59 protein-coding genes and 1 pseudogene (1 of these 60 running past the window's edge) are annotated in these 53,981 nt (G+C 73.8%); 31 read left to right on the top strand and 29 right to left on the bottom strand.

Annotated features, from left to right (window positions below):
* Positions 1-823 carry the 5' portion of an MFS transporter gene (locus AC0680_RS07680; protein ID WP_478625821.1) on the bottom strand. The gene continues 482 nt to the left of window position 1, outside the view, so only the first 823 of its 1,305 coding nucleotides appear in the window; the start codon lies at positions 821-823; its stop codon lies beyond the left edge, outside the window.
* A gap of 17 nt (positions 824-840) precedes the next feature.
* Between AC0680_RS07680 and AC0680_RS07675 the strand changes: the two genes are divergently transcribed.
* A complete protein-coding gene (locus AC0680_RS07675; RefSeq protein ID WP_478625819.1) occupies positions 841-2,061 on the top strand; it encodes an ROK family protein in 1,221 nt (406 codons plus the stop codon).
* A gap of 53 nt (positions 2,062-2,114) precedes the next feature.
* Here the strand turns inward: AC0680_RS07675 and AC0680_RS07670 are convergent, their stop codons facing one another.
* From AC0680_RS07670 to AC0680_RS07655, 4 genes are all read right to left on the bottom strand, one after another.
* Complete coding sequence (locus AC0680_RS07670) at positions 2,115-3,011, bottom strand: phosphotriesterase family protein (RefSeq protein ID WP_478626220.1); 897 nt, start codon at positions 3,009-3,011, stop codon at positions 2,115-2,117.
* An 83-nt stretch (positions 3,012-3,094) separates the two neighbouring features.
* Positions 3,095-3,679: a DUF4865 family protein gene (locus AC0680_RS07665; RefSeq protein ID WP_478625817.1), complete on the bottom strand. Its 585-nt coding sequence runs from the start codon at positions 3,677-3,679 to the stop codon at positions 3,095-3,097.
* Between the two features lie 127 nt (positions 3,680-3,806).
* Entirely contained in the window at positions 3,807-4,205 is a 399-nt protein-coding gene (locus AC0680_RS07660; protein ID WP_478625815.1) for a (R)-mandelonitrile lyase, read from the bottom strand.
* Positions 4,206-4,277: 72 nt separating this feature from the next.
* Positions 4,278-4,898 (bottom strand): TetR/AcrR family transcriptional regulator, encoded by a 621-nt coding sequence (locus tag AC0680_RS07655; RefSeq protein WP_478625813.1) that lies wholly within the window; start codon positions 4,896-4,898, stop codon positions 4,278-4,280.
* 223 nt (positions 4,899-5,121) lie between these two features.
* On the opposite strand from AC0680_RS07655, the gene AC0680_RS07650 reads away from it, so the two are divergent.
* A complete protein-coding gene (locus tag AC0680_RS07650; protein WP_478625812.1) occupies positions 5,122-5,427 on the top strand; it encodes an SHOCT domain-containing protein in 306 nt (101 codons plus the stop codon).
* 55 nt (positions 5,428-5,482) lie between these two features.
* On the opposite strand, the gene AC0680_RS07645 is transcribed toward AC0680_RS07650, so the two are convergent.
* Together AC0680_RS07645 and AC0680_RS07640 are read right to left on the bottom strand one after the other, a co-directional pair.
* Entirely contained in the window at positions 5,483-5,989 is a 507-nt protein-coding gene (locus AC0680_RS07645) for an ATP-binding protein (RefSeq protein WP_478625811.1), read from the bottom strand.
* 176 nt (positions 5,990-6,165) lie between these two features.
* Positions 6,166-6,453 (bottom strand): hypothetical protein, encoded by a 288-nt coding sequence (locus AC0680_RS07640; protein WP_478625810.1) that lies wholly within the window; start codon positions 6,451-6,453, stop codon positions 6,166-6,168.
* A gap of 304 nt (positions 6,454-6,757) precedes the next feature.
* On the opposite strand from AC0680_RS07640, the gene AC0680_RS07635 reads away from it, so the two are divergent.
* Positions 6,758-7,855, top strand: a complete 1,098-nt coding sequence (locus tag AC0680_RS07635; RefSeq protein ID WP_478626218.1) for a PLP-dependent cysteine synthase family protein — start codon at positions 6,758-6,760, stop codon at positions 7,853-7,855.
* 36 nt (positions 7,856-7,891) lie between these two features.
* On the opposite strand, the gene AC0680_RS07630 is transcribed toward AC0680_RS07635, so the two are convergent.
* Both AC0680_RS07630 and AC0680_RS07625 read right to left on the bottom strand, forming a co-directional pair.
* Positions 7,892-8,365, bottom strand: coding sequence for an SRPBCC family protein (locus tag AC0680_RS07630; RefSeq protein WP_478625809.1), 474 nt, complete (start codon positions 8,363-8,365; stop codon positions 7,892-7,894).
* A gap of 212 nt (positions 8,366-8,577) precedes the next feature.
* Entirely contained in the window at positions 8,578-9,423 is an 846-nt protein-coding gene (locus tag AC0680_RS07625) for a DeoR/GlpR family DNA-binding transcription regulator (RefSeq protein WP_478625807.1), read from the bottom strand.
* Between the two features lie 233 nt (positions 9,424-9,656).
* Between AC0680_RS07625 and AC0680_RS07620 the strand changes: the two genes are divergently transcribed.
* On the top strand, positions 9,657-12,074 hold the full coding sequence (locus AC0680_RS07620) for a hypothetical protein (RefSeq protein ID WP_478625805.1): 2,418 nt from the start codon (positions 9,657-9,659) through the stop codon (positions 12,072-12,074).
* Here AC0680_RS07620 and AC0680_RS07615 read toward each other — a convergent pair.
* From AC0680_RS07615 to AC0680_RS07590, 6 genes are all read right to left on the bottom strand, one after another.
* Positions 12,044-14,473, bottom strand: coding sequence for a right-handed parallel beta-helix repeat-containing protein (locus AC0680_RS07615; RefSeq protein WP_478625803.1), 2,430 nt, complete (start codon positions 14,471-14,473; stop codon positions 12,044-12,046). The two genes, AC0680_RS07620 and AC0680_RS07615, sit on opposite strands and share 31 nt — an antisense overlap.
* A gap of 178 nt (positions 14,474-14,651) precedes the next feature.
* Positions 14,652-15,254 (bottom strand): Rv1733c family protein, encoded by a 603-nt coding sequence (locus AC0680_RS07610; RefSeq protein ID WP_478625802.1) that lies wholly within the window; start codon positions 15,252-15,254, stop codon positions 14,652-14,654.
* 136 nt (positions 15,255-15,390) lie between these two features.
* Positions 15,391-15,843 (bottom strand): ATP-binding protein, encoded by a 453-nt coding sequence (locus tag AC0680_RS07605; RefSeq protein WP_478625801.1) that lies wholly within the window; start codon positions 15,841-15,843, stop codon positions 15,391-15,393.
* Positions 15,837-16,727, bottom strand: a complete 891-nt coding sequence (locus AC0680_RS07600; RefSeq protein WP_478626216.1) for an MEDS domain-containing protein — start codon at positions 16,725-16,727, stop codon at positions 15,837-15,839. The genes AC0680_RS07605 and AC0680_RS07600 overlap by 7 nt, the downstream gene beginning before the upstream one ends.
* Before the next feature lie 147 nt (positions 16,728-16,874).
* A complete protein-coding gene (locus AC0680_RS07595) occupies positions 16,875-17,699 on the bottom strand; it encodes an MOSC domain-containing protein (RefSeq protein WP_478625800.1) in 825 nt (274 codons plus the stop codon).
* A 47-nt stretch (positions 17,700-17,746) separates the two neighbouring features.
* Positions 17,747-18,208: a DUF6643 family protein gene (locus tag AC0680_RS07590; RefSeq protein WP_478625799.1), complete on the bottom strand. Its 462-nt coding sequence runs from the start codon at positions 18,206-18,208 to the stop codon at positions 17,747-17,749.
* Between the two features lie 246 nt (positions 18,209-18,454).
* On the opposite strand from AC0680_RS07590, the gene AC0680_RS07585 reads away from it, so the two are divergent.
* Complete coding sequence (locus AC0680_RS07585) at positions 18,455-19,825, top strand: TerD family protein (protein ID WP_478625798.1); 1,371 nt, start codon at positions 18,455-18,457, stop codon at positions 19,823-19,825.
* A gap of 27 nt (positions 19,826-19,852) precedes the next feature.
* Here AC0680_RS07585 and AC0680_RS07580 read toward each other — a convergent pair whose 3' ends face one another.
* Positions 19,853-20,992 (bottom strand): glycosyltransferase, encoded by a 1,140-nt coding sequence (locus tag AC0680_RS07580; protein WP_478626215.1) that lies wholly within the window; start codon positions 20,990-20,992, stop codon positions 19,853-19,855.
* Between the two features lie 122 nt (positions 20,993-21,114).
* Here AC0680_RS07580 and AC0680_RS07575 point away from each other — a divergent pair, with 122 nt between their 5' ends.
* From AC0680_RS07575 to AC0680_RS07565, 3 genes are all read left to right on the top strand, one after another.
* The gene (locus tag AC0680_RS07575; RefSeq protein ID WP_478625797.1) at positions 21,115-21,918 is read left to right on the top strand and encodes a glutamate racemase; all 804 of its coding nucleotides are present in this window, start codon (positions 21,115-21,117) and stop codon (positions 21,916-21,918) included.
* Between the two features lie 54 nt (positions 21,919-21,972).
* Complete coding sequence (locus AC0680_RS07570) at positions 21,973-22,590, top strand: hypothetical protein (RefSeq protein ID WP_478625796.1); 618 nt, start codon at positions 21,973-21,975, stop codon at positions 22,588-22,590.
* Positions 22,591-22,694: 104 nt separating this feature from the next.
* Entirely contained in the window at positions 22,695-23,198 is a 504-nt protein-coding gene (locus AC0680_RS07565; protein WP_478625795.1) for an NUDIX hydrolase, read from the top strand.
* A 19-nt stretch (positions 23,199-23,217) separates the two neighbouring features.
* On the opposite strand, the gene AC0680_RS07560 is transcribed toward AC0680_RS07565, so the two are convergent.
* Complete coding sequence (locus AC0680_RS07560) at positions 23,218-23,748, bottom strand: hypothetical protein (protein ID WP_478625793.1); 531 nt, start codon at positions 23,746-23,748, stop codon at positions 23,218-23,220.
* A 219-nt stretch (positions 23,749-23,967) separates the two neighbouring features.
* On the opposite strand from AC0680_RS07560, the gene AC0680_RS07555 reads away from it, so the two are divergent.
* From AC0680_RS07555 to AC0680_RS07545, 3 genes are all read left to right on the top strand, one after another.
* Positions 23,968-24,816 (top strand): 3-hydroxybutyrate dehydrogenase, encoded by an 849-nt coding sequence (locus AC0680_RS07555; RefSeq protein ID WP_478625791.1) that lies wholly within the window; start codon positions 23,968-23,970, stop codon positions 24,814-24,816.
* Positions 24,817-24,901: 85 nt separating this feature from the next.
* Entirely contained in the window at positions 24,902-26,893 is a 1,992-nt protein-coding gene (locus tag AC0680_RS07550; RefSeq protein WP_478625790.1) for a helix-turn-helix domain-containing protein, read from the top strand.
* A 90-nt stretch (positions 26,894-26,983) separates the two neighbouring features.
* Positions 26,984-27,223: a CsbD family protein gene (locus tag AC0680_RS07545; protein ID WP_478625789.1), complete on the top strand. Its 240-nt coding sequence runs from the start codon at positions 26,984-26,986 to the stop codon at positions 27,221-27,223.
* Positions 27,224-27,298: 75 nt separating this feature from the next.
* Here the strand turns inward: AC0680_RS07545 and AC0680_RS07540 are convergent, their stop codons facing one another.
* Positions 27,299-28,663: an MFS transporter gene (locus tag AC0680_RS07540; protein WP_478625788.1), complete on the bottom strand. Its 1,365-nt coding sequence runs from the start codon at positions 28,661-28,663 to the stop codon at positions 27,299-27,301.
* Positions 28,664-28,849: 186 nt separating this feature from the next.
* Between AC0680_RS07540 and AC0680_RS07535 the strand changes: the two genes are divergently transcribed.
* From AC0680_RS07535 to AC0680_RS07525, 3 genes are read left to right on the top strand one after another with little or no spacing between them, the layout of a single operon-like run.
* Complete coding sequence (locus AC0680_RS07535; RefSeq protein ID WP_478625786.1) at positions 28,850-29,029, top strand: ribbon-helix-helix domain-containing protein; 180 nt, start codon at positions 28,850-28,852, stop codon at positions 29,027-29,029.
* Position 29,030: 1 nt separating this feature from the next.
* The gene (locus AC0680_RS07530) at positions 29,031-29,375 is read left to right on the top strand and encodes a VOC family protein (protein ID WP_478625784.1); all 345 of its coding nucleotides are present in this window, start codon (positions 29,031-29,033) and stop codon (positions 29,373-29,375) included.
* A 38-nt stretch (positions 29,376-29,413) separates the two neighbouring features.
* Positions 29,414-30,331, top strand: coding sequence for a class I SAM-dependent methyltransferase (locus tag AC0680_RS07525; protein WP_478625782.1), 918 nt, complete (start codon positions 29,414-29,416; stop codon positions 30,329-30,331).
* Positions 30,332-30,422: 91 nt separating this feature from the next.
* On the opposite strand, the gene AC0680_RS07520 is transcribed toward AC0680_RS07525, so the two are convergent.
* A complete protein-coding gene (locus AC0680_RS07520; protein WP_478625781.1) occupies positions 30,423-31,757 on the bottom strand; it encodes an alpha/beta fold hydrolase in 1,335 nt (444 codons plus the stop codon).
* A 70-nt stretch (positions 31,758-31,827) separates the two neighbouring features.
* Between AC0680_RS07520 and AC0680_RS07515 the strand changes: the two genes are divergently transcribed.
* A complete protein-coding gene (locus tag AC0680_RS07515; protein WP_478625779.1) occupies positions 31,828-32,445 on the top strand; it encodes a TetR/AcrR family transcriptional regulator in 618 nt (205 codons plus the stop codon).
* 54 nt (positions 32,446-32,499) lie between these two features.
* On the opposite strand, the gene AC0680_RS07510 is transcribed toward AC0680_RS07515, so the two are convergent.
* A complete protein-coding gene (locus AC0680_RS07510) occupies positions 32,500-33,222 on the bottom strand; it encodes a helix-turn-helix transcriptional regulator (RefSeq protein WP_478625778.1) in 723 nt (240 codons plus the stop codon).
* A 145-nt stretch (positions 33,223-33,367) separates the two neighbouring features.
* Between AC0680_RS07510 and AC0680_RS07505 the strand changes: the two genes are divergently transcribed.
* The 5 genes from AC0680_RS07505 (at position 33,368) to AC0680_RS07485 (ending at position 36,189) form a co-directional block, all read left to right on the top strand.
* Positions 33,368-33,913: a DUF2231 domain-containing protein gene (locus AC0680_RS07505; RefSeq protein ID WP_478625776.1), complete on the top strand. Its 546-nt coding sequence runs from the start codon at positions 33,368-33,370 to the stop codon at positions 33,911-33,913.
* A 139-nt stretch (positions 33,914-34,052) separates the two neighbouring features.
* Positions 34,053-34,481: a hypothetical protein gene (locus AC0680_RS07500; RefSeq protein ID WP_478625775.1), complete on the top strand. Its 429-nt coding sequence runs from the start codon at positions 34,053-34,055 to the stop codon at positions 34,479-34,481.
* Between the two features lies 1 nt (position 34,482).
* Complete coding sequence (folE, locus tag AC0680_RS07495) at positions 34,483-35,142, top strand: GTP cyclohydrolase I FolE (RefSeq protein ID WP_478625773.1); 660 nt, start codon at positions 34,483-34,485, stop codon at positions 35,140-35,142.
* 49 nt (positions 35,143-35,191) lie between these two features.
* Complete coding sequence (locus AC0680_RS07490) at positions 35,192-35,584, top strand: ArsC/Spx/MgsR family protein (RefSeq protein WP_478625771.1); 393 nt, start codon at positions 35,192-35,194, stop codon at positions 35,582-35,584.
* A 134-nt stretch (positions 35,585-35,718) separates the two neighbouring features.
* Positions 35,719-36,189: a hypothetical protein gene (locus AC0680_RS07485; protein WP_478625769.1), complete on the top strand. Its 471-nt coding sequence runs from the start codon at positions 35,719-35,721 to the stop codon at positions 36,187-36,189.
* 100 nt (positions 36,190-36,289) lie between these two features.
* On the opposite strand, the gene AC0680_RS07480 is transcribed toward AC0680_RS07485, so the two are convergent.
* Positions 36,290-36,910, bottom strand: coding sequence for a TetR/AcrR family transcriptional regulator (locus tag AC0680_RS07480; protein WP_478625768.1), 621 nt, complete (start codon positions 36,908-36,910; stop codon positions 36,290-36,292).
* Positions 36,911-36,958: 48 nt separating this feature from the next.
* Here AC0680_RS07480 and AC0680_RS07475 point away from each other — a divergent pair, with 48 nt between their 5' ends.
* Positions 36,959-37,516, top strand: a complete 558-nt coding sequence (locus tag AC0680_RS07475) for a GNAT family N-acetyltransferase (RefSeq protein ID WP_478626213.1) — start codon at positions 36,959-36,961, stop codon at positions 37,514-37,516.
* 94 nt (positions 37,517-37,610) lie between these two features.
* On the opposite strand, the gene AC0680_RS07470 is transcribed toward AC0680_RS07475, so the two are convergent.
* Complete coding sequence (locus AC0680_RS07470) at positions 37,611-38,024, bottom strand: VOC family protein (RefSeq protein WP_478625766.1); 414 nt, start codon at positions 38,022-38,024, stop codon at positions 37,611-37,613.
* Positions 38,025-38,167: 143 nt separating this feature from the next.
* Between AC0680_RS07470 and AC0680_RS07465 the strand changes: the two genes are divergently transcribed.
* Positions 38,168-38,428, top strand: coding sequence for an alpha/beta hydrolase (locus tag AC0680_RS07465; RefSeq protein WP_478625765.1), 261 nt, complete (start codon positions 38,168-38,170; stop codon positions 38,426-38,428).
* A gap of 204 nt (positions 38,429-38,632) precedes the next feature.
* Complete coding sequence (locus AC0680_RS07460) at positions 38,633-39,364, top strand: SDR family oxidoreductase (protein WP_478625763.1); 732 nt, start codon at positions 38,633-38,635, stop codon at positions 39,362-39,364.
* A gap of 136 nt (positions 39,365-39,500) precedes the next feature.
* On the opposite strand, the gene AC0680_RS07455 is transcribed toward AC0680_RS07460, so the two are convergent.
* Positions 39,501-40,436 carry an NADP-dependent oxidoreductase gene (locus AC0680_RS07455; RefSeq protein ID WP_478625762.1) on the bottom strand — a complete coding sequence of 312 codons (936 nt, stop codon included), beginning with the start codon at positions 40,434-40,436 and terminating at the stop codon, positions 39,501-39,503.
* A gap of 122 nt (positions 40,437-40,558) precedes the next feature.
* On the opposite strand from AC0680_RS07455, the gene AC0680_RS07450 reads away from it, so the two are divergent.
* Together AC0680_RS07450 and AC0680_RS07445 are read left to right on the top strand one after the other, a co-directional pair.
* The gene (locus AC0680_RS07450) at positions 40,559-41,554 is read left to right on the top strand and encodes a GlxA family transcriptional regulator (RefSeq protein WP_478625760.1); all 996 of its coding nucleotides are present in this window, start codon (positions 40,559-40,561) and stop codon (positions 41,552-41,554) included.
* A 110-nt stretch (positions 41,555-41,664) separates the two neighbouring features.
* A complete protein-coding gene (locus AC0680_RS07445) occupies positions 41,665-43,623 on the top strand; it encodes a protein kinase domain-containing protein (RefSeq protein ID WP_478625759.1) in 1,959 nt (652 codons plus the stop codon).
* 9 nt (positions 43,624-43,632) lie between these two features.
* Here the strand turns inward: AC0680_RS07445 and AC0680_RS07440 are convergent, their stop codons facing one another.
* Together AC0680_RS07440 and AC0680_RS07435 are read right to left on the bottom strand one after the other, a co-directional pair.
* Positions 43,633-43,983 (bottom strand): peptidase inhibitor family I36 protein, encoded by a 351-nt coding sequence (locus tag AC0680_RS07440; protein ID WP_478625758.1) that lies wholly within the window; start codon positions 43,981-43,983, stop codon positions 43,633-43,635.
* A gap of 311 nt (positions 43,984-44,294) precedes the next feature.
* The gene (locus AC0680_RS07435) at positions 44,295-45,368 is read right to left on the bottom strand and encodes a cytochrome D1 domain-containing protein (RefSeq protein WP_478625757.1); all 1,074 of its coding nucleotides are present in this window, start codon (positions 45,366-45,368) and stop codon (positions 44,295-44,297) included.
* A 326-nt stretch (positions 45,369-45,694) separates the two neighbouring features.
* Between AC0680_RS07435 and AC0680_RS07430 the strand changes: the two genes are divergently transcribed.
* The 3 genes from AC0680_RS07430 to AC0680_RS07420 all read left to right on the top strand — a co-directional run bounded on the left by AC0680_RS07430 (position 45,695) and on the right by AC0680_RS07420 (position 47,494).
* The gene (locus AC0680_RS07430; RefSeq protein ID WP_478625756.1) at positions 45,695-46,903 is read left to right on the top strand and encodes a 4-hydroxybenzoate 3-monooxygenase; all 1,209 of its coding nucleotides are present in this window, start codon (positions 45,695-45,697) and stop codon (positions 46,901-46,903) included.
* Between the two features lie 76 nt (positions 46,904-46,979).
* On the top strand, positions 46,980-47,057 hold the full coding sequence (locus AC0680_RS07425; protein ID WP_384428599.1) for a 50S ribosomal protein bL37: 78 nt from the start codon (positions 46,980-46,982) through the stop codon (positions 47,055-47,057).
* Between the two features lie 113 nt (positions 47,058-47,170).
* Positions 47,171-47,494, top strand: a complete 324-nt coding sequence (locus AC0680_RS07420) for a putative quinol monooxygenase (protein ID WP_384428509.1) — start codon at positions 47,171-47,173, stop codon at positions 47,492-47,494.
* Positions 47,495-47,548: 54 nt separating this feature from the next.
* Here the strand turns inward: AC0680_RS07420 and AC0680_RS07415 are convergent, their stop codons facing one another.
* Complete coding sequence (locus tag AC0680_RS07415) at positions 47,549-48,862, bottom strand: phosphoribosyltransferase family protein (RefSeq protein WP_478625754.1); 1,314 nt, start codon at positions 48,860-48,862, stop codon at positions 47,549-47,551.
* A 145-nt stretch (positions 48,863-49,007) separates the two neighbouring features.
* Here AC0680_RS07415 and AC0680_RS07410 point away from each other — a divergent pair, with 145 nt between their 5' ends.
* Positions 49,008-49,814, top strand: coding sequence for an HAD-IIA family hydrolase (locus tag AC0680_RS07410; protein ID WP_478625753.1), 807 nt, complete (start codon positions 49,008-49,010; stop codon positions 49,812-49,814).
* A 13-nt stretch (positions 49,815-49,827) separates the two neighbouring features.
* Here the strand turns inward: AC0680_RS07410 and AC0680_RS07405 are convergent, their stop codons facing one another.
* A complete protein-coding gene (locus AC0680_RS07405; protein WP_478625752.1) occupies positions 49,828-50,532 on the bottom strand; it encodes a histone deacetylase in 705 nt (234 codons plus the stop codon).
* A 134-nt stretch (positions 50,533-50,666) separates the two neighbouring features.
* Between AC0680_RS07405 and AC0680_RS07400 the strand changes: the two genes are divergently transcribed.
* On the top strand, positions 50,667-52,217 hold the full coding sequence (locus tag AC0680_RS07400; RefSeq protein ID WP_478625751.1) for an ATP-dependent DNA ligase: 1,551 nt from the start codon (positions 50,667-50,669) through the stop codon (positions 52,215-52,217).
* A 4-nt stretch (positions 52,218-52,221) separates the two neighbouring features.
* Entirely contained in the window at positions 52,222-52,704 is a 483-nt protein-coding gene (locus tag AC0680_RS07395; protein ID WP_478625749.1) for an NUDIX hydrolase, read from the top strand.
* Positions 52,705-52,737: 33 nt separating this feature from the next.
* Here the strand turns inward: AC0680_RS07395 and AC0680_RS07390 are convergent, their stop codons facing one another.
* A complete protein-coding gene (locus tag AC0680_RS07390) occupies positions 52,738-53,730 on the bottom strand; it encodes a zinc-dependent alcohol dehydrogenase family protein (RefSeq protein ID WP_478625747.1) in 993 nt (330 codons plus the stop codon).
* Positions 53,727-53,981: pseudogene (locus AC0680_RS07385) on the bottom strand (carbohydrate ABC transporter permease); the annotation flags it as partial. The pseudogene AC0680_RS07385 and the gene AC0680_RS07390, both read right to left, overlap by 4 nt.

The raw sequence follows: 53,981 nt of genomic DNA, 5'->3' as shown, positions 1-53,981 counted from the left end.
CGGCCATCGCCCCCTCGCCGTACGCGGTGCACAGGGCGATCAGACCGAAGACGAGGACCAGGCGGCCCGGACGGCGCCCCCGGTCCGCGCGGGTGGGCCCGGCGCGGCCCTCCGCTGCCGCCGGCATCCGCTCGGGCACGACGGGGGCGGGGTGCCGGTGCAGCGAACGCCCCGCGACGGCCGTCGCCAGCAGGCCGATCGCGGCGAGCAGCGACAGATGGACGAGGGGGGAGAGGTGGCCCGCGAGCAGCCCGCCGAGCCCGGCGCCCAGCATGCCGCCGAGGCTGAAGGCGGCGTGGAAGCTCGGCATCACCGGGCGCCGCAGGGCGGCGATGAGGTCGACGGCGGCGCTGTTCATCGCGACGTTGAGGGAGCCGTACGCGGCGCCGAAGACCAGCAGGACCAGCCCCAGCGCGGTCGCCGAGTGGGTGAGCGGCGGAAGCACGATGCTCAGCGCGAGGGCGGCCGCGGAGGCGGTCGTCACGGCGTGGCTGCCGAAGCGCCGGCACAGCCGTCCGGTGATCAGCATGAAGGCGACCGCGCCGGCCGACACGCCGAGCAGCGCGAGCCCGAGTGCGCCCGCGCCGGCTCCGGTCTGCGCCTTGATGGCCGGGATGCGGACGACCCATCCGGCGAAGAGGAAGCCGTCCATGGCGAAGAACGCGGTGAGGGCGATGCGCAGGCGGGTCAGGTCGGGGAGGTCGGGGAGGTGGACGAAGGGGAGGAGGTGTCGGCGGGGGCGGTGGGATCGGGGGTGTCGATCGGTCGCTGGGGAGCTCTGGTCCCGGGTAAGGACCCTCCGTATTTTGTTTAGCGTCGGCACAAAGTCAGAATAGGGGTGTGACCCAGACTCGGACAACCAGGTTGGAGCGGGGCCGTGGCGCCCTCGGACCCGCACTGGAGCTCGTACACACCGGACGCGCGCCCACGCGCGCCGTCCTGACCTCCGAACTCGGCGTGACCCGCGCGACCGCGGGCGCGGTGGCCGCCGAACTCGAAGCCCTCGGCCTGATCACCGTCGACTCCCGGCCCACCGCCTCGGCCGGCTCCCAAGGGCGCCCCTCCCACCGGCTCTTCGTGAACGAGAACGGCCCCGTCGTACTCGCCGCGCAGATCCACGCCGACGGGTTCCGGGTCGCGCTGGTCGGCCTGGGGGGCCGCATCGTGGCGACCTCGGCCGGCTGCGGCACCATCCCCGCCGATCCGGCCCACGTCCTCGCCGACGTCGTCGCGGCCGGCGCGGACCTGCTGCGCGAGACCGGCCGGCGCTGCCTGGGAGCCGGCCTCGCGGTGCCCTCGGCGGTCGCGGAACCGGACGGTGAGGCGCTCAACCCGCTGCACCTCGCCTGGCCTTCCGGCGCCCCCGTACGCGCACTCTTCCTGCGCTCGCTCACCGAGGCCGGCATCCCGGGCGTGACCGAGACGATCGGTTTCACCGGCAACGACGTCAACCTCATGGCACTCGCCGAACACCGCCACGGCGCGGGCCGGGGCGCCCGCGATCTGCTCTGTGTGGCCTCCGGGCACCGGGGCGTCGGCGGCGCGCTGGTGCTCGACGGCCGGCTGCACAGCGGGAGTTCGGGCCTGGCGCTGGAGGTCGGCCATCTGACCGTCAACCCCGAGGGAGCGCCCTGCCACTGCGGCAGCCGCGGCTGCCTGGACGTCGAGGCGGATCCGCTCGCCTTCCTCGTCGCGGCCGGCCGCGAACCGGGACCGGAGGTCTCGCTGCTCCAGCAGGCCGCCGAGCTGCTCAGGGACGCGTACACCGATCCGGGCGTACGGGCCGCGGCCGACCTCCTCATCGACCGCCTCGGGCTCGGTATCGCCGGGCTCGTCAACATCCTCAACCCCGACCGCGTCATCCTGGGCGGGCTGCACCGCGCCCTGCTGGAGGCCGACCCGGAGCGGCTGCGCGCGGTGGTCGCCGACCGCAGCCTGTGGGGGCGCAGCGGCGGGATCCCGATCCTGCCGTGCAGCCTCGACCACAACAGCCTGGTGGGCGCGGCGGAGCTGGCCTGGCAGCCGGTGCTGGACGATCCGCTGGCCGTGGTCGAGCGGTAGCCCGTCGGGCGCGTCGGGGCGGTAGCCCGCCGGCCGCGGTCGCGCGGGGTCCGTCAGCCGCCACCGCCCGTCCCTGCCCACCTGGCGGCGAAGGCCCGTGCCGGGTTGGTGGTCAGGAATCGCGTCACCAGGTCCTCGCCCAGGGCCAGTTCGAGCCGCTTCCGGTGGCGGCGCAGCAGATGCGGCATACCCGGGCCGCCGTCGACCGACCGGGCGCCGGCGGTCGTGGTGTCGCCGCCGAGCAGGATCCGGTCCCCGAAGCCCGCGTCGGCGAGTGCGGCCAGCGCCTCCGGCAGCCGCCAGTCGGTCGCGTGATGCGCGCGCGAGGGGCCGTCGAAGGCCAGATACGCCCCGGCCTGGGCGGCGGCCCGGTGGACCACGGGGTCCGGTGAGCGGTTGAGGTGGCCGAGGACCACCCGGTCCGGCGGGACCGCCAACTCCCCGCACAGCAGCTCCAGTACGTCCGGTGCGCCGGTGCCCAGCTCCAGGTGGACACCGATGGCCGCGCCGGTCGCGTGCTGGGCCTCGGCGGCCGCGGCCATGGTGTACCGGGTGTGCCGGTCCAGACCGTGGAAGCCGCCGGCGACCTTGATCATCCCGGCCCGCGGGCCGCCCTCGCCGATCCCTTCGGTCAGCTCGGCGACGAACAGTCCGGCCAGATCCGGACGGATCCGGTCCAGCAGCTCGGGGGTGTAGTGCGCCGCCTGGTGCAGCCCGGTGGCGGCGACGATCCGCACTCCCGACTCCCTCGCCAGACGCGGGAGTTCGGCCGCGCCCCGGCCCATGCCGTACGGCGTCCACTGGATCACCGCCGCCCCGCCGGCCGCGCGGAAGGCGCTCAGCTCGGCGGCCGCGGCCGCCGCGTCGGCCAGTTCCTGGCCGGGGAGCAGGGGGCTGCGCAGGAAGAGATGGTCGTGTGCGTCGCAGACGCCGAGGTCGGCGGGCACGATATCGCCGAGGACGGTGCGGACGGCGGGGGCGGGGCGAGTGGAGGGGAGTGCGGGGCCGGCGGCGGCCGCCGCGGGGTGCGAGGTCACCACTGCGGCCCCGCCCCCAGCCGGCCGGTGCCCGGAGCGGACAGATGCAGCACCTCGTAGCAATCGCCCGCGGCCCCGGGGGCGGCGTCCGCCCAGAGGGTGAAGTGGACCAGCTCCCAGCGGCGCGGATCGAGAGCCAGCGCGGTGGTGTGCACCGCCTCCGCCGTGGCCAGTTCCTCGTGCGCGGCCACCGCCCGGTCGGTGACGGCGGCCACGTCGGCGTGCTCGTCGAGCGTCTCCGTGCGGCGGGTGAAGGCGCGCGGGGTCGTCCCGGCGGCCGGGCCGGGACGGTGGAACAGCCCCTGCCAGTGCTGGACCGTCGGCCGCCCGAAGTCGCGGACCACACCGCGGAATCCGTCGCCGAGGAGGAAGCGGTTCATGGCCTGCGGATCGGCCCAGAGGTAGAACGGCGCGTACTGGTTGACGGGCGAGCCGCCGACGCCGCGCTCGCGGATTCCGTACGCCTTGAGGCCGAGCCCCTCGAAGCCGTCGAGGAGGTGGCCCTTGGACCTCACCCGGTTCCGGATGATCCGCATGTCGTAGTCGGCGGGCAGGGTGATCGCGTACTGCATGGCGTGCATGAGGAGGCTCCGTGCGGGTGCGGGTGCGGGTGCGGGTGCGGGATGGGGAGTAGGGGTGGCGAGGCCGGTGGTCCGGTCGCCGTCGGTGGTGTGCCGGGGGCCGCGGTCGCGGGTGCCCGGCGGGCCGTCACCCGCCCGGGTACTCCCGCTCGCCGACCCGCTCCGCCCACTCGGTGGTGGTGCCGTCGTCGGCGGCCTCGACGGTCGCCAGGTGCGTCATGAAGGTGTCCGGCGCCGCGCCGTGCCAGTGCCGTTCGCCCGGCGCGATCCAGACGGTGTCCCCGGCGCGGATCGGCTCGACGGGACCGCCCGCGCGCTGCACCAGACCGGCGCCCTCGGTGACGTGCAGGACCTGGCCGTGCGGGTGGGTGTGCCAGGCGGTGTGGGCGCCGGGCGCGAAGTGCACGCTGAACACGCGCAGGCGGGAGGGCGCGGGCGGGGCGGCGATCTCATCGAGCCAGACGGTTCCGGTGAACTGCGCGGCGGGCCCCGGCCTGCTGGCGGGCCGCTGTCGGGTGATCTCCATGGCGGGTGCACTCCTTCACGGGTGACGGGTTGCCGGTTGCTGGTTGTTCGTGACGGGATACCGGTCCACGGGCTACCGGGCCGGGGGAGAGGGGTGGACGACCTGTGCGGCGAGCAGCGCCAGCACGCCCTCCACGGCCGCGTCGAACGGTGCCGTGTCGTCCGCGGCGCGGGCCAGCACATAGCCGCCCTGGACCACGGCCGCGACGGTGGCGGCGGTGGCCGCCGGATCCAGCCCCGCGGCCACCTCGCCGCGCCGCTGCCCGTCGGCGAGGACCTCGGCGAGCCGGCCCCGGAGCCAGTCGAACATCTCGTCCAGCGGCGCCCGCAGCTCGGGGCTCTGCACCACATCACGGTCCTGCGTCATCCGGCCGATCGGGCAGCCGCGCAGCACCTGCCGCTCGCGCAGCAGATAGGCCCCGACCCGCTCGTACGCCGTACCAGGGGCGGACAGGCACTCCTGGGCCGTCTCCTTCATGCCCGCCGCGGTGCGCCGGATCGCCGCCAGCGCGAGGTCGGACTTGCCGGAGAAGTGGTGGTACATGCTGCCCTGGCCCACGCCCGCGCGCTCCAGGATCGCTTTGGGGCTGGTGCCGACGTACCCCCGCTCCCAGAGGAGTTCCTGGGTGCTGCGCACCAGCCGCTCCTGAGTGCTGAGCCGCTCCTGAGGGCCGGGACGTTCCTGAGTGCTCATACCGGCACTGTACATACTAGTAGTTACAAAGATCAACGCGGGTCCGGTGAGGGCTCGCGACGGCCGCCCGCCGCACCAGGCGTCCCCCGTGCCCTCGCCTCCTCCCGACGTACTTCCCGCGTCGTACCAGCAGAGCCGCCGGCCGTACGACGACCGGCGGCGCCCGGGCGGCCAGGCTCGGAAGGGACAGCGAAGACCACGTCCCACCAAGGAGCTGATGGCGATGTTCGCGCTTGCCGAACCCTGGACCGGCGGTGGCCCGGGCCCCTGGATCCTGTTCGTCCCCGTCCTGTGGGCGCTGGCCGTCTTCGGCGTGGTGACCCTGCTGCGCCGCACCGGTCTGCGCCCCGGCGGCCCCGGGCGGACGTTCCACGGTCCGCGGGCCGCCGCCCGTGCCGACGCGCCCACCCCCATCGCCGTGCTCGGCCGGCGCTTCGCCGCGGGTGAGATCGACGAGGAGGAGTACTGGCGCCGACTGTCCGTCCTGGAGGAGCACTTCGGCGCCGGCCCCAAGGGGAGTACGGCCTGACCGTCCCCGCTTGCACCGGGCACCCCCCGCGGCCGGGGAGCGCGTCGGCCGGCCGTCAGCCGACCCGCGCTCCCCGTGTCCGGGAACGGGTGTCGGCCGTCCGCACGTCGTCCCCCAGGGACAGCGGCTCCCAGTGCGTGTGGTCCGCGCGCATCTCCTCCGGGGTGGCGGGCAGGGCCGCGAGGGTGAACCACACGACCTTGCCGCTGCCGTCCGGGCGCATTCCCCAGCTCTCGCTGAGCGCCGCGATCAGCGCCAGGCCGCGCCCGCAGGTCTCCCAGCTGCCGGCGGTGCGGATATGGGGCAGCCGGGGGTCCTCGTCGTGCACCGAGACCGTCAACCGGTCAAGGAGCAGGCGCAGTTCGACGGTGCACTGCTTGCTGGGGCGGGCGTGCCGGTGGACATTGGCCAGGAGTTCGGTCACGCCGAGCGCGGCGGGGTCGACCAAGGCGTCGAGACGCCAGTGCCGCAGCCGTGCGGAGACGATTGTGCGCACCTGGCCGATGCGAGCCGGAACGGCCTGGAGCTCCACCGTGCAGTGCCTGCTGGGCTGCCTGATCACGACCGCGACTCCCTGATGAGGTCGGGCGCCCCTCGTGCCTGGCAGGGGCGAAGACCGGATCCAACGATGCCCGCTGCACCACAACGTCACCGTTGGTGAACCCTCAGTGATACGAGTTCCAGGGTCGGCCAGGCGGTGCGCTCCCGCAACCGCACCGCCTCGGCCCGGTCGGGCGCTCAGGGGCGTGGCGGACGCGCCGCCTCCAGGGCCTTGAAGAAGAGCTCCGGTGCGCCGAGCGTGAGCGAATAGCGGTGCCCGTTGAGGGTGGCGAGCGCCCGGTCCCGCGCCGCGAACAGCGGCCGGTGGGCCTGTACGGACTGCAGCGGGGCGCTGTCTATCTCCGTGCCGTAGCTGGTCAGCAGCGCCAGCCGGCCGTCTCTGATGACGACCTGGCCGGCCCGGGTCAGCGACCGCAGCCACCGCTCGATCCGTACGCCGGTCGCGTTGAACTCCGGCTCCGCCATCGCCGGCACCTCCTCGGTGAGACGGGCAGGTGCCCTCCACCGCCCCTTGTGGGAAGTTTGCCGCGACGGCGCCCGGTGCACCAGTGCCCCTGGTGCCCGACGGGTGCAACGGCCCTTTCCCAGGGCGTCCTTGGGGTATCCCAAAGTGATGTTTATGCAGGTGAGAAGCGTGCGGAGGGTGGCTATAGTCGGAATCGGCCCGGCGTAGTGCGCGGGCTTGGAACCCCTCTTGAGGAGCGCGCCGGTGAGCACCGCACAGCAGCCGCAGAGCCGGCCCGACCATGAGTCCGCGGCCGGGGCCCCGATGCCGACCGTCGATGTCGACCGCTCGGATCCGGACTACCGAAGCTGGCTCAAAGAGGCCGTCCGCAAGGTGCAGGCGGACGCCAACCGCACCGCCGACACCCACCTCCTGCGCTTCCCGCTGCCCGAGAAGTGGGGCATCGACCTCTACCTCAAGGACGAGTCGACGCACCCCACCGGCAGCCTCAAGCACCGGCTGGCCCGCTCGCTGTTCCTCTACGGGCTGTGCAACGGCTGGATCCGCCCGGGAAAGCCCGTCATCGAGTCCTCCAGCGGCTCCACGGCGGTGTCCGAGGCCTACTTCGCCTCGCTGATCGGGGTGCCGTTCATCGCCGTGATGCCGGCCACCACCAGCCGGGAGAAGACCCGGCTGATCGAGTTCCACGGCGGCAGCTGCCATCTGGTCCAGGACCCGCGGACCGTCTACGAGGTCTCCGCGCGGCTCGCCGCCGAGTCCGGTGGCCACTACATGGACCAGTTCACCTACGCCGAACGGGCCACGGACTGGCGCGGCAACAACAACATCGCCGAGTCGATCTACCAGCAGCTGCGCCTGGAGCGCTACCCCGAACCGGCCTGGATCGTGGCCACCGCGGGCACCGGCGGCACCTCCGCGACCATCGCCCGCTACGTCCACTACATGCAGTACGACACCCGCGTCTGCGTCCCCGACCCGGAGAACTCCTGCTTCTTCGACGGCTGGCTCACCGGCGACGCGGAGACCGACTGCGCCACCGCCTCCCGCATCGAGGGCATCGGGAGGCCCCGCATGGAACCGAGCTTCGTCCCCGGCGCCATAGACCGGATGATGAAGGTTCCCGACGCCGCCAGCGTCGCCGCGGTACGCGCCCTGGAGGCGGCGATCGGCCGCAAGGCGGGCGGCTCGACAGGTACGGGCCTGTGGAGCGCGTTGAAGATCGTCGCGGAGATGGTCGCCGAGGGCCGTACGGGATCGGTCGTCACGCTGCTGTGCGACCCCGGCGACCGCTACCTCGACAAGTACTACTCCGACGACTGGCTGGCCTCCCAGGGGCTGGACATCACGCCGTACGCGCGCACCATCGAGGATTTTCTGGCCACGGGGTCCTGGCCCTCCTGAGGCCCGTCGCCCCGGTGCCGGGCGGCAGGGTTCGGCTCAGGTTCCGGTGAGGCGGCGGTCCAGCGCCCGGGCCGACTCCCGAAGAGCGCGGCCCAGGCCGGGCCTGGCCAGTGTCACCGCCCAGCGGAACGGCGCCGGGCCGTCCGCCGCGAAGGTCCACCGCAGCCGGGTGCCGGAGCCCGCGGGCGTCAGCCGCCAGTCCTCCAACAGGGCCCGCAGGCCAGGGGCGTTGGTGGTGTCGACCCGGTAGGCGTAGTGCTCGTCCGGCTCGGCCGCCAGGACCGTCTCGACGAAGCGGGTGCCGCCGGTCAGCCGCACCTCCCGACCCCGGCCGCCCTGCGTCGGCACCGCCCGCACCACGCCCGTGAACCAGCGCGACCAGCCCGCCACGTCGTCCGCCAGCGCCGCGTACACCGCCTTCGGCGGCGCGGCGACCTCCGCGGCGAAGACCAGCCGCAGCGGGGCGGACTCGACGAAGTCGAGCTCGACGGGGCGGAGTCGGCGTGCCATGGGACGAGCACCCCCAAGGGACGGTCGGCGGCCGGGGGCGGCGTGTCCCCGGCGCCGCACACCATAGCTGGCGACCCGTCAGAAGTCTGCGGCCGGGCGCCGAAGAGTCCGCCGGCGGGCCGGGCCGGGGGAGTCGCCCCGCGCCGGCCGCCGTCAGGTCGCCGCGTGCACCGTCAGACCTCCGCGTACACCGTCAGGTCGCCGCCTTCCCGTCAGTCCTCCGTGTCCGCCGGCTGCTCGCCCGCCACCACCAGCTCCGGCGGCAGCTCCGCGAACTCCGCGCGCGCCCCGGCGGACAGCCCGGAGTCCGTCACCAGCACATCGACGTCGTCCAGCGTCGCGAACGAACTCAGCCCGACCGTGCCCCACTTGGTGTGGTCGGCGACCACCACCACCCGCCGCGCGGAGCGGACGAAATGCCGGTTGGTCTCCGCCTCCGCCAGATTCGGTGTCGACAGCCCCGCCTCCACCGATATGCCGTGCACCCCGAGGAACAGCACATCGAAGTGCAGCGTGCGGATCGCGGCGTCCGCCACCGGCCCCACCAGCGTGTCCGACGGCGTCCGCACCCCGCCCGTCAGCACCACCGTCGCCGCCCCCGCGCGCGGCCCCGTGCCGCCGCTGGCCGCCGCCCGCTGCGCGGTGTAGAACACATCGGCCACCCGCACCGAATTCGTCACCACCGTCAGATCCGGTACGTCCAGCAACTGCTGCGCCAGCGCGAACGCGGTCGTGCCGCCCGCCAGCGCGATCGAGCTGCCCGGCGCCGCCATCTCGGCCGCGGCCTTGGCGATGTCCTCCTTGGCGCTCAGCTCCAGCCCCGACTTCGCCTCGAAACCGGGCTCATGGGCACTCGGCTCGCTGACCGGCACCGCACCGCCGTGCACCTTCTCCACCATGCCCTGACGCGCGAGCACGTCCAGATCGCGGCGGACCGTCATGTCCGAGACGCTCAGCTTGCGGGTCAGCTCGTTGACCCGCACCCCGCCGCGCCGCCTGACCTCGTCGAGAATCAGGGCACGCCGCTGCTCCGCAAGGAGGTTCTGGCTGTCGCTCACCCCGGCCCGTCCCTTCCGCCCGGCTCGCCACGTCGGGTCTGCGCGTAGGCTCCCGCCTGCGATCACTGGTTCCCTCATCCTCGCACGAGCCACCGACAGCGCCCCCGCGCCCGCCGCGAACTCCACCGCGCGGCGCTCCGGTGTCCAGAACCGGTGGCTGCGCTCCTGCCGGCGGGGGACAATCCTTGGGGCACCGCACCGCACGGTGCCACATGGACAACGGGGGACAGCCAGTGGAGACCGCGGAACCGACACCGCATGCCCGCCCAACGGATCCGGCCGCGACCGGAGATGGCCCACCGGCCGACGCACCGCAGCTCTCACTGGAGCTGCTGGTGCACGGCGTCGGCGGCACCACCGCGCAGGAGATGCTCGGCGACCCACGGGTGCAGCTGATCACGGGGGACGACACCGCCGCCTGCTACCGCCGTACGGAGGACGCCGACGCCGAGCGGCGACCCGAGGACTACCACGACGAGCCGGTCCGCGAGGCGTACTGCTGGTCCAATCTCACCTCCGGCAACGGCGCCCGCGCCCTGTGGCTGATCCTGGTGCCCTTCATGGTCGCCAACCTCGCGCACTGGATGCGCCCGGCCGCCCCACCCGACCACCGGGCACAGCGGATCTACGACCTCCTGGTGCGCCTCCTCGCGCTCACCCTCACCGTCCTGCTCGCCGCCGCGGCCTGCGAGGTCGCCCTCGACCTCACGGCCTGGCAGTGCGCCGGCACCACCGTCTGCGTCACCGGCAAGTCCTGGCTGGGCTTCCTCAGCCCCGACAACCACGGCTGGTGGAGCGCCCCCGGCCGCCGGCTCGCGCTCGCCTCCGCGGTGCCGCTGCTCGTCATCGGCTTCCTGTGGTGGCTCTCGCACCGCACCTGGAGCGCCTACGAGTCCGCCTCGCCGCCGCCCCGGCGGCCCGGCAGCTCCCGCTACACCCCGCACACCGAACGCACCGCGCTCAGCCTGGAGGGCTTCTGGTACGGCCGCCGGCTGGTCGCCCGGCTGCGCGCCGCGCACACCACGGCCGGCGTGCTGACCATCGCCGCGGTGCTGCTCGGCGCCGGCGCCAAGGCGGACGCACGGGCCGGCGGCGGGACGGCCCTCGCGGTCACCGGCCGGGCGCTGACCGCCGTGGTCATCCTGCTCGCCGCGGTCACCCTCATCGTCGTGTGGCGGACCGCCCGCAGCGAGGCAGCGCCGGACGACGAATCCGACCGCCTGGTCGTACGGGCCCTGCCGTACGCCGCGCTCGCCGTGCTGGCGCTGATCGCCGTGCACACCGGCTGGGCGCGCCCCGGAGCCCGCAGCCACGGCCCGCTGCCCGGCGCCGCCGCGTTCGGCGGCATCGCGGTCTTCCAGGGCCTGCTGGTCCTGGCACTGGCGGTGACCGCCTGGGTGCTGCAGCGCGCCGCCCGCGACGACGCCCGCACCGCCCTGCGCGGCATGGGCGGGCCCGCCGTCGCCCTGCTGGCCTGCGCGGTCGCCGGTGTGCTGTCCGGGGGCGTGGCCCAGCGCTTCGCGGACTGGATGGACGGCGGCGCCACGCCCGGTCAGGTGCACGCCCCCATCCCCGGTCCGCCGGTCCTGCTGTCCTGGCAGGCGTCGGCCATCCCCGCGCTGCTGGTGGTGTTCGCGGTCGTCGCCGTCCTGGCGGCCGTCCGCGTGGTCGTCGTCCGCGGGCGGGTCGTCAAGGACGTTCCCGGGCTCTACGACCCGCGCGAGCGCCCCGACGAGCGCCGTACGAAGCGGATCGCCGGCACCATCGCCCGCGCCGGACTCACCGACGCGGCGCCCGTCCTGGTCGCCGCCACCGCCGCGGTCACCCTCGTCCTGGGAGCCGGTGCGGTGGCCGGCGCCTGGCTCACCGACCGGGCGCCCGGCCCCGCCACCGCCGACGCGCCGCCCGTCGTGCACGCCGCCGCCCAGACCGCGGAGTCCCTCGGCTCCTGGCTGATGAGCGCCGGCGTGATACTGCTGATCGCCATGGGCCGGCGCGCCTACCGCGACCACTCCGCCCGCCGCACCATCGGCATCCTCTGGGACGTCGGCACGTTCTGGCCGCGCGCCGCCCACCCCTTCGCGCCGCCCTGCTACGCCGAGCGCGCCGTCCCCGACCTCACCTGGCGGATGGCCACCTGGACCGAGCGGTTCAACGGCCGCCTGGTGATATCAGGGCACTCGCAGGGCAGTGTGCTGGCGGCCGCCGCCGTCTGGCAGCTGGACCTGGTCACCCGCAGCCGGGTCGCCCTGCTGACGTACGGAAGCCCCCTGGAGCGCCTCTACGGGCGCTGGTTCCCCGCCTTCTTCGGGCCGCCCGCGCTCACCGGACTGCACCGCGAGATGGACGACTGGCGCAACTTGTGGCGGTTCACCGACCCCATCGGCGGCCCGATCCGGCTCACCTGCGAGGACGGCCGCCGGGTCGACCAGGGGCCGCTGCGCGACCCGCTCGCCTTCGGCCGCACCCTGCGCAACCCGCTGCCCGCCCAGATACTGGGCCACGGCGACTACCAGACCGACCCGGTCTTCGACACGGTCCGCGCCGAGCTGATCGCCCGGCTCGACCCGGAGCTGCCGGGCCAGCGGCCCGCCGGCGAGGAGGCGGACGACCGCCCGCCTCAGGCGAGTTCGGGCAGGTCGTCCGCGTAGAGCAGGGTCAGGTCGTCGGTGCTCGGGTCGGCCAGTTGCGCCACCCGGCCCGCGTGCCGCTCGACCATCGCCTCGAACGTCTGGCGCGCGGTACGGCCGTTGCCGAAGGAAGGGCCCTTGGGGAGCACGGTGAAGTACTTCAGCAGTGCCTCGCCGGCCCCCTCGGCGAGGCGGTACTCATGCTCCTCGCCCTGCTGCTCGACGATCCGCAGCAGCTCCTCGGGGGCGTAGTCGCCGAAGGTGATGGTCCGTGAGAAACGCGACGCCACACCGGGGTTGACCGCCAGGAAGCGCTCCATCTCGGCGGTGTACCCCGCCACGATCACCACCACCGCGTCCCGGTGGTCCTCCATCAGCTTCACGAGGGTGTCGATGGCCTCCTTGCCGAAGTCCCGGCCGGAGTCCTCGGGCGAGAGGGCGTACGCCTCGTCGATGAACAGCACCCCGCCGCGCGCCCGGTCGAACGCCTCCTGCGTACGGATGGCCGTCGAGCCGATGTGTTCGCCCACCAGGTCCACCCGCGACACCTCGACCAGGTGCCCGCGCTCCAGCACCCCCAGCGACGCCAGGATCTCGCCGTAGAGCCGGGCCACCGTGGTCTTGCCGGTGCCGGGGGAGCCGGTGAACACCAGATGGCGGCGCACCGACGCGGCCTTCAGGCCCGCCTCCTGCCGCCGGCGCCCCACCTCGATCATGTTGATCAGGCTGCGGACCTCCCGCTTGACGCTCTCCAGTCCCACGAGGGTGTCGAGCTCGCCCAGCACCTCGCCGGACGGCCGGCTGCTGGCGACCGGCTCGGCCGCCGCCGTGGCGGCCGGCGGCGGGCTCTGCGCCGGGACGCTGCCCAGCAGCCCGGCCGTCTGGGTCGCCGGCTGCACGGCGGGCGGCACCGCCGCGGCGGCCGACGGCACCGCACGGCTCTCGTCGCTCGTGCAGTCCTGGACCGTGGGCCCGTCCCCCTGCCCGCCGCCGCCCTCGGCGAACTCGTAGCCGCCGCGCGCACAGCGCTCCGTACGGCACCGTGTCAGCGTCGTACGGCAGCCGTCGATCACATGGAAGCCGAAGCCCGAACTCCCGGTGACCCGGCAGCCGTGGAAGGTGCCGCGGCCCTCGGCCGAGACATAGAAACCGGCCTCGGCCGGTCCGCTGACCGTGCAGCCCTCGATCGTGGGGTCCGCGCCCTTGGTGACGATCACGCCGGTCTGCGCACCGTCGATGGTGCAGTTGGCGAGCGTTCCGCCGCTGCCGTGGTCGCGGAACCACGCACCGGTCGCCGCCTCCCGGATCCGGCAGTCGTCCAGCTGGACGGTCGCCCCGTCGCTCACCGACACCGCGGTGTTGCGGACCTGCGCGATATCGCAGTCGACGACGTCGGCGCGCGAGCCCCGGTCCAGCACGAACAGCGCGTCCGGTACGTCGTGCACCCGCGTGGAGTCCAGCACGGCGGTGGCGCCGTCGCTGACCCACACCGCCGGGTAGTCGCCGGTGCTGTCGTGGATCTCGCACTGGTTGGCGTCCACCCGGGTGCCCGGGTCCCATACGGACAGGCCGTTGCGCCCGAAGTGCCGCACCGTGCTGCGGGTGAGCGTCAGCACCGAACGGGACCGCAGATCGACCGCGTTCTCGGGGATGTCGTGGATGTCGCAGTCCGCCAGCGTGAGGACCGCGTCGGTGTCCAGGGTGACGCCGTCGGCGGAGGTCCGGTGCACCGTGCAGTCCGTGAGATGGCCGGTGGCCCGCGCGGCCACCTGGATCCCCGCGCCCTTGATCTCGTACAGCTCGCAGCCCACCGCCTCGACCGCGCTGCCCTCGCCGTTGACCGACAGCCCGGCGCCCGAGGCGTGGTGGATCCGGCAGTTCTCCAGCCGGGGATGGGCCCCGCCGCGCACCGCCACCCCGGCCTGCCCGGCGGCCACCACCTCGCACTCCTCGAAGAGGCCGCCGGCACCTTCCAGGACGCTGATGCCCACCCCGCCCGCGTTGTCGACCGTGCAGCGGCGGACCGTCGGGCGGGCCCCGCCGCGGACCTCGATGCCGGACGCGGACCGGGTCACCACCCGCAGGCCGGACAGCTCCGGCGCGCCGTCCTCCACCAGCAGTGCGGGCGAGGCCGAGTCGGTCGCCTCCAGGTGCAGGTCGTGGACGGTCGCCGAGGCTCGTATCGTCAGCGCCACCCCGTCGGCCGGGGCGATCCGCACCGAGCCGCGCGCCCCGTCCGGGCCCCGCAGCGTCACCGCGCGCAGCAGCACCAGGTTCTCCCGGTACGTGCCGGCCGGGACGGTCAGCACATCACCGTCCCCGGCGGCCTCCAGGGCGGCGGCGAGCGAGCTGTACTCCCCTGTGCGGCGCCGCCACCGCGACGTTCCGGAGTGCGTCACCTGGACCGAGCCCTGTGCCATGGCGCTGTCGTGCCCCCACCTCGTGCGGCTGATGTCGGCCCGGCAACCATCCGTACGCGGATGTCCGCATTCGGGTACTCCAGGCCCCAGCCCAGAGGCTGGCGCCCCCACCGTAGCGCGCCCGGGGGGCGGCAGTTGACACGGTCAGCACCTGGTCAGCAGCGAAGGACCGGGCGGCTCAACTCCCGGCGTCGGCCCGGCCCCAGTCCTGGCCCGCGCGCTCCCACTCCGCATCCCAGCGGCGGAAGCGACGTGCCATCAGCTGCCCGACGACCAGGCGCCGGCCCGCCTCGATCAGCCCGCCGACGGCGGCCGTGGTGCCCAGACCGGCCAGCACCGCGTGCGTACCGGCCGTGTCGACGTCCATCGGCCGGGGCATCACCCGGCCCCGGTCGTCGGTCCAGATGCGGAACCGCTCGCCGGACTCCACCGGACGCGGTGCGGCGAGCTGCCCGGTGTGGGCGCTGCCGTCCACGGCCGTCCAGCGGGCGATCACCCGGAGGTGGGCATCGCGCTGCGAGGAGGTCTCCGGATCGGGGTCGAGCGGAGCCCGGGAGACCAGCCGGTCGACCGTGACCCACACCAGATGGCGCTGCTGATACTGCAGTCGTACGGCCTCCAGCAGCGCGCCGTGCGCCGCCCGGCCGGTGAACCAGCCGGCGGCGGGCGCCCCGAAAGCGATCAGGAGGGCGGCGGCGAGCGCCAGCCAGGCCTCGATCCGATCGGTCCGACGCCGCAGCGGATTGCGCCGCCAGCGCCATACCCCTCGCATCGCGCGCATCGTCGCCCCCTCTCCGTGTTGGTAAATACCGCATCAGGGGTGTTCCACGCGAGAGTTCTGTCAAGAGAGAGCCACATCACGCCGTACCGGAACCGGCTTTCCGTCCCCACGGAGCGGGAGCGCGGGGCCCGGGCGCTCAGCTCAGCCGTACCGCCAGCGTCACCACCGCGCCCGTCCCGTCCGTCCCCGGCGCCGCCCCGGCGACCTCGAACCGGTCCGCCACCAAGCGCGCCAGCCACAGTCCGCGCCCCTTCGTCGCACCGTCCAGGCCCGGCAGCAGCTCGGGGATCACCGCCTCGCTGAACCCGGGACCCGCGTCGCTGATCCGGCACTCCAGCTCGTCGCCCACCCGACGCAGCACCAGCCGCCCCGAACCGCCCGCGTGCTCCACCGCGTTCCCCGCGATCTCGGCCACGGCCAGCACGAACTCGCCCCGCCGCGGCTCGCACAGGCCCTCCCGGGCGGCGCACTCCTCGACCAGCAGCCGCAACTGGGGCAGCAGCCGGGCGCTGAAGCGCCGTTGGAGCAACCGGTGGCCGGACTCGTCGGCCGGGTCCTCGACCGGACCCGCCGGATCGGGGTTCACCACGGATGCACCACCTCCGTCAGCACCAGCAGCGGCACCGTCCCGCTGCCCAGCCGCCGCAGCATCCGGCGCTGCCCGCGGTGGCAGCGCACCTCGATCAGTTCATGGCCCACGGCGCCGCGGGCCAGCATCAGCAGGCCCACGGCGCAGCCCACCGACAGGAAGTGCAGCCGGGTCAGATCCACCGTCAGCCGCCGGGCCGGCGCCGTGTGCGCCAGCGCGATCTGCAGCGCCCTGCCGAACGCCTCCTGATTCGCGGCGTCCGCCTCCCCGATGAAGCGCAGCGCGCCGTCCGGGTCGCGCACCGACCGCAGCGCGCCCAGACGTTCCAGCAGCGCGCGCGGGTGCGCCCGTTCCATGGCGGCGACGACCTCGCGGTCGAACCGGCGCCGGTCGTAGGCGCAGATCTCCGTGTACGGGCGGCGGGTGAAGAGCGCCTGCGCGCCCGACTCGCGGCACATCATCGTCTCGACGTCCGCGCCGAGGGCGGCCACCCAGCCCATGTCGATGAACGCCCGAAGGCCCGTATAGCCCTCGGCCGTCGCCCGGTCGGTCTCCGCGTACAGCCGGCCCATCTGCCGCGCCGCGGTGAACGCGGTGTCCGGCGCGATCATCTGCCGCATGCTGTCCACCACCAACTGGCCGCGGGCGCGCGCCCGGACGGTGCTGCGGCTGGGGAAGTCGATCCTGGCCAGCACCTCCTCCTCGGGCACCCCGGGGCAGGGCAGGACCAGTACCTTCTCGCCGCGCGCCAGCCCGAGCCGGACGAATGCCGTGACGACCTCCCAGCGCACCTCGTCGTTGCCGTAACTCACAAAGGCGTGGTCTCCGGGCCGCAGATGCTGGACAGGGATCAGATGGTCGCTCTCGGCGTCCCTCGCAGGCATCGTCACGCGGTCCTGGTCTCCCGTTGCCCTGGTTCTTCCGGCGGCGCCGGGCGCCCACCGCGCGGCCGACCGTCACCGGGCCGTGGTGGTCCGGCAGCCGACGCGAGCGCCCGCGGCGCGGCCACGGCGCAGGGCCGCGCCGGCCCGTCAGTCGAGTATCTCGAACGGGTCGCCGAGACGGATCGTGCCGGCCGCGCGGGGAATCAGATTCTGGCCGAAGACCAGCCGGTCTCCGAAGCGGCGACGGCGGGCGAGGGTCCGCAGCGGTTCCTTGCCGCGCTCGGCGGTGCGCTGGTCGGTGGTCGTCACCACACAGCGTGCGCAGGGCTTGACCACCTGGAAGACCACCTCGCCGATACGGATCCGCCGCCAGTCGTCCTCGGCCCAGGGGGCCGTGCCGTCCACCACCACATTGGGCCGGAAACGGTTCATGGGCAGGGGGCCCTCGTCGGCGTGGTCGCCCTGCGCGATGAGCGAGTTGAGGGCGTCCAGCGACGAGGCGGTCGTCAGCAACAGCGGGAAGCCGTCGGCGAAACTGACCGTCTCACCGGGCTCGCAGTACTCGGGGTGGATCGGCCGGCGCTTCTCGGGGGCGTCGAGATGCACCAGCCGGCACTCGACGCCCAGATACCCGCGGAACCACTCGGCCGCCGCCTCGCCCGCGGGTACCGCCTCCACCTCGTCCTTCCAGACCTCCACCGCGATGGTCTCCCCGCACCCGGGCGGCTCGACCGTCAGCGCCGCCATGCCGGGGGCGGTGAGCCTGAGGGCACCACCCGGCAACCCCTCGGCACGCGCCAACGCCAACGTCGGCTGCTGCCGTTGGGTGATCATCCTGCGCTCGGCGTCCACCAGCAGCCACCGCCGGTCCCCGGCGAGCCCCCACGGCTCCACGACCGCCTCGCCGGGGTCGGATCCCGCAAGGGACTTGACCGGGTAGAGATGGATCGACTGGAGCGCGGGCTTGGGCATGGGTGCCATCCTGCCAGCCGCCTCGGACAGTTGACCGATCGCCCAGGTCAGTACCCGCGCGGGTACTGCCGGCCGTACGGATCGTCGTACGGGGCGGCCGGCCGGGGCGCGACCGGAGCGGCGGGCCGCATCGCCTCATACCCCGTGCCCATGCCGGGCGCCGGGCGCTGGGGCTGGGGCTGCTGCGGGGCCTGGTAGCCGCCACGGACCCCCGCCTGCTGGGGGATGTACGGCGCCGGGGCGTGCTGCAGCGGAGCGACCGGCTGCGCGGCGGCACCCGGGTACCCCTGCGCCGGCGAGGGGTGCGAGGGAGCGGCCGGCAGTGCCGGAAGCGCCGAGGGCAGCGCCGGCAAATAGGACGAACCCGTGTCGTAAGGGGAGGGGTTCACCCGGATCGGGGCGATCTGGGGCGTGCCCCGCTCTGCGACGAGGCTGTCGTAGATCGGGGTGTCCGGGAAGGAAGGCGAAGCGTAGTAGCCGCCGCCGTAGGTAGAGCGGGGGGAGGTCATGCGTCATAAGTTAAGCCCACCATGTGCTGATTGGGGAGCCTGAAAAGAGGGTTGTTTTACGTGTTCGGAGAGGTCATGGATCGCCAATGCGAGCGAACTTGGGAAAATCGGTCGCGATCGCCCGTAGGGATCGTGTAAAGACCTGGCTTCTCGCGGGTGAACAGGGGACGTTCGGCGCGGTTCGGGCCAAGTAGGTTGGGAGTGCCACCACTGACGGGGCACGGCGGACGAGAGGAAGGCGCAGCGATGTCGATGCTCAAGGGCGGCAACGTCCCGGTCCCGGCCCAGGCGGTCCGGGTGGAACTGGGCTGGCGGACCGCCCCCGGGACGCCGGACGTGGACGCCTCCGCGCTGCTGCTGGTGTCCGGAAAGGTCCGCGACGACGGCGACTTCGTCTTCTACAACCAGGCCGCGCACGCCTCCGGCGCCGTGCGCCACGAAGGCAAGCGCCCGGCCGGCGGTGCGATGACCGACACCCTCACCGTCGCCCTGGCCGCCGTCGAACCCGCCGTCGACAAGGTGGTGCTGGCCGCCTCCGCCGACGGCGGCGCCTTCGGCGGCGTCCCCGGGCTGCACATCCGGGTGCTGGACGCGGCGAGCGGCGCCGAGATCGCCCGCTTCGACAGCCGGGACGCCACCACGGAGAGCGCCTTCGTGCTCGGGGAGCTCTACCGGCGGCAGGGCGGCTGGAAGTTCCGTGCGGTGGGGCAGGGCTACGACACCGGACTCGCGGGCCTCGCCACCGACTTCGGCATCAGCGTCGAGGAGCCCGCGGCGCCGCAGGCCCCCGCGCCCGCCCCGGCCCCCGCCCCGGCTCCCGCGCCCCCGATGGCGGCGCCTGCGCCCCCCGTGGCACCTGCTGCGCCCCCGTTGCCGACGGGTCAACCAGCGGCGTCAATTCCGCCCCCGCCGGGGCACCCCGCGCCGGTCTCCGCGCCCCCTCCGATTCGTCTGACAAAAGTCACCCTCACGAAGGAGGCCCCAGTCGTTTCGTTGACGAAGCAGGGCGGCACCTCCGGGGCGATGCGGGTGAACCTCAACTGGAGCAGCGGCGGCGCGGGCAAACGGCTGACCAAGAAACTCGGCCGCAAGGCGATGCAGGCCATGGGCGCCCGCGGCGCGCTGCTGCCCTCGTCGGGCGAACTGGACCTCGATCTGTGCGCGCTGTACGAACTCACCGACGGCGCCGCCGGAGTGGTCCACCCGCTCGGCAACAACTTCGGCACCCTGCACGCACCGCCGTACATCCAGCTCGACGGCGACGACCGCACCGGCGCGGTCGCGGCCGGCGAGAACCTGACCATCAACCTCGACCACCAGGCGCGCATCAAGCGCATCCTGATCTTCGTCACCGTCTACGCCGGGGCCCGCAGCTTCGAGGGACTCAGCGCCACCGTCACCCTCCAGCCCCAGCACGGAGCCCCCGTCGAGTTCTCGCTGGACGCCTGCACGGTGCCCTCCAACGTCTGCGCGCTGGCCCTGATCACCAACACCGGCAGCGAACTCGTCGTCCAGCGCGAGGCCCGCTACCTCGTCCCCGAGCCCGGCATCAGCCCGCAGCGCACCGTGGACCACGCCTACCGCTGGGGCCTGGACTGGTCCCCGGCCAGCAAGTGACGCGGGCTTCGAGCGGGCGGACCGGCGTCAGTACGTCCGCCCCTTCCAGGCCGCGCCGCGCCCCCGGTAGTGCTGGACGGCCGAATCCACCGTCATCAGCAGATAGAGCAGTGCGGTGAACGGCAGCAGCGGCGCCGCCCAGGCCGGCTGCCCGTAGTAGCGCAGCGTCGGCAGATACGTCCCGCACATCACCGCCCACGCCGCACCGCCCAGCACCGCGGCCGCCGGGCCGCCGCCGACCGGCCCGGCCGCCAGCGCGAGCGGCGGCGCCAGATACACCAGCGCGAGTCCGAGGACCGTGCCGAGCAGCAGCAGCGGCTGATGCCTCAGCTGGGCGTACGCGCTGCGCGAGACCATCCGCCACAGTTCGGCCAGCCGCGGATACGGCCGCACGCTGTCCACATGGTCGGCCAGCCCCAGCCAGATCGTGCCGCCGCACCGCCGCACCGCCCGCGCCAGCGTCACATCGTCGATCACCGCGCCCCGGATCGCCTCCGGGACGCCGGCCCGCTCCGCGGCCTCCCGCCGCAGCAGCACACAGCCGCCGGCCGCCGCCGCGGTCCGCGCCCCCGGCCGGTTCACCCAGCGGAACGGGTAGAGCTGCCCGAAGAAGTACACGAACGCCGGCACGATCAGCCGTTCCCAGAACGTCACCACCCGCAGCCGGGCCATCTGCGACACCAGATCCAGCCGTGCCGACCGGGCCGCCGCCACCAACTCCCGCAGGCTCTCCGGACCGTGCGCGATATCCGCGTCGGTCAGCAGCAGATACTCCGGCGCCATCCGCTCCCGGGCCAGCGCGATCCCATGGCGCAGCGCCCACAGCTTGCCCGTCCACCCCGGCTCGGGCTCACCGGGCGAGGCCACCGTCAGCGGCAGCCCGCCCCGTGCGTCGGCCAGCTCACGGGCGAGCGCGCCCGTGCCGTCCGTACTGCCGTCGTCGACCAGGAACACCTCCGCCCGGCCCGGGTACTTCTGCCCCAGCAGCGAGGGCAGGCTCTCCGGCAGCACCGCGGCCTCGTCCCGCGCCGGGACCACCACCGCGACCGACGGCCAGCGCCCGGGATCCCGGCGGTCCGGCAGCCGTACATCGGTACGCCAGAAGAAGCCCTGCCCCAGCAGCAGCCATGCCCAGGCCACCAAGGACCCGGCACCGATCCAGCCCATCGCTCCCACCCGCGCAGTCTGCCGCACCACCGCGGCGACGGCCCGGCTTGCCGGCCACGTGTCCCGACCGGACGCCCCGGCCGGTATGACAAGTCGGACGTCCGGCCCGGTAAAGTGTCCGGGTGAAGATCGCGCTGATGGACTCCGGGACCGGGCTGCTCGCGGCGGCGGCCGCCGTACGGCGACTGCGGCCGGACGCGGATCTGGTCCTCTCCTCCGACCCCGACGGCATGCCCTGGGGCCCGCGCACCCCCGACGACGTCGCCGAGCACGCCCTGGCGGTGGCCCGCGCCGCCGCCGCGCACCGCCCCGACGCGCTGATCGTCGCCTGCAACACCGCGTCCGTCCACGCGCTGCCCGTCCTGCGGGCCGAGCTGGAGCCCGCCATCCCGGTCATCGGCACGGTCCCGGCCATCAAGCCCGCCGCGGCCGGCGGCGGCCCCTTCGCCATCTGGGCCACCCCCGCCACCACCGGCAGCCCCTACCAGCGGGACCTGATCGAGCGCTTCGCGCGCGGCGTGACCGTCGCCGAAGTGCCCTGCCCGGGACTCGCCGACGCGGTCGAGGCCGCCGACGAGGCCGCCATCGACGCGGCCATCGAGGCCGCCGCGGCCCGCACCCCCCGGGACGTACGGGCCGTCGTCCTGGGCTGCACCCACTACGAGCTGGTCGGCGACCGGATCCGCGCCGCTCTTCAGCAGCCCGGCGCCCCCGCGCTCGTCCTGCACGGCTCGGCCGAGGCCGTCGCCGCCCAGGCGCTGCGCCGCGCCGGCACCGAGCCGGCGCCCGCGGCCGCCCCGACCGGCGGACTCAGCGTGCTCCTCAGCGGCCGCCCGGCCGGACTGCCGGCCGTGGCCCTCGCCTACGCCGAGGGCCGGCTGCTCGCGGGGAGCCGTACGGACACCGCGGGCGTGCTGAGCGGCTGACCGCCCCCCTCCGGCGCACTGCCATAGCGTGCGAAGACGCGTACGCTGCGTCTCATGAGGGACCACCCCCACGAGGGGGCAGCAGCCCCCGGCGACCAAGGCAGTGCCGGCGGCGCCGACGGACCGGCGCCGCGCCCCGGCGGATCCCACGCGGAGATCCCCGAGGTCTGGCACGGCAGCGCCACCAACCGCGTCCAGTGGCTCCTGGCCGCGGTGGGGGCGGCGTGTCTCGCCCTGGGCATCGAGCTCGCCGTCGACAGCAGCTGGACCTCGGGCCTGGCGCCCCTGGTGATGTCGGTGGTCGGCTGTGTCGCGGCAGGCCTTCTGGTGCTCTTCGGCACCCTCGCCTTCGTCCATGTGGCCGTACGCGTCGACAAGGACTGCCTGGAAGTGCGGTGCGGCCATATAGGGGTGCCGCGCCGCAGGATCCCCCTCGACACCGTCGTCGACGCCGATTTCGCGCCGCAGGTCACCCCCCGCCACTGGGGCGGCTGGGGCTATCGCTGGCGCCCCGAGCAGGGCACGGCCGTGGTCGTGCGCCGTGGTGAGGGCCTGGTGCTCAAGCTCGGTGACGGGCGCACCTTCACCATCACCGTCGACGACGCCGAGGGCGCCGTCCGGGCCGTGCGCCGCCGGCTCACCCCGCGCAACGGGACCCCGGCGGGCGCCTGAGCGCGGGCCGGGCGCGTGGGCGGGACCTCCGCCCCGGAGCCGGGGACTCTCCGCGGCCCCGGCCGCCGATCCCGGCCGCCGGCCCCGTCCCGTAGGGTCGAAGCATGCCAACGCCCGACTTCATCCGTGACCTGCGGAACTCCATCGGCCGGCAGCTGCTGTGGCTGCCCGGGGTGAGCGCGGTCGTCTTCGACGACGAGGGCCGTGTCCTGCTGGGCAAGCGGGCCGACACCGGCGGCTGGTCGGTGATCGGCGGCATCCCCGAACCGGGCGAGCAGCCCGCCGAGACCGCGCTGCGCGAGGTCTACGAGGAGACCGCGGTGCGGGTCGTCGCCGAACAGGTCGTCCTCGTCGAGACCATGGCGCCCACGCACTACCCCAACGGTGACGTCTGCCAGTTCATGGACGTGACGCTGCGCTGCCGCGCGATCGGCGGCCGGGCGCGGGTCAACGACGACGAGTCCCTGGAGGTGGGCTGGTTCGCGCTGGACGCCCTGCCGGAGCTCCACGAGTACTCGCGCACCCGCATCAAGCGGGCCGTGGAGGCCGGGCCGACCTGGTTCCACGGGATGGGGGAGGAGCCGGAGGGACGGCGGTTCCCGGCGTAGGCTCCCCGGCCCCGTTCGCCTAGAGCTCCTCCGTCGACGGCTCCTCCAACGGGCCCGACGGCTCGACGGGGAGCGTGGGCAGCTGGGTGGCGCCGGGGGAGTCCGGCGAGTCGGCCGGCTCCTCCGTGTGCATCTCGCGCCGGTCCTTGCGACAGCTGGTGATCCAGGTGCCGGTGGGGCCGCTCTCGTACTGGCAGAACCAGCCGCGTACGGCCAGCGTGCCCTGGTCGCTGTCGCCCTCCCGCGGCGCCCGCAGCAGGAACTCCGACATCACGTCGCGGGCCTCCGCGCAGCTCACCGTGCCGCCGGCACCCGGATCGGCGTACAGCGCGACGTCGCCCGCCGCGCCCAGGGCGTCCTCGATCGTGCCGCAGCTCACCGGCTGCCCGGGGACGGCGGGCGAGGGGACGCCGGGGTGCTCGGGGCCCGGCCCCGCTCCCGTACCGGCGGACGACGGCACAGCGGTCGTCGTCCCGCCGTTCCCCGCTTCCCCGCACCCCGCGGCGGCCAGGGCGAACAGCACGGTCGGCAGGGCGATGAGCCTGCGCATGTCGGACTCCCTCGTGGCGGCGGTGCACTGACGGCACGTTGCGTCGTACGACGCTAGGAGCCCCGCGGGGCCGCGGCGATCCGGGACGGCCGACCGGGTGAAGTGTGCCCGGGGCCGGGCACGGTGGCACGGCGGGCGTGCTCGGCCGCCACACCCGCTCCCCGAAGTGTGGGGCCGCGGCACATCGGTGCCGCCCGCCGCGCTGCCTAGGGTGCGGACATGACCATGATCGGTACCCCAGGAACCCCAGGAGAACCAGGAATCCCGGGTGCCCCGGGCGCACCACGCACTCCGGGTCCGGTGTCCCTCGAACTCGACGGCCGCACCGCCCTCGTCACCGGCGCGGCCGGCGGCATCGGACGCGCCTGCGCACTGCGGCTGGCGGCGGCCGGCGCCACGGTGCGCGCCGTCGACCGGGACGCGGCAGGCCTGGCCGGGCTCGCCGCGGCGCTCCCGGCCGGCGCCCGCGGCGGCATCGAGCCCCGCCCCCTGGACCTCACCGACCTGGACGCCGCCGAACGGGCCGCAGAGGGCGCCGACCTGCTGGTCAACAACGCCGGTATGCAGCTCGTCCGCCCCATCGAGGCCTTCCCGCCCGAGGTCTTCCACGAAGTGCTGACCGTCATGCTGGAGGCCCCCTTCCGGCTGCTGCGCGGCGCGCTGCCCCATATGTACGCGCAGGGCTGGGGCCGGGTCATCAACGTCTCGTCCGTGCACGGGCTGCGGGCGTCGCCCTTCAAGTCCGCCTACGTCGCCGCCAAGCACGGCCTGGAAGGCCTGTCGAAGACCGCGGCCCTGGAGGGTGCCCCGCACGGCGTCACCAGCAACTGCATCAACCCCGGATACGTCCGCACCCCCCTGGTCGAGCGCCAGCTCGCCGACCAGGCCGCGGCACACGGCATCCCCGAGGAGCGCGTACTGGCCGACATCCTGCTCGCCGACTCCGCCCTCAAGCGGCTGCTCGAACCGGAGGAGGTCGCCGAGGCCGTCGCCTACCTGTGCACTCCGCAGGCGTCCTTCATGACGGGCGCCTCGCTGGTCCTGGACGGCGGCTGGACCGCGCACTGAGCGCTCGGCCCGCCCGCGCAGCGCGTCCGGTGCGAGGGCGGCGGACTCTGGCGCGCGGCGACGACCCGAAGGTATCCCTGTGACCATGCCCGACGATCAGCCGACGCCCGCGCCCGGTACCGAGTCCGCCGACGCCCCCGCCCACGACCGTGCCGAGGGCCCCGCCCCCGGCGACCTGGGCTTTCTCGGCCTGCTGGCCACCGGGGCCGCCGCCGAGGACTACGAGCGCCCGGTGCTGCTCGCCCGCGCCGAGGGCGCGCCCGCCGGCCGGCTCGCCGCACTGGAGCGGGCCAAGCTCCTCGCGCTGCGGGTGCGCACCGAGCTGGAGGACCGCCGCCGGCGCGAGGCCGAGCTGTCCGCGCTCCACGCCACCGCGCACGACCTGGCCGGGCTGCGCGACCTGGACGCCGTACTGCGCGCCATCGTCCGCCGGGCCCGCTCCCTCCTGGGCACCGAGGTCGCCTACCTCACCCTCAACGACCCGTCGGCGGGCGACACCTACATGAGGGTCACCGACGGTTCGGTCTCCGCGCGGTTCCAGCAGCTGCGCCTCGGCCTGGGCGAGGGCCTGGGCGGGCTGGTCGCACAGACCGCCCGCCCGTACGTCACCGACAGCTACTTCCACGACGAGCGGTTCCGGCACACCCGGACCATCGACTCGGGCGTCCGCGACGAGGGGCTGGTGGCGATCCTCGGAGTGCCGCTGATGCTCGGCAGCGGCGTCATCGGCGTCCTCTTCGCCGCCGACCGCCGCGAGCGGGTCTTCGAACCCGGCCAGATCGCGCTGCTGGCCGCCCACGCGGCGCACGCGGCCGTCGCCATCGACACCGCCCGCCTCCTCGCCGAGACCCGGAAGGCGCTCACCGAGCTGGAGGCCGCCAACGAGATCATCCGCGACCGCAGTGCGGTCATCGAGCGGGCCTCGGACATCCACGACCGGCTGACCGAACTGGTGCTGCGCGGTGGCGGGGTGCGGGACGTCGCGGACGCGGTGGCCGAAGTGCTGGACGGCGAGGTGGAGTTCGCCGACCCCGAGCGGGCACCGGCCGCCGCCCTGGACCGCTCCCGCGCCGACGGCCACGCCGTACGGGACGGCGACTGCTGGGTCGCCGCGGTGTGGGCGGGCGGCGAGGTCCTGGGCGCCCTGGTCCTGCGCGGCCATCCGCGTCTCGACCCCGTCGACCAGCGGACCCTGGAACGGGCCGCCATGGTCACCTCCCTGCTCCTGCTCGCCCGCCGGACCGCCGGGGAGGCCGAGGCGCGGGTGCGCGGCGAGCTGCTGGACGACCTCCTGGACGCCGCCGGCCGCGACCCCCGCCTGCTGCGCGAACGCGCGGCCCGGGTCGGCGCCGACCTGGACGCGCCTCATGTGGTCCTGGCGGCGCGGCCGGCCGATGCGCGGACATCCGGCTGCGCGGGCCCGCCGCTCCCCGCCGGCGCCGACCGCCGGCGCCTGTGGTCGGCGGCCGCCCACCTCGCCGCCACCCGCCACGGCCTGGCCGCCGTACGGGACGGCGGCGCCGTCCTGCTGCTGCCGCTCGGGCCGGACGGCGACCCGGCGCACACCGCCCGGCGGGTCGCCGCCCGGCTCCGGGCCGCGCTGCACGCCCCCGTCACGGTCGGCGCCTCGGGCCCGGTGCCGGCGCCCGCCGCCCGCCCCGCGGCCGTCGCGGACGCCTACGCCGAGGCCCGGCGCTGCCGGGAGGCGCTGTGCGTCCTGGGCCGGGCCGGACAGGGCGCGGCCGCCGCCGACTTCGGCTTCCTGGGCCTGCTGCTCGCCGACAGCCGCGATGTGGACGGCTTCGTCCACCGCACGCTCGGTGCCGTCGCCGACTACGACGCCCGCCGCGGTACGGAGCTGCTGCGCACCCTGAGCGCCTATTTCGGCTGCGGGATGAGCCCGGCCCGCACCAAGGACGAGCTGCACGTCCATGTGAACACCGTCGCCCAGCGCCTGGAACGGGTGAGCCGGCTGCTGGGACCCGACTGGCAGAGCCCGGCCCGCGCCCTGGAGATCCAGCTGGCGCTGCGGTTGCACCAGCTCTCCGGGGCCCTGGCGCGCGATACGGAGGAGTAGCGGGAGCCGGCTCCGGGTGCGCGCCCGCGCGGCCTGCGGCAGCGTGGACCCGGAGCTTTCGTTCCTTCCCGCACACACAAGGAGTTGGATATGCCGGACAAAGGCGCCAGGGACAAGATGAAGGGCAAGGCCAAGGAGAGGGCGGGCCAGGCCAAGGAGAAGGCGGGCCAGGCCATCGACGACGAGCGGATGAAGGCCGAGGGCCGCACCGACCAGGTCAAGGGCAAGGCCAGGAGCACCGTGGGAGAGGCCGAGGAGAAGATCCGCGACGCGACGGAGAACATCCGGGGCACCAAGGACTCCCTGCGGTCCAAGGGCGAGCGGCCCTGACGTCCGGCGGGGGCGTGGCGGGCCCGCTGCCCGTCTCCCGGAGCGTCCCACGGCCCGTCACGTCCCCGCCGCACATCAGGCCTTCGCCGCCTCCGCGGACTCCGCCGCCGCCCCCTCCACCGCCGTGAGATCCCGGCTACGGGTCTCCCGCGCCACGCCCACCGCGATCAGCGTCAGCAGCGCGGCGCCGATGACGTACAGGGCGATCGGCGTCGGGCCGCCGTAGTCGGCGAGCAGCGCCGTGGCGATCAGCGGGGCCGGCGCCCCGGCCGCCACCGACGAGAACTGGGCGCCGATCGAGGCCCCCGAATACCGCATCCGGGTCGCGAACATCTCCGCGAAGAACGCCGCCTGCGGCGCGTACATCGCACCGTGGAAGACCAGCCCGACGCTCACCGCGAGCAGCAGCGGCCCGAACCGGCCGGAGTCCACCAGCGCGAAGAACGGAAAGGCCCAGCCGGCGACGCCGACCGCGCCCAGCAGATAGACCGGACGGCGCCCGATCCGGTCCGACAGCGCGCCCCAGGCGGGGATGACCGCGAAGTGCAGCGCCGAGGCGATCAGCACCGCGTTCAGCGCGGTCTGCTGTCCCAGCCCGGTGTGCGCCGTCGCATAGACCAGGACGAACGCCGTGACGACGTAGTACGAGATGTTCTCGGCCATCCGCGCGCCCATCGCGATCAGCACATCGCGCCAGTGGTGCCTCAGGACCGCGACCAGCGGCGGCTTCTCCACCGCCGTGCCCTGTGCCCGCCGGGCCTCGGCGCTGCGCAACGCCGCCTGGAAGACGGGCGATTCATCCACCGACATCCGCATCCACAGTCCGACGAGGACCAGCACGCCCGAGAGCAGGAACGGCACCCGCCAGCCCCACGCCACGAACGCCGCCTGCGGCAGCAGCGCCGTCATCAGCGACAGCACACCGGTGGCCAGCAACTGCCCCGCGGGCGCGCCCGTCTGCGGCCAGGACGCCCAGAACCCGCGCCGCCGGGCGTCACCGTGCTCCGACACCAGCAGCACCGCGCCGCCCCACTCGCCGCCCAGGGCGAACCCCTGGACCAGCCGCAGCACGGTCAGCAGCACCGGCGCCGCCGTGCCGACCGCGGCGTGCGTCGGCAGCAGACCGATCGCGAAGGTCGCACCGCCCATCATCAGCAGGCTCAGCACGAGCAGTCGCTTACGGCCCAGCCGGTCCCCGTAGTGCCCGAAGACCAGCGCCCCCAGGGGCCGGGCGGCGAACCCCACCGCGTACGTCAGGAACGACAGCAAGGTGCCGACGAGGGGGTCGGACCCGGGGAAGAAGAGCTTGTTGAACACCAGCGCGGCGGCGGATCCGTAGAGAAAGAAGTCGTACCACTCGATGGTGGTGCCGATCAGGCTCGCGGCGACGATGCGCTTGAGGTCGGTGGGTGGTGGGGCAGCGGTCGCGGGGGAGGGCATCGGCACCACTTCCTGACGAGGGCAGGGACGATTCGTGTCGCCACACCGTAGGAACGTGCAGGTCAGGCGCACATGTGGTGGGACGCCACACTTCGGGCCCCGATCGTGCGCGCGGGCACCATGACGCGGAGCAGCTCCCCACGTCGACACTGCGAACTAGCTTGCTAGGATGCTAGCATCGCACTCGTGAGCGATGAGGACGTCAAGCAGTTCAACGTGTACCTGCCGATCGGGCTGATCAAGCAGGTCAAGTACCGCGCCATCGAGTCGGGCATGTCGCTGTCGGCGTTGGTCGCCGAAGCGCTGCGTGCCTACCTCGACGACGCTCATGGGCGCGAACAGCGATCGACCGAGAAGGGGGCCTGACATGGCGACCGAAGGCATCGAGGCCGTATTCCTGACCACCCACAACTGGGGCAGGGCGGCGAAGTTCTTCCAGTCGCTCGGCTACGAGTTGGAGTTCTCCACCGACCACAACTCCGGCCGGCTCCGCAACGGCGACGGACCGTACGTCTTCATCGCCGAGATCCCCGAGGACCAGGAGCCCCGGACGCAGATGGTGCTGAAGGTGCCGGACGCCGACACGTTCCGTCCCGATCCCGCCGTCGAGGTGGTCACGCCTTTCGAGGACCCCCATTACGGGACCAAGGAGATGATCGTCCGCGACCCCGACGGGCGTCTGTGGAGCCTCCAGGCTCCTGCCGAGAACTGACCGCTTCGAAGAGGACCACGTCGAAAAGGGGGAACATCGTGGCAGACGAGCAAACCGAGGAACCGGACAACACCGCGGTGCGCACCGCCCTGTGGCGGGCACTGCACGTCCAGGCCGACGCGCCACCGCATGTGCTCGAGGACGAGATCGGCCTGCGGCTGGCGGGACCCGACGGCGACTGGCGCCGCCGCCCGGACATGGACCCGCACGCCACCAGAGGATTCCGGGCGGCCATCGTCGCCCGCGCCCGTTTCATCGAGGACCTGATCGTCCGGCAGGCCGACCTCGGCGTCACCCAGTACGTCGTCCTGGGAGCCGGCCTGGACACCTTTGCCCAACGCAGGCCGGACGTCGCCTCCCGCCTACGGGTCTTCGAGGTCGACCAGCCCGGCCCCCAGGCATGGAAGCGCCGGCGCCTGGTCGAACTCGGCTACGGCGTCCCCGACTGGCTGCACCTGGTGCCGGTCGACTTCGAGGCGAGCGAGGACTGGCTCGAGAAGCTCGCCGCTGCGGGCTTCGATGCCGGTCGGCCGGCGGTCATCGTCTCCACCGGCGTCACCATGTACCTCACCAAAGACGCCACCGCGGCGACCCTGCGCCAGATCGCCGGGCTCGCCGCCGGCTCGACGCTCGCCATGACCTTCCTGCTGCCGATGGAACTGCTCGACGACGCCGATCGCCCCGGCCTCCGGGCGAGCCGGCAAGGCGCACAGGCATCCGGAACGCCGTTCATCAGCTTCTACACCCCTTCGGAGATGCTGGCACTGGCCCGCGAAGCCGGTTTCGAAGACGCCCGACACATGCCGGGATCCTCGTTCGCCGAGCGCTACTTCGCCGATCGCACCGACGGCCTGCGACCGTCCAGCGCAGAGGACCTGCTGCTGGCCACCATCCGCCGCGACGGCGGGACGCCGGCGGAACGCGGCGGCAGGGCATCGGTCGGCCGGCATGGCTGAGCTCGGACCCGTCGCCCGGCCGCCTGCCCCCTGACCGCACGGCGGCGTCCGGGTGCCCGCCACCGAGCCGGTGGCGGGCACCCGGACGACGTCACTTGTGGTCGCGGAGGAAGGCGGGGATCTCGCCGCGGGTCGGGTGGTTCGGCAGGGGGGCCGGCCTGGCCTGAAGGAATGCGGTGATGGCGGCGGCGGCCCGGTCGTTGTTGCCGTCGAGGCCGTTCCACATGTGGTGTCCGACGCCGGGCATGTACTGCGTGCGCTGGACGGCGGGATCATGGGCAAGGACGGCGGTCGCCCATTGACGGACCTGGGAGGAGCACTCGGCGATCATCAGCATCGCGGGGGTGCGGGAGTGCCTCAGCTGCGGGGCGATGGAGGGGGAGTCCCTGATTGTCTGCTGGATGCGAAGGCTGGCGGCGGAACTGAAGGAGAAGTTCTGTTCCGTGTCCTCCACGGGGATGCGGTGCGCGTCGCGCGCGCAGTAGGCGGATGCGGTGTCGCTGCCGAGATCCGCGGCGGCGAACGCGTTGTCGCCCTCGGCCTGGCCGATCAGTCCGGTCTCGGGGGTGAGGAGCCCGAGTCGCATGAGCCCGAATGCGACGGCGTACCGGGGGACGCGTGTCGACCGCGGCCCGGCCATGGCCGGCGCGAGGTCGCGCGCTGACTCTCGGCCCTTGTGACCGGTGATGTGCGCGGTGGGGCCGTCCATCGGGCCGGGGTCGGCGATGACCGCCCGGTGGAGGCGCGCCGCGACGCGCGGGTCGGCCAGCGCTCGGGTGAGTACGACCCCGCCCGAGGAGAATCCGAGGATGTCGACCCTGCCCCTGCCCAGGCGGTCGACGAAGGCGGCGAGATCGCGGACCGACCTGGAGATCGTGTACTGGCCCATGGGGAGCAGGTCGCTTCGGCCCCCGCCGGCTTGCTCGTAGGTGTAGACGTCGTAGCCCTGTCGCGCCAGGAGCTGCAGGAACCGGTGGTCGAGCACCGATATGCCGCGCACCGGCCCGCCGTTGAGGTACACGAACGGAACGGGGTGCCGGGGGGCGTGGGGCGCGGGCGGGTAGTGGTACACCGCGACCCGGCTGCCTGTGGCCAGGGCCCAGTGCTGGGTGGCCACGAAAGGCAGGTCGGGCGGGTACCGCCGGTCCGTGGGCGCGGTCGGGACGCAGACCGACGCCGTCAGCGCTGCCGCGACGACCACCGGCAGGAACGGCACGAGCCGCGCCGACCGGGTACGGCGCCGGCCTCGCCACAGTGCGACGGCAGTCGCGATCCCCAGGGTCGCCGACCACGCGGGGAGCCCCGAACCCGCCCCGTCCGTGAGGACGATGAGCGCCAGGAAGAGGATCACCAGCCCCGCGACGGCGGCCAGGGTCAGCACCAGGCGACCGGCAGCGCGGGCAGGGCGTATCACGGACGTGGGCATGAGGCCGGCCTCCAGAAGTTTCAGAACGCTGTTTCAAAACGACGTTATCAGAGTGGGTAAGCTGGTCGTCGTGGGTCGGCCGAGAACGAACGATGAGAGCGTCAAAGAGCGGCTTGTGGTGTGCGCGACCGAGATGCTCGCCACCCGTCCGCGCGAGTCGGTCACGGTCCGCGCCCTGGCAACTGTCGCGGGGACGTCGACGACGGCGGTGTACTCCTTGTTCGGCGGCAAGGACGGGCTGATCGGCGAGGTGCGCAACAGGGCCGTCGCCGGCCTGTTCCAGGAGGTCTCGGCGGTGCCGACCTCCGAGGACCCCCTCGCCGACCTCTACGCACTGGCCGCCGCGTACCGTCGATGGGGGCGCGAACACCGCCATCTCTACTCGGTGTTGTTCGGCGGTGTGCAGTCCTTCGACCCGTCGGGCGCGGTCGGCGCCGCCGACCCCGTCCGGCCGCTCCTCGCGGCGATCGAGCGCGCCGTGGCGGAGTCGGTCCTCGCCGGCGAAGCGACGTTCATCGCCCTCTCGCTCTGGGTGGCCCTGCACGGGCTGGTGACTCTCGAATTGGCCGGAGCCTTCGACGCCGCCACGGCCGAGGCCGCGTTCCGGTCGACGATTCCCGCGACGTTGCGCGGCTGGACGACCCCCGAGGTGTTCCGCGACCTTCGACGCGCCGACCCCGCCTGGTAACAGCGGCCGCAGGCCTCCAGCGACCGCTTGCCTGCGGGGCGGGCCGGCGAGCCGCTACTTCTTGCCGGCGTCGAGCTGGACGCAGCACTCGCCCGGGCGGGGCGCCAGGACGGCCTCCACGCCGCTGATCTCCATGCCTTCGAGGTAGCCGGCGAGGAAGGCGTGGTTCATCCCGCAGACCAGGTCGGGGGCCTTGCCCGCCAGGGGGTGGAAGGGGCAGTTGCGCAGCCGGAGCTGGGTGGGGGTCTCGCGGACCGGTTCGAAGCCGTGCCGGTCGAGCATCCGCTCGCAGACGTTCAGTCCGCGTTCCGCGCCGAGCCGGCCGGGGCGGGTCTGCTCGTGTTCGGCCTCGCCCAGTTCCCGGCCGCGCCGGCCGGCCGTCCGTACGGCGGCGCGCGGCGCGGTTTCCCTGTCCTCCTCGGTCAGCACGGCTTCCAGCAGGAGATCGGCGAGCAGCTCGTGGCGGCGGTCGGGGATGCTGACGCGGATGTCGTGGTCGGTGGGTTCGTAGACCTTGGGCTGGCGGCCGACCTTCCGGATCCCGGTCGGGGAGGCGTAGCGGGCGCGCAGCAGGCCGGCATCGACGAGTTTGTCGAGGTGGAAGGCGGCGAGCTTGCGGGAGATGCCCACGCTGGCGGCCGCCTCGTCCCGGGTCACGGGGCGGCGCTGGCGCCGGATGAAGGCGAACATCTTCCGCCGCGAGTCCTCGCCCAGGACGCTGACGGACTCGATCGCGGCGTCAGCCGCCGGGGGATGCGGGGTTGCGTCGGAGGCCACCTCTCCAGATTAACGCGCATTCCCGTAGGTCAAACCAGCAACCTTTCACTCGATGGGGCGTAGGGCTGCGTCCTTGACGCCTCCGCCGAATAAGACCAAAATTTGTTGGTGAAACTGAAGGCGGCGATTGAAGGTGGTGGTGGACATGGACGATCCGATGGCCGAGCGGGCCAAGGCGCCGGTGAGCGCCGCGCTGGCCGGTCCGTACGGGCACCCCTTCCATCCGATGCTGGTCACCGTGCCGATCGGCGCTTGGGTGGGCAGCCTGGTGCTCGACGTCGCGTCCCACCTGGTGCACGACCCGGCGCCCCTGGTCGCCGGCGCGCGGTGGCTGATCGCGATCGGGGTGGTCGGGGCGCTGGCCGCGGCGATGCCCGGCTTCCTGGACCTGTTCGCGATCCCGCCCGGCACCCGGGCCTTCCGCGTCGCCCTCGTCCACATGTCGCTGAACCTGCTGGTGACCGCCGCGTACGCCGGGAACTTCCTGTGGCGGCACGCGGAACGGGCGGCACCGGGCGGCGCCGGCACCGGGATGCTCGCGCTGAACGCCCTGAGCCTGGCGGCGTTGGCCGTCTCGGGACACCTGGGCGGAAGGCTCGCCTACCGCTACGGAGTCCGTGTCGCGGACGAGGTCACCCAGGCCGAGGGCTTCGCCCCCGTCCGCGGCCGCCCTGACCGGTCGGCCGACTGACCGCGACCCCGCGGCGACCACGGACCGCCCGGCCCCACGACCCGCGGCCACCACCGGCCGCACCGCCCCACAACCGCCCGGCACAGGCCGCGCGCAGCCGCTGCCGCGCCGGGATCCCCCCTTCCGACAAGGAGTCCTCATGGACATCGCCGCACTGATCACCTGGGTGATCACCGCGCTCGGCGGCTTCTACCTGCTCGGCGCCTGGCTCTCCCGCGGAGGCGCCAAGGGCGGCAGCAGCCGGCTGCCCGTCCCGGTCGTCTTCGGCCACTTCGCGCTCGCCGCGATCGGCCTGGTCGTCTGGATCGCCTACCTGATCACCGACAGGAACGCACTGGCCTGGACCGCCTTCGGGCTGCTCGTGCCCGTCGCCCTGCTCGGCTTCACGATGCTGGCCCGTTGGATCCCCGTCCGCCGGGCCGGGACCGCCACCGCGGGTGCTCCGGCCGCGCAATCCGAGCCCGCCGAGCGGCACTTCCCCGTCGCGGTGGTCGTCGCGCACGGCATCCTCGCCGTCGCCACCGTCGTCCTGGTCCTGCTCAGCGCCCTGGGCATCGGTGGCAGCTGACATGTCCCACGGACCCCACACCGCCGCGCACCCGGCCCCCGGCGATCCGGAGATACCCGAGCCGGCCCCGGCCCCGGCCGCGCTGCGCGTCGTCCGCCCGACGGACGGCATCGACCTGGCCGCCGCCGAACGTGCCGCCGGGCAGTTCCTGCGGGCCCTCGGCGTCTCCACCGAGAGCGAGAGCCTGCGGGGGACACCCGGGCGCATGGCCCGTGCCTACGCCGAGCTGTTCAGCCCCCGCCCGTTCGACCTGACCACCTTCCCCAACGACGAGGGCTACGACGAACTCGTCCTGGCCCGCAGCATCCCGGTGCGCTCGGTGTGCGAGCACCATCTGCTGCCGTTCGTCGGCACCGCCCACGTCGGCTACCTGCCCGGCCGCCGGATCCTGGGCCTGTCGAAGCTGGCCCGCGTCGTCGAACACTTCGCCTGCCGCCCGCAGGTCCAGGAACGCCTGACCAAACAGGTCGCCGACTGGCTGCAGAACCAGCTCGAACCCAAGGGCGTGGGCGTCGTCATCGAGGCCGAACACACCTGCATGACCTTGCGCGGAGTCCAGGCCACCGGCTCCAGCACCCTCACCTCGACCCTCCTCGGCACCCTGCGCAGCGACGCCCGTTCCCGCGCGGAGTTCCTCGCCCTGGCCGGGCTGACCACCTGACACCCACGGCGCGCACCGCCGCGCCGTACGCAACCGAAAGAACCGCACCATGGAGATCTGGATCAACCCCGCCTGCTCGAAGTGCCGGTCCGCACTGTCCCTGCTCGACGCGGAACAGGCCCGGTACACGGTCCGTTACTACCTGGAGGAGCCGCCGACCGCGGAGGAGATCGACACCGTCCTGCGGCGCCTGGAGCTGGAGCCGTGGGACATCACCCGCCTCGGCGAACCGGCCGCGGCCGAGCTGGACCTCGCCACCTGGCCGCGCGAACCGGCCGACCGCGCCCGGTGGATCGAGGCCTTGGCCGGCCACCCCACCCTGATCCAGCGGCCGATCATCACCGCGGACGACGGCACCGCGGTGCTGGGGCGCTCCGCGGAGTCGGTACGTGCCGTCCTGCCGCGGTCCGGCAACTCCCCGGCGCCGGCCGCGCACGCCTGACCCACCGCGCGCCGCACCGCCCTCGTGGACTGCCGACCCTGCCGCCCCTGGTGCCGGACGCCGATCAGGCGTGACGTACCGTGACGCCGATGCGATCGCCGTGGGCGCGCAGCGGCCGGGTCTCGGGAGGACACATGGCGTTCGGACAGGTGGTCCGCCGAGGTGTGCGGCTCGGTGTGCGCATCGGACTGGTGCCGACGATCGTCTTCGGCTCCGTATGGATCGTTTCCGTCGCGGGGTGGCTCCTGACCGGACCGCACCGCGGCGCCCTGGCAGGCCTGGTGCACGGCTTCACCGCGGTCGGCGGAAGCATGGCGGTCGGCGTCCTGCTCGGTGCGGTGACCGGTGGCGTACTCGCGCTGTCGCCCGAGTGGCTCGTCGCGCGGGCCCCGCTGCGGGGACTGCTTGCCGGAGCCGTAGCGAGCACGGTGTTCCTGGGCGAGACCGCAGTGGTGGCGGCCGCCACCGACGGAGGCTACGCGCCGATGCTGCTCACCCTCCTCTCCACGCCGGTGGTGGGTTTCGCGGCGGCCGCACACAGCGGGGACGTACTGGGGCGCACGCACTACCACCCGTGGCTGTGGGGCAAGGGGCGGGCCGGGTAGGCCGGCTGCACGGAACGGGCAGGCCGGGTCCGCGGACCGGGTAGGCCGGGTCCACGAACCGGGCGGGCCGGGTCCATGGAACGCTGCGCAGGCGTGGCCGTCAGGACGGGTCCGCGTCGTCGCCGTGCGGTGTGGGCGCCGACGTCAGCGACGCCAGGTAGTCGTCGAGGAGCTCCGCCTGCCGCTGGGCCGGGAACGCCGTGGGGTCGAACAGGCTCTGCACCACCAGCCCGAGCACGAAGGCCTGGGCGCCGGCCGCGATGCGTGCCGGGTCTCCGGCGGGCAGTTCGCCCAGCCGCTGGGCCGCGGCGATCAGATCGCTCAGCCTGTCGCGGCTCTGCGCGTACCTGCGGGCGTGGTCGCCGCTCAGGGCGGAGTCGGCGAGGGCGACATCCCAGGAAGACACCCAGATCCGGTTGGCGTCGGTGGCTTCGGCGTTCAGCGGCAGGATGTCGAGCAGGGCAGCCCGGACGGCGGACAGGCCCGCCGCGGCAGCGCGCCGGGGGCGGGAGGCGCTGCGCTCTTCGAGCAGGTCGAGGGCGTGCGCGACCAGGTCGCGCTTGGCGGGGAAGTAGTGGGTGAGCAGGCCGGTGGTGGCGCCGAGTTCGGCGGCGACGGCGCGCAGGGTCAGCCCGCCGAAGCCCTGCGCGGCCAACACCCGCCAGACCGCCTCGGAGACGTCGCGACGGCGGGCCTCGTGGTCCCCCTTGGTGCGTGGCATGCTGCTACCCTACATAGTCATAACGCTTGTTACGTGAATGGGGTCACCATGTTCGCCCTCCCGCTGCGGGACAACGCCGGCCTCGAGCCGCTGGAGATCTGGCACGCCGAGGAGTTCGCCGGCCACCTGGAACGGGCCCGCGAGCACATCCGGCCGTGGGTCGGGCCGGCGTTCGTCACCGACGACCTCGACGGAGCACGGGCCACACTGCGCCGGTACGCCGAACGGCAGGCCGCGGACGGCGCCCGCCTGTACGGCATCCGGCTCGACGGCGCACTGGTCGGCGGCGTGATGTTCACGGACTTCAGCGCCGCCTCGGGCTCGTGCGAGATCGGGTGCTGGCTGGAGCCGGCCGCCGAGGGCCACGGCCTGGTGACCCAGGCCTGCCGCGCCCTGCTGGACTGGGCGTTCACCTGCCGGGGGCTGCACCGCGCCGAGTGGCACTGCCGGTCCGACAACGACCGGAGCTCGGCGGTGGCCAAGCGGCTCGGCATGACGCTGGAGGGCGTACGGCGCGAATCCTGGCCCTACGCGGGCGCCCGCCACGACAAGCAGATCTGGGCGATCCTCGCCACCGAGTGGCGAGCCGAGGAGCGGGCCGGCTGACGAGGGGCCGCGGCGCCGAGTCGTCCGCGGGTCCGACCGGCCCGACTCGCGCCGGCCGTCGCGGGATCCGGGTGTGGGCCGCGGCTGCGCGCTTCTACGCCGGCGCGCTGCCGGCCCGCTCGCGCAGCGCCAGCCACTGCTGAAGCTCGATCAGGTTCCCTTCCGGGTCCGCCAAGTACGCGACGCGCATCCGGTCGCCCATCGGGCCCGGGCCCCGGACGAACTCCGCTCCGCGCGAGGTGAGTTCGGCGTGGGTGGCGTCCAGGTCTTCCACCCGCAGCACCACCAGCGCGCGATATCCCTCCGGCTCCGCCGCCAACCGCCCCAGGACGCCGGCCATCTGCGCCCGGTCCTGCAGTGCGATCGCGGCGTTCCCGGTGTCGGGGCTGAGCTTGGCGTACGGGCCGCTCTCGGCCTCGAACTGTGGCTTGAGCCCGAGCACATCCCGGTAGAAGCGGTAGACGGCGGGGAAGTCGGACACCAGCAGACGTATCTGAGTGAGTTCCATACCCGCCTTTCTAGCCCACTGCCGGCCCAAGTGCCGGACCGCTGGTGCTGCCGGTGCCGGACGGCGGCTCAACGCCGCGCGTGGCGGATCTTCAACCGTCCGAACCCCATGGTTCCGGAGATCCGGATCCTCGGCCCGCCGGGGTGGGAGCGCCGTCGTCGCCCAGAACTGGCCTGGCGGGACTGGCGCCCGCGATCGTCGCCACCGCCCAGTGCGACCCGCTGCGCGACGAGGGCCTCGCCTACGCCCAGGCCCTGCGGAACGCCGAAGTGGAGGTGGTCGTCCGCAACTACGACGGGCTGATCCACGGCTTCCTGGACATGTTCCCCCTCTCGCCCGCGGCCGACGCCGCCGTCACCGAGCTGTGCGACCAGCTCACCCGCCGGCTCAACACCACGGCCTGAGCCGCAGGCACGAACAGCGGGGCTCGTCCGCGGTCTCACGGATGCTGTCGACGGGACAGCCCCCGCGTCGATCGCCGGCGGCGATGCCGTGAGCACGCAGCGCCACCGGCACGCACCCCGGGGGTGCGCGGGCCGGCGTGCGCGGTGCACGGCATCGCCGCAATCTGGACGCATGGCCTATCGGTGTGCGACGAGAGGTGAGCCATGAAGTTCGCAGTCATCGGCGGTACCGGTCTGATCGGGTCGCAGGTCGTGACGAAGCTGAACGCCGCGGGGCACGAGGCCGTGCCGCACGCGCTGTCCACAGGTGTCGACGTGATCACCGGCCAGGGCGTGGAGGAGGCGGTGGCCGGAGCCGACGGCGTCGTCAATCTGACGAATTCCCCGACCTTCGACGACGCCTCTCCCGCCTTCTTCCAGACCTCGATGGACAACCTCGTGGCCGCCGGCCACCGGGGTGGGGTGGGGCACTTCGTCATCCTCTCGATCGTCGGCGCGGACCGGGTGCCCGACCTCGCCTACTACCGTGCCAAGGTCCTGCAGGAGGACATCCTCAAAGCCGGGCCGATCCCGTATTCGATCGTCCGCGCCACCCAGTTCATGGAGTTCATCGACGCCGTCATGGCCATGTCCACCGAGGGCGATACGGTCCGCCTGCCCCCCACCCCCATCCAGCCGATCGCCGCCCAGGACGTCTCCGACACCGTCGCCGAAGTCGCCGCCGGCACCCCTTTGAACGGAACCCTCGACGTCGGCGGGCCCGACGTCCATCCCCTCGACGAACTCGGCCGGATCACCCTGAACGCCCGGCCCGACGGCCGCACGGTCGTCACCGACGACACCGCAGGCATGTTCGCCGCCGTCGACGGCGATGTGCTCACCACCAAGGGCGGCGCACGCATCGCCCCCACCCGCTACACCGACTGGCTCACCTGAGCCACCCGCCCGCCCCGGCACTGGAGACCTCGCCATGTCGAACAACGAACGGGGTCCCGGTCGTGTCTCGTGCGGTCAGCCGCCCGGTGGCCCTGCCGTCGCGGCTCCGCTGCCGTGGTCAGGTCGGCGGGAGCGGTCAGTCGGTGACCGAGAGGACGATCTTGCCGCTGGTGCGGCGGCCGTCGGCGAGCTCGTGGGCCCTGGCCGCCTCTTCGAGCGGGAACACCGCGGCGATCTCGGGCCGCAGCAGGCCCTTCGTCACCAGGGCGGCGATCTCCCGCATGCCCGCCTGGTCGGCCTCCACCGCCATGAAGGCGGCGCGGCGCCCCAGGGAGCGCGCCTCGGCCGCCAGGTGCGCCTCGGCGGGTGAGGCGAGCGAGACCACGAAGCCGCCCTCGCGCAGGGTGCGCAGCGAGCGCGGTCCGTACTCGCCGCCGATGGCGTCGAGCACGACGTCGACGGGTTCGACGGCGCTCACGAAGTCGGTCCGGGTGTAGTCGACCAGTTCGTCGGCGCCGAGCCCGCGCAGCATGTCGTGCTTGGCCGCGCGGGCGGTGCCGATGACGTGCGCGCCCCGGGCCTTGGCGATCTGGACGGCGAGGTGGCCGACGCCGCCTGCGGCCGCATGGATCAGTACCCGCTGCCCGGCGCCCACTTCGGCGGTCTCCACCAGGGCCTGCCAGGCGGTCAGTGCGGCCAGCGGCAGGGCGGCGGCCTCGATGTGGGACAGCGCGGCGGGCTTGGGCACCACGTGACGGGCCGGCGAGGTCACGTACTCGGCGTAGGTGCCCGCCGGGAGCGGGTGGCGGGGCATGCCGAAGACCTCGTCACCGGGCGCCAGCGTGGTCACCCCGAGGCCCACGGCCGCCACCACCCCGGACACGTCCCAACCCAGCCGGATCGGCGCGTCACCCGCCAGCCCTCCGGTGGCCCGATGCCAGGAGTCGGTCGGATTGACCCCGGCCGCGTGCACCCGGATGAGCACCTCGGCCGGGCCCGGCTCCGGGCGGTCCACCTCGACCGTCCTGAGCACCTCGGGCCCGCCGAAAGAGTCCTGACTGATCGCACGCATCGCACGTCCCCCTGTCGTCGGTACGGCCGCCCCTGGTGGGCGGGCCGCGTGGGGACAAGATTTCCGCAGTGCGCCGGGGGCCGGCGAGAAGTACGCATGTCAATCAATGAAAGGATCTTGCCATGCATCGTGTCGTCGTCCTGGCTCTCGACGGTGTCTACCCGTTCGAACTGAGCATCCCCGTCCGGATCTTCGGCACCGCCGTCGGCCGGGACGGCGAGCCGCTGTACGACGTCGTCACCTGCGGCCTCGACGGCGGACCGGTCACCACCAGCGCCGACTTCACCCTCGCGGTGCCGCACGGCAGCGAGGCGCTCGCCGCCGCCGACACCCTGGTGATCCCGCCGTTCACCTGCGGCCCGGACGGACCGCGCGACTGGCTCCCGGACGAACTGGCCCGCGCGCTCGACCGGCTCCCGCCGCACGCCCGGATCGTGTCGATCTGCACCGCCTCGTACGTGCTGGCCGCGGCGGGCCTGCTCAACGGCCGCTCCGCGACCACGCACTGGCGGGAGGCGGAGCGCTTCCAGCGGGCCTTCCCCCAGATCGACGTCGACGCCAGTGCGCTGTTCATCGACGACGGGCAGGTCCTCACCGCGGCCGGGGTGGCCGCCGGGGTGGATCTCTGTCTGCACCTGGTGCGCCGCGACCACGGCAGCGAGGTCGCCAACCATGTGGCGCGGCTGTGCGTCGTACCGCCCTGGCGCGAGGGCGGCCAGGCCCAGTACATCGAACGCCCCGTCCCCAAGCCGTCCACCACCGGCACCGCCGCGACCAGGGACTGGGCACTGCAGCACCTCCACCGGCCGCTGTCCCTGGCGGAGTTGGCGGCACACGCGCAGATGAGCGTGCGGACGTTCTGCCGGCACTTCCAGCACGAGGTGGGGATGCCGCCCGGACGCTGGCTGGCCCAGCAGCGGGTGGAGCACGTCCGGCGCCTGCTGGAGACCACCGACCTGCCGGTGGAGCAGATCGCGGCGCAATCGGGTTTCGGCACCACCGCCTCGCTGCGTCAGCATCTGGCCGCCGTACTCGGCGTCTCCCCGACGGCCTACCGCAGCGCCTTCCGTACGCGGTCCCGGCTCACGCGGGCCGGTTCACCGGGGCGTCGCCGGTAGCCCGCAGGCGACGGCGGCGGTCGCCCGGCGCCGGACCGGGCGAAGGCGCCGCCGGGCGCACGGTCGGGTGCGGGATACTGCCGTACACAACTGCAGGCAAGGGGGGAGCGGTGCGACCGCTGGCGAAGAACGATCCGCGGCAGATCGGCCCGTTCCGGATCATCGGGCTGCTCGGCGGTGGCGGCATGGGGCGGGTCTACCTCGGCCGTGCGGCGGACGGGCGGACGGTGGCGGTGAAGACCGCGCGCGCCGAACTCGCCGACGACCAGGGCTTCCGTACGCGATTCGCCCGTGAGGTGGCCGCCGCCCGGCGGGTGGGCGGACCGTTCGTGGCGCCGGTGGTCGACGCCGCGCCGCACGACGACACACCCTGGATGGCGACCGACTACGTGCCCGGCGTCTCGCTGACCGCCGCCGTGCACGACTGCGGGCCGCTGCCCGAGCACACGGTGCGGCTGCTGACCGCCGGGCTGCTGCACGCCCTGACCGCGGTGCACGCGCACGGCCTGGTGCACCGCGACCTCAAGCCGTCGAACATCCTGCTCACCGCGGGCGGCCCGCGCGTCATCGACTTCGGCATCGCGCACTCCGCCGCGGACACCGCCCTGACGACGACCGGCACCGCCCTGGGCACCCCGGGGTTCATGGCCCCCGAGCAACTGGTCATGACCGGGCCCGAGATCACCGGCGCGGCGGATGTGTTCGCGCTCGGCGGGGTGATCGTCTTCGCGGCGACGGGCGGCGGCCCGTACGGGAACGCCGAGCCGCAGATCCTCATGTACCGCACCGTGCACGAGGAGCCGCTGCTCGACGAACTCCCGGTCACACTGAAGGAGTTGGCGGGGGACTGTCTGGCGAAGGAACCGGCGCGGCGGCCCGCGCTGCCCGCGCTCATGGCGCGGGTGGGCGCACCGGGCCCGTACGGCGACTGGCTGCCGGAGCCGATCGCCGCACAGCTGCGCCGGCTGTCCGCGCGGCTCGGTGACCCCAGGGCCCAGGACGCCCTGGCACCGCGGCCACCGGCCGAGCCCGCCGGCGTCGCCTTCGACCGGCTGCCGACCCGTACGGCGGCCGACGGGCCGGCACCCTTGCCGCCCGCCCGGCCGACGCACCCACTGGAGCGGCCCGCGTCCCCGGGTCCGAGCCGGCGCCGGGTGCTCACCGCGCTGTCCGCCGTCGGGGTGGTGGCCGGCGGCGGGGCGCTGGCCTGGACGCTGCGGGCGGAGGGCGGGGACGGCGGCAGCACCGGTACCGGCACCGGGGGCAAGCCCGGCAGCAGCGGGAAGCCCTCCGCCCAGCTGCCGGCGGAGATACGCACCAAGGGCGTCGTCACCATCGGTGCGGACCTCGCCTACGCGCCGATGGAGTTCCTCAGGGACGGCACGCCCGCCGGCCTCGACGTCGACCTCGCCACCGCCCTCGGCCGTGAGCTGGGAGTGCGCTGCAGGTTCCAGAACTCCACCTTCGACGCCCTGCTCGCCGGCCTGCAAGCGGGCCGCTTCGACCTGGTCATGTCGGCGATGACCGACACCAAGGACCGCCAGCAGGGGACCGGGGCCGCCGCGAGGACCGGCGGCGTCGACATGATTGACTACTTCAGCTCCGGTGTCGCCGTCGTCGTCCGCAAGGGCAATCCGGAGGGCATCGAGAAGCCCGTGGACCTGGCCGGCAAGACGGTCGCCGTTCAGCGCGGCACGCCGGCCCATGACCTGCTGGGCGAGCTGAACCGGCAGGTACCCGCGAAGGTGAGGATCAGGCCGTTCGACTCACCGGCCGAGATCTACGACGACGTCGCCGAGCGCCGCTCCTCGGCCTGCCTCGACGACTTCCCGGTCGCGGCCCACACCGCGGCGACCCGCTCGAACGGCGGCGCGCTCCAACTCAGCGGCACACCGCTGGAGCCGTTTCCCCTCGGCATCGCGGTAGCCAAGGCCGACACGGCCCTGCGCGACGCCGTGCGGGCGGCCCTGGACAGCCTCATGGCGAGCGGCGAGTACCGGAAGATCCTCAAGAGGTGGTACGTCGAGGACGGCGCGATGGAGCGGGCACTGATCAACGGCGGCCGGTAGCCGGCGCCCTCACTGCCAGCTGGAGACGGAGACCGACTGCACGGAGCCGCCCGGCCGCAGTGCGCCGACCTGCACCGCGCAGTGCGGCGCCGAGTAGAAGGAGCGGGACCGGTCGCCGTTGTTGTAGATCGACTGCGCGGGCTGGACGGGCGTGGCCGCGCACCCGCGTTGCGCATCCGGCACGGTCCGCATCTCCCCGTGGAAGGCGGGCTCCGGCCAGAAGCAGACCGAGCCCCGCGGGCAGCCGTGCGGGTCCGACGCCCGGTCGGTCCCCGCGTGCGCCGGGACGGTGGTGGCCAGGGCGAGAGCGGCCGCGGCGGCCAGGGAACCGAGTGCCGCGGTGACGTGCTTGAGGCGCATGGGATCTCCCGTGACAGTCGAAACGTGATCCGCACGGGGCGCCCACCTGGGCATGCGCCGGATGTGCGGGCGGGCTTGGCCTGGTCACACCCACCGGTCCGAGGGACCTTGACCAGGCCAAGGCCGTAGGGACGAGTGTGTGGCAACAGCCGGCGCCACGTCCGGCGTTCGAGTCGCTGTCACGCTTCCGGGCAGCGTTGTACGAGTGTCCGCACGCGCGAGCCGACGCGTTGTTCGAACTGTGCGATGCGCTGTGGCGCCGAGGCGGGCGCGGCGGCGTCCCGGCCCCGGCCGGTCACTCCGTTCGATGCTCAGCGCGGAGTGATGGCGATGCCTTCGGGCTCGTGCCCGGTGGGCAGGGTGGAGCGGAGCCGCCGGGCGAAGGGGTCGATGACCGACACGGTGTCGGACTGCTCGTTGGTCACCCACACCCGGCGGCCGTCCGGGGTGACGGCGACCCCCTGCGGCTGCACGCCGACGTGGACGTGGCCGACGATGTGACGGGTGGGGATGTCGATGATCAGCAGGCAGTCCCGGGCCGAATCGGCGACGTACAGGCGCCTGCCGTCGGGGCTGACCGCGTTGCCGAGCGGCGCCCGGCCCCCCGGCAACGTGGCGACCACGGTGTCGCTGTGGGGGTCGATGACCGACACCGTGCCGGAACCGGTGTTGGAGACGAACACCCGGTTGCCGGAGGGCGAGGAGCTGATCCCGCTGGGGAAGTCCCCCACATGGATCTCCCGGATCGCATGCGAGCCCGGGTCGAGCACGGTCACCTCGCCGCCGCCGTTGTCGGTGACGTAGGCGCGTCCGTCCGGAATCGTGGTGATGCTGTGCGGCAGCGGCCCCACCGGCACGGTGGCGACCACATGGCGGGCCCGTACGTTGATGACCGAGACCGTGTCCGAGCCGAAATTGGCCACCAGCACACGGTGGCCGTCGCGGGACGGCATCGCCGCGAAGGGCCGGCGTCCCACATGCACGGTGGCGATGACGAGCCGGGAGGCGGTGCCGATGAAGGAGACGGTGTTGGAACGGCTGTTGGCGACATAGACCACCTCGCCGTCCGGCGCCGCGCCCACTCCGGTCGGGCCGTGCCCCACCTGGACGTCGCCGACCCGGCGGTCGAGACGGGTGTCGTAGGTCGAAACGGTCGCCGAGCCGCTGTTGGCCACGTAGGCGCTGACGCGCACGGGGTAGCGGGCGGCGGCGTGCCGGGGCGGGGGGTTCGGTGGTGTGCCGGCCGTGGCCAGCGCGCAGAGCAGCAGCACGGCGGTGGCCGAGCCCCACCACAGGCGACGGCGGCGGGACGGAGGCGGAAGGTTCGGAAGGTGCCGGTCAGGTGCCTCGCCGGGCGGGGCGCCGGTAAGAGGGAAACGGTGCATGGCTCTCCTGAATCAAAAGTGATCATTACGGCTCCACAAGATCAGGGATCCCGGGCCACCGCCCTCGGCCATGCCCCAGGCGAGTGAACCGCCACCGGCTCGTTGTGCGGTGCACGCGGTCTGCCGTCGCCCGGTTGGCCGAGCGGACGGATCCCGATCCGTCCGCTCGGAGGCCGGCCGGGTCGGCCCGGTCGGCGGCGCCCGCCTCCGGCCATCCGCCGGGCGGCCCGCGCCGGACCGCCCCCACGGTGCCCGCCGCATCGGCCGGGCCGGCCGACCGCCATACTGCGTGCGTTCTTTCCGACGCCCGAAGGGAACCGCACGCCGTGCCCACTCCTGCCGAACTCACCCTCACCCGCACCTCGGTGGCGATCGTCGGTGCCGGTCCCGCCGGCCTCGTCGTCGCGAATCTGCTGCGCGCCGCCGGCGTGGACTGCGTGGTACTGGAGGCGGAGAGCCGGGAGTTCATCGAGCAGCGGCCGCGTGCCGGGTTCATCGAGGAGTGGGCGGTGCGCGCGCTGGCCCGGCACGGGCTGGCCGACCGGCTGCTCGAACGGGCCGAGACCCAGGCGGAGTTCGAGTTCCGGTTCGACGGCGAGCGGCACACGGTCCGCACGGCGGAGCTGTCGGGGCGGCGCCACTTCGTCTATCCGCAGCCGCTGCTGGTCACCGACCTGGTCGCGTCGTACGTGGACACCGCCGGCGGCGACGCCCGCTTCGGCGTACGCGACGTGCGGCTGCACGACCTGACCGGCGAGCGGCCCGCCGTGTCCTACACCGATCCGGCGACCGGCGCCAGGCACCGTGTCGAGTGCGAGTTCATCGCGGGCTGCGACGGCGCGCGCGGGGTGACCCGGGCCGCGATACCCGCCGACCGGGCGGCCCTGACCCGCTACGACCACGGCGTCGCCTGGCTCGCCCTGCTCGCCGAGGCCCCGCCCTCCGCCCAGGGTGTGGTCTTCGGCATCCACGAGCGCGGATTCGGCGCCCATATGGCCCGCAGCCCCCAGATCACCCGTTACTACCTCCAGGTCGCCCCCGGCGAGGACGTCCGCAACTGGCCGCACGACCGGGTGTGGGACGAACTGCGGCTGCGCCTCGGCGCGGCCGGGGCCCCGTCGCTGAACGAGGGCCCCCTGCTCGAAAGGGTGGTTCTGGACATGCACAACTACGTACTGGAGCCGATGGTGTACGGCCGTCTGTACCTGGCGGGCGACTCGGCGCACCTGGTCGCCCCGATCGCCGCGAAGGGCATGAACCTCGCCATCAACGACGCGCTGCTGCTCGCCGACGCGCTGATCGCGCACCGCAGGGGCGACGACAGCGGCCTGGACGCCTACTCGACGGCGTGTCTGCGCCGGGTCTGGCAGTACCTGGAGTTCTCGCAGTGGCTGTCCGAGACGCTGCACGGTGCCTCCTCCGGCGACCGGTTCCGGGCGGGCACGGCGTCGGCCCGGCTGCGCCGGCTGCTGGGCTCCGAGTCCGCGGCACAGGCGTTCGCCGGGCTGTACATCGGGGAGGAAGCCGACCTGTGAGACGGGGCGGGACGCCGCCGGGAGGTGGTAGAACCTTCGCGAAACCTAGTGTTGAGGTACGGAGAAGGGAGACGTCATGTCCTCGAAGCGCCGTCGTAAGAAGAGGGCCCGCCGCAAGGGCGGAGCCAACCACGGCAAGCGGCCGCAGTGCTGATCTGAGGGCCGTACCCGGTCCCCGGCCCAAGGGGCACCCCCGCGTGCCCCTTGGGTATGGCCCTGTATGACCCGGTTGACGGCGGATGGACCCGCGTGTCCTATCATCGATCGATGATCTTCATCGTCGTCAAGTTCCCCGTAAAGCCCGAGCACGCCGAAGAGTGGCCCCGGCACGTCGAAGCCTTCACCGCCGCCACCCGCGCCGAACCGGGCAACCTGTGGTTCGAGTGGTCCCGCAGCATCGAGGACCCCCACACCTACGTCCTGGTCGAGGCGTTCAAGGACGACGCCGCCGAAGCGCACGTCAACTCCGACCACTTCCGCGCCGGTCTGGAGACCATGCGTCCCCTGCTGCGGCGCACGCCCGACATCGTCAGCACCACCATCGAGGGCGCGGACGGCTGGAGCGCGATGGGCGAGATCACCATCGACTAGGGCCTGACCCATCGGACGGGCCCTGACCGTCGGCAGGTGCGCGACGCCCGCCGGCTAGCCCACCAGGTGGCCGACGAACCAGTCCCTGGCGAGATCGGCGACCTGGTCGAGGGCGCCGTGCTCCTCGAAGAGGTGGGTGGCGCCGGGGACGATCTCCAGCTGGGTCTCGCAGCGCAGCGCCGCCTCGGCCTCGCGGTTGAGGTCGAGGACCAGCGGGTCGTTGCCGCCCACGATGAGCAGCGTCGGGGCCCGTACGCCGGCGAGCAGCGGCCCGGCGAGGTCGGGGCGGCCGCCGCGGGAGACCACGGCGCCGATGTCCGCGGTGGGGGAGGCGGCGGCCCGCAGCGCCGCCGCGGCGCCGGTGCTCGCGCCGAAGTAGCCGATCGGGACGGCGGCCCGGCCGCGCAGCCAGTCGGTGGCGTCGGCCAGCCGCTCGGCCAGCGTCTCGATGTCGAAGACGTTCGCCCGGTTGGCCTCCTCCGCCGGTGTGAGCAGGTCGAAGAGCAGGGTCCCCAGCCCCGCCCGGTTCAGGGCCGTGGCGACCAGGCGGTTGCGCGGGCTGTGGCGGCTGCTGCCCGATCCGTGGGCGAACATCACGATCGCCTTGGCACCGGCGGGCAGGTTGAGGTCACCGGTCAGCCGGACACCGGCGGCGTCGATCGCCACCTCCTCCGCCACGTCCGCACCGCCCCCCGCATCCGCCAGCGGATCGCTGTCCGCGCCCGCGCCCTCCCCCTGCGCGGCCCGCTCCAGCAGCGACACCACCTCGTCGTCGGGGGTCTGGGAGAAGTCCCGGTACCACTCGCCGACGGCGGCGAAGCCGAACGGGGTGGACAGGCAGACGAATTCATCGGCCTTGCTGCGCAGCCGATCGGCGGCGTCCGGAGGCGCGACCGGTACGGCCAGCACCACACGGGTCGCGCCCTGCGCCCGTACCACCTCGCACGCGGCGGCCGCCGTGGCACCGGTGGCGATGCCGTCGTCCACCACGATCGCCGTCCGCCCCTCCAGCTGCAGCCGGGGCCGGCCGGCGCGGAACCTGTGCGCCTGCCGCAGGAGTTCCGCCTCCTCGGCCTTCTCCACGGAGTCCACGTCCGACTGGTCGAGCCGGCCGCGGCGGACGATGTCGTCGCTGATCACGCGGACGCCGCCCTCCCCGATGGCGCCGAATCCCAGCTCGCGCTGGTAGGGGACCCCCAGCTTGCGGACCACGATCACATCGAGCGGCGCCTCGAGCGCCCGCGCCACCTGGAAGGCCACCGGTACCCCACCGCGGGGCAGGCCCAGGACGACGGGCTCCTCGCCCTCCAGGTGCCGTAGCGCTTCGGCGAGGCGCTGCCCCGCATCCGTACGGTCGGTGAACAGCACAGTGTGCACCCCCTACCCAGGGGAGACGGCAGCCACGTCCACACCTCACCTCCGAACTACCGCAGATGCCGGTGCTCCGCAAGTCGGGAGGCCGGTGCCGTGCGGCCGTCGGTCCGGGCCGGGCGAGGGTGGTTACCGTCGGCGTATGGCAGGAATCGGAGCGGTTCTGATCGACATCGACGGCGTGCTCACGGTGTCCTGGAAGGCGCTGCCCGGCGCCGTCGACGCCATGGACCGGCTGCGCGCCGCGGGCCTTCCGCTGGCCCTGGTCACCAACACCACCTCACGCACCCGCGCCGAGATCGCCCGGAGGCTGACCGGGGAGGGCTTTGCGGTCGACGCCGACGACATCCTCACCGCCCCCGCCGTGACCGCCGCCTACCTGCGCGAACACCATCCGGGTGCGCGCTGTCTGCTGCTCAGCAGCGGAGCGGTGGGGGACGACCTGGAGGGCGTGGAGATCTGGGCGGGCAGCGGTGCCGAGGCGGGCCGGGACGGGCCGGACGTGGTGGTGCTCGGCGGGGCGGGCGAGGAGTTCGACTACCCGGCGCTCAACGCCGTCTTCGGGTATCTGCGGCGCGGTGCCCGGCTGGTCGCCATGCACCGGAACCTGTACTGGCGGACGGCGGGCGGGCTCGACCTCGACACGGGGGCGTTCCTGCTGGGGCTGGAGCGGGCCGCCGGGGTCGAGGCGGTGGTCACCGGCAAACCGGCCGCGGAGTTCTTCGCCGCCGCGCTGGCGCATCTGGGCGTCCCCGCCTCGGCGGCGCTGATGGTGGGCGACGACATCGAGTCGGACGTGCTGGCGGCCCAGCGCTGCGGGATCACCGGCGTCCTCGTCAGGACCGGAAAGTATCTGCCGGAGACGCACCGGGCGGCCCGCGGCACCCCGGACCACGTACTCGACTCGTTCGCCGACCTGCCGGATCTGCCCGGGCTGCTCGGACGGTGACCGCGGGTGACCGCTACGGGGTGCCGGGGGTGCTGAGCAGCGTCGCGATGTCCGCGGCCGTCCAGCGGCCGGACGCTCCGGGGCAGCCCGCCAGATACTCGGCGGTCCTGAGCGGGCTCCACCCGTGGGAGTCGATGATGCCGGCCGCGATGTGCTCCAGGTAGGCCGCGGAGGGCGGATTCAGGTTCACGGCGATGTCGTCGCTGCTCCACGGGGCGGTGAGGGTCACCACCGGCAAGCCGTCCAGCGCTCCGGCGCACACCAGGGTCTCGTACCGGCCGGGGCCGATGTGGGCCCGGCCCTGGGCGAGCACATCGGTCAGATCGAGCTCGTCGCCCGGCTCGCGGTCCATCTCCTGGGCGGCGATGTCGGAGAACTGGGAGACCGTCAGAAGGTAGGCACGTCCCGGGAGTTCGGGGGGAGTGCGCTGATCCGGTGCGTAGTCGGGGTCGTAGAAGGCCCGGCCGCCGGTCCACACCGTCGATTCGGTGGCGAAGTACATCCGGCCGGGCAGCATGACCGGCGTGGTGTCCGCGGGTGGGCGGGGGTCCCGGCAGCCGGGGTGGCTGCGCAGCCCGCCGGGGGGCCGACCGCCGGCGAGGTAGTAGGTCAGCCGGTCGAGGTGCATGTTGGAGCCGTACGCGGCGTACCAGAGCTGACGGCCGGGGCGCTGGCCGTGGGCGGGACGCGGGGCTTCGGGGCGTCGGGGCCGGATCACATCCTCACGTTACGCGGCCACGCCCCGGCCGCCGGGCAGCCGCTCCGCGGCAGGGGCGGGTCCGGGCCGGCGACCGCCCCTGCCGTACGCGGGCCGGGCGGGCGGGGACGGCACCGCGGAGGCACCATGGCCCTATGCTGCTGGCCGAGCTCGCGCGGGTGTCGGGGGCGGTCGCCGCGACATCGGCGCGCTCACGGAAGATCGCGCTGCTGGCCGGGCTGTTCCGGGCCGCCACCCCCGAGGACGCCCCCGTGGTCATCCCGTATCTGGCCGGGCGGCTGCCCCAGGGGCGGATCGGGGTCGGCTGGAGCGTGCTGCGCGAGCCGGTCGCGGCGGCAAAGTCCGCCACCTTGACGGTGGGGGAGGTGGACGCGGCGCTGACCGGCCTGGCCGGCGTCTCGGGGTCCGGGGCGCAGCAGGAGCGGCGCACACGGGTGCGGGCGCTGCTGGCCGCGGCGACCGCCGAGGAGCAGCGGTTCCTGGTGGGACTGCTCACCGGCGAGGTGCGCCAGGGCGCGCTGGACGCCCTCGCGGTCGAAGGGCTCGCCGCGGCGAGCGACGTGCCCGCGGCGGACGTGCGCCGGGCCGTGATGCTGGCGGGATCGCTGCCGGATGTCGCGTCGGCGCTGCTCGACCAGGGTCCGCCGGCGCTCGCACGGTTCCGCCTCACCGTCGGCCGGCCGGTCGGGCCGATGCTCGCGCACAGCGCCAAGTCGGTGGCCGAGGCGATCGACCGGCTCGGTGCCTGCGCCGTGGAGGAGAAGCTCGACGGCATCCGCGTACAGGTGCACCGGGACGGGCCCGACGTCAAGATCCACACCCGCACGCTGGACGAGGTCACCGCCCGCCTGCCCGAGGTCGTCGCGGTCGCCCGTGCGCTGCCGGCCGAGCGGTTCATCCTGGACGGCGAGGTGATCGCCCTGGACGGCGCGGGCCGGCCGGTGCCGTTCCAGCGGGTCGCGGGCCGCTTCGGCTCAAGGGTCGACGTCGCCGCCGCGCAGGCCGCGCTGCCGCTGTCCCCGGTCTTCTTCGACGTGCTCTCGCTCGACGGCCGCGATCTGCTGGAACTGCCCGCCGCACAGCGGCACCGCGAGCTGGCCGGGCTGGTACCCGAGCAGGTGCGGGTGCGCCGCTGCGTGGTGGCGGACCCGGCCGACCCCGCGGCGCGGGCGGCGGCCGAGGCGTTCTGGTCCCGGACGCTGGGCCGGGGCCATGAGGGCGTGGTGGTCAAGGCGCTCGACGCCCCGTACAGCGCCGGCCGCCGGGGCGCCGCATGGCTGAAGGTGAAGCCCGTACACACCCTCGACCTGGTGGTGCTCGCGGCGGAGTGGGGCCACGGCCGGCGCACCGGGAAGCTGTCCAACCTCCACCTCGGCGCGCGCGGGCCGGACGGCGGATTCGTCATGCTGGGCAAGACCTTCAAGGGGCTCACCGACGCCACTCTCGACTGGCAGACCGAGCGACTGCGGGCGCTCGCGGTGGCGGACGACGGCCACGTCGTGACGGTGCGTCCGCAACTCGTCGTGGAGATCGCCTACGACGGGCTGCAGACCTCGTCGCGCTACCCGGCGGGTGTGACCCTGCGCTTCGCGCGGGTGCTGCGCTACCGGGAGGACAAGCCGGCGGCGGAGGCGGACACGATGCGGACCGTGCTCGCCGCACATGACGCCGCCGGGGGAGCGTAGGACCGTGGCGGGCAGGCGGAGTGCCGGGCTGCTGCTGTACCGCGACGGCGGCGACGGCACCGAGGTCCTGCTGGCGCACATGGGCGGTCCACTGTGGGCCCGGCGGGACGCGGGCGCCTGGTCGGTGCCCAAGGGGGAGTACCTGCCGCCGGAGGAGGCGCTGGAAGCGGCGCGGCGGGAGTTCGAGGAGGAGCTGGGGATGCCGCCGCCCGACGGGCGGTACGTGCCCCTGGGGGACGTCCGCCAGTCGGGCGGCAAGGTGGTGACCGTCTGGGCCGTGCACAGCGATCTCGATCCGGAGCGGATCGTGCCCGGCACCTTCGACATGGAGTGGCCGCGCGGCTCCGGGGTGATCCGGAGCTTTCCCGAGATCGACCGGGTGGCGTGGTTCCGGCCGAAGGAGGCCGGGGAGCGGCTGGTCAAGGGCCAGCGGGTGTTCCTGGAGCGGCTGGCGGAGCGGCTCTCGGGCCGGGGAACGGCCCGGTGACGGCGCCCTGGGCCTCGACCCACCGGACACGCCCTACGGCAGCACCTGGATCTTGCGCCCTTCGCCCGCCTGGAACCGGCCCAGCCCCTCCGCGTAGTCGTCCAGCGGCAGCCGGTCGCTGATGAACACCTCCGGATCGAGGACGCCGGCCGCGAAGAGCCCGGCGGCGCGCTCATAGCTGTGCAGGACGGCCATCGAGCCGGTGATGGTGATCTCCTGGTTGTAGATGCGGTACGGCTCGATGGTGGCGCGCGCGGCGTAGTCGGCGACGCCGAACTGGAGGAAGGTGCCGCCTCTGCCGACCCGGCCCAGCGCGTCCTGGATGGCGCGCTCGTTGCCGGTGGCGTCGATGACCACGTCCCAGCCGCGCGGGCGGTCCAGCTCGTCGGCGGAGCCGGCCGCGTTGCTGCAGCCCAGCGTCCGTGCCGTGGCCAGCCGCTGGGGGTTGATGTCGACGACGTCGACGCCGGCCGCGCCGGTGCGCTTGGCCAGCTCCAGCATCATCAGGCCCATGGTGCCCGAGCCGTAGATCAGGACGTGGGTGCCCAACTGCTGGGAGCGCAGGATGTCGTAGCCGCGTACGGCGCAGGACAGCGGCTCGATCAGGGCCGCGTCCTCGGTGCGTACGTGGTCGGGCAGCCTGACGCAGTTCGCGACGGGGGCGACGGCGAACTCCGCGGCGCCGCCGGCCGTGGTCACCCCGATCGCGGACCAGCGCTCACAGAGGTTGTTGCGGCCGATGCGGCAGTAGTGGCATTCGTGGCAGTAGAGGGAGGGATCGACCGCCACCCGGTCGCCCTCGGCGAGTTCGGTGACGGCACGGCCGGTGGCGACGACCGTACCGGCGAACTCGTGCCCGGGAACCACCGGCAGGGTGGGCGCGAACTCGCCCTGGAGGATGTGCAGGTCGGTGCCGCACAGCCCGCAGGCGGCGACCGCGACGACGACCTCGCGGGGACCGGGGGAGGGGTCCGGCACGGTGGCGACCTCGACCTTGCCGGGGGCGCTGATCACTGCGGCTTTCATTTCACGGCTCCGAGGGAGAGGCCCTGGACGAGCTTGTCCTGGGCGGCGAACCCGGCGAGGAGCACCGGGAGGGAGATGACGGTGGCCGCGGCGCACACCTTGGCCAGGAACAGGCCCTGGCTGGTGACGAAGCCGGTCAGGAACACCGGAGAGGTCCCGGCCACGATCCCGGTCAGGACCCGGGCGAAGAGCAGTTCGTTCCAGCTGAAGATGAAGGAGATCAGGGCGGTCGCGGCGATGCCCGGCATGGC

Source organism: Streptomyces sp. NPDC043738 (assembly GCF_056436545.1).
The sequence above is the reverse complement of the archived record's forward strand: the minus strand, read 5'-3'. Positions and strand labels throughout refer to the sequence as shown.

Excerpts from the sequence above, each read along its gene's own strand:
- AC0680_RS07595 (WP_478625800.1), bottom strand. The coding sequence starts at position 17,699 with ATGCCCAAGCCCGCGCTCCAGTCGATCCATCTCTACCCGGTCAAGTCC.
- AC0680_RS07560 (WP_478625793.1), bottom strand. The coding sequence starts at position 23,748 with ATGCGCAGGCTCATCGCCCTGCCGACCGTGCTGTTCGCCCTGGCCGCC.
- AC0680_RS07530 (WP_478625784.1), top strand. The coding sequence starts at position 29,031 with ATGGCGACCGAAGGCATCGAGGCCGTATTCCTGACCACCCACAACTGG.
- AC0680_RS07390 (WP_478625747.1), bottom strand. The coding sequence starts at position 53,730 with ATGAAAGCCGCAGTGATCAGCGCCCCCGGCAAGGTCGAGGTCGCCACC.
- folE (WP_478625773.1), top strand. The coding sequence starts at position 34,483 with ATGTCCCACGGACCCCACACCGCCGCGCACCCGGCCCCCGGCGATCCG.
- AC0680_RS07540 (WP_478625788.1), bottom strand. The coding sequence starts at position 28,663 with ATGCCCTCCCCCGCGACCGCTGCCCCACCACCCACCGACCTCAAGCGC.
- AC0680_RS07505 (WP_478625776.1), top strand. The coding sequence starts at position 33,368 with ATGGACGATCCGATGGCCGAGCGGGCCAAGGCGCCGGTGAGCGCCGCG.
- AC0680_RS07455 (WP_478625762.1), bottom strand. The coding sequence starts at position 40,436 with ATGCGTGCGATCAGTCAGGACTCTTTCGGCGGGCCCGAGGTGCTCAGG.
- AC0680_RS07660 (WP_478625815.1), bottom strand. The coding sequence starts at position 4,205 with ATGGAGATCACCCGACAGCGGCCCGCCAGCAGGCCGGGGCCCGCCGCG.
- AC0680_RS07630 (WP_478625809.1), bottom strand. The coding sequence starts at position 8,365 with ATGGCACGCCGACTCCGCCCCGTCGAGCTCGACTTCGTCGAGTCCGCC.
- AC0680_RS07490 (WP_478625771.1), top strand. The coding sequence starts at position 35,192 with ATGGAGATCTGGATCAACCCCGCCTGCTCGAAGTGCCGGTCCGCACTG.
- AC0680_RS07610 (WP_478625802.1), bottom strand. The coding sequence starts at position 15,254 with ATGCGCGCGATGCGAGGGGTATGGCGCTGGCGGCGCAATCCGCTGCGG.
- AC0680_RS07545 (WP_478625789.1), top strand. The coding sequence starts at position 26,984 with ATGCCGGACAAAGGCGCCAGGGACAAGATGAAGGGCAAGGCCAAGGAG.
- AC0680_RS07440 (WP_478625758.1), bottom strand. The coding sequence starts at position 43,983 with ATGCGCCTCAAGCACGTCACCGCGGCACTCGGTTCCCTGGCCGCCGCG.
- AC0680_RS07640 (WP_478625810.1), bottom strand. The coding sequence starts at position 6,453 with ATGGCGGAGCCGGAGTTCAACGCGACCGGCGTACGGATCGAGCGGTGG.
- AC0680_RS07555 (WP_478625791.1), top strand. The coding sequence starts at position 23,968 with ATGACCATGATCGGTACCCCAGGAACCCCAGGAGAACCAGGAATCCCG.
- AC0680_RS07400 (WP_478625751.1), top strand. The coding sequence starts at position 50,667 with ATGCTGCTGGCCGAGCTCGCGCGGGTGTCGGGGGCGGTCGCCGCGACA.
- AC0680_RS07650 (WP_478625812.1), top strand. The coding sequence starts at position 5,122 with ATGTTCGCGCTTGCCGAACCCTGGACCGGCGGTGGCCCGGGCCCCTGG.
- AC0680_RS07590 (WP_478625799.1), bottom strand. The coding sequence starts at position 18,208 with ATGACCTCCCCCCGCTCTACCTACGGCGGCGGCTACTACGCTTCGCCT.
- AC0680_RS07655 (WP_478625813.1), bottom strand. The coding sequence starts at position 4,898 with ATGAGCACTCAGGAACGTCCCGGCCCTCAGGAGCGGCTCAGCACTCAG.
- AC0680_RS07585 (WP_478625798.1), top strand. The coding sequence starts at position 18,455 with ATGTCGATGCTCAAGGGCGGCAACGTCCCGGTCCCGGCCCAGGCGGTC.
- AC0680_RS07665 (WP_478625817.1), bottom strand. The coding sequence starts at position 3,679 with ATGCACGCCATGCAGTACGCGATCACCCTGCCCGCCGACTACGACATG.
- AC0680_RS07450 (WP_478625760.1), top strand. The coding sequence starts at position 40,559 with ATGCATCGTGTCGTCGTCCTGGCTCTCGACGGTGTCTACCCGTTCGAA.
- AC0680_RS07570 (WP_478625796.1), top strand. The coding sequence starts at position 21,973 with ATGAGGGACCACCCCCACGAGGGGGCAGCAGCCCCCGGCGACCAAGGC.
- AC0680_RS07435 (WP_478625757.1), bottom strand. The coding sequence starts at position 45,368 with ATGCACCGTTTCCCTCTTACCGGCGCCCCGCCCGGCGAGGCACCTGAC.
- AC0680_RS07550 (WP_478625790.1), top strand. The coding sequence starts at position 24,902 with ATGCCCGACGATCAGCCGACGCCCGCGCCCGGTACCGAGTCCGCCGAC.
- AC0680_RS07615 (WP_478625803.1), bottom strand. The coding sequence starts at position 14,473 with ATGGCACAGGGCTCGGTCCAGGTGACGCACTCCGGAACGTCGCGGTGG.
- AC0680_RS07410 (WP_478625753.1), top strand. The coding sequence starts at position 49,008 with ATGGCAGGAATCGGAGCGGTTCTGATCGACATCGACGGCGTGCTCACG.
- AC0680_RS07425 (WP_384428599.1), top strand. The coding sequence starts at position 46,980 with ATGTCCTCGAAGCGCCGTCGTAAGAAGAGGGCCCGCCGCAAGGGCGGA.
- AC0680_RS07475 (WP_478626213.1), top strand. The coding sequence starts at position 36,959 with ATGTTCGCCCTCCCGCTGCGGGACAACGCCGGCCTCGAGCCGCTGGAG.
- AC0680_RS07480 (WP_478625768.1), bottom strand. The coding sequence starts at position 36,910 with ATGCCACGCACCAAGGGGGACCACGAGGCCCGCCGTCGCGACGTCTCC.
- AC0680_RS07470 (WP_478625766.1), bottom strand. The coding sequence starts at position 38,024 with ATGGAACTCACTCAGATACGTCTGCTGGTGTCCGACTTCCCCGCCGTC.
- AC0680_RS07420 (WP_384428509.1), top strand. The coding sequence starts at position 47,171 with ATGATCTTCATCGTCGTCAAGTTCCCCGTAAAGCCCGAGCACGCCGAA.
- AC0680_RS07460 (WP_478625763.1), top strand. The coding sequence starts at position 38,633 with ATGAAGTTCGCAGTCATCGGCGGTACCGGTCTGATCGGGTCGCAGGTC.
- AC0680_RS07565 (WP_478625795.1), top strand. The coding sequence starts at position 22,695 with ATGCCAACGCCCGACTTCATCCGTGACCTGCGGAACTCCATCGGCCGG.
- AC0680_RS07500 (WP_478625775.1), top strand. The coding sequence starts at position 34,053 with ATGGACATCGCCGCACTGATCACCTGGGTGATCACCGCGCTCGGCGGC.
- AC0680_RS07485 (WP_478625769.1), top strand. The coding sequence starts at position 35,719 with ATGGCGTTCGGACAGGTGGTCCGCCGAGGTGTGCGGCTCGGTGTGCGC.
- AC0680_RS07635 (WP_478626218.1), top strand. The coding sequence starts at position 6,758 with ATGCCGACCGTCGATGTCGACCGCTCGGATCCGGACTACCGAAGCTGG.
- AC0680_RS07580 (WP_478626215.1), bottom strand. The coding sequence starts at position 20,992 with ATGGGCTGGATCGGTGCCGGGTCCTTGGTGGCCTGGGCATGGCTGCTG.
- AC0680_RS07520 (WP_478625781.1), bottom strand. The coding sequence starts at position 31,757 with ATGCCCACGTCCGTGATACGCCCTGCCCGCGCTGCCGGTCGCCTGGTG.
- AC0680_RS07600 (WP_478626216.1), bottom strand. The coding sequence starts at position 16,727 with ATGCCTGCGAGGGACGCCGAGAGCGACCATCTGATCCCTGTCCAGCAT.